Here is a 44,900-nt window from a genome sequence, read left to right on the forward strand (position 1 = left end):
GTCTGTCCGTATCCACTTCCATGGTAATCCCACTCTCAGAACAGACAACGACGGCGGCTCTATACAGACCTGTGGTGGTATCGTCTGAGACGGCATTCTGATTGATTACGAAATTGTGATCATAGCCTCCGGTATACTGTAGCTGTTGGAAATCTGCATCGATATCGAGACCAATCGCTTTCCCCTGTCGGAAATCCATGGGAGTCCCCGTCACATCCGCCTTCTCACCGGTGGGAATCGAGGCGGAATCTCTGACCGGTGTATAGGAATCTGCCATCAGAGTCAGCACATGGTCCAAAATCGTGCCGCTGTCGTGACCGCCTAAGTTAAAATAGCTGTGATTCGTCGGGTTAAAGACAGTCTCCGCATCCGACACGCCTTTATAGGTGATGCGGATCTCATTCTCATCGGTCAGCGCATAGGTGACCTCCAGTTTTAAGTTACCCGGGAAGCCCTGGTCACCGTCGGGGCTCTCCAGGACAAACGTAACCTCATTCCTGTCCTCTGCCGTCTCCTTCACGTCCCACATACGGATCTGATATCCGTCAGGGCCGCTGTGAAGATTGTTCTCCCCTTCGTTGGGCGTCATATGATAGACTTTTCCTTCCAGGGTGACCGTGGCGCCTTCCAGCCGGTTACCATTTCTCCCTACTGTTGAGCCGAAATATGTATTCGTATTCTTCCGGTACTCCTCCGGGCTCTCATATCCCAATACTACGTCGCGCGGATGGCCCTCCTGGTCCGGCACGATAACTCTGGTCAGCACAGCTCCTAAATCCGACATGGTGATCTCCATACCGTTTCTGTTTTTCAGTGTAAAAAGGCTGACTTCTTGCGCTCCTTCTGCTGCTCCAAATACGGTTCTGTTCATGATGTACTTCCTTTCCATTAACGTTAATGAAAGTATATCTTTTTTTCCACTGTGCGTCAAGCAGAAAGCCGGAAGTACTCTTTAAATTAGAGCGCAGATTGGGAGAATTATCTGTTAAAAAACAGAAACTGCAGTTTCCTCTACAAAACGAAACTGCAGTTCCATATGTCTTTACGCAATCATAATTTTCCCGCCGTCTGAACTGGCACTTTTTAAAATCGTTTGCGATGTACCTTAATTCTGCACTGCTTCCTGAAGAATGCAATGCCATAGAGCAGAACATCGGTGTATCCCTCCTCAGGCAGGCTGGAATCATACTTTTTTTCTTCAATCTGCTGCATTGCTGTGTCACAGGCATTTTCCATGCCTTTATAGGTCTCGGATACTTTTAGTTCCATGATGACTGGCGTTTTTGACACATTGTGGCTGCGTACCAGTATATCCAGACGCCCATTTCCACTCTCACGGTTCGACTTTACCAGATAATCCCTTAGATTATTTAATACACCCATCATGAAGCCATGATAAAAAGCTTCCCGGGTATCCATATAGCTGATGCTCTCCTGAAGCAGTCCGGATAGCTCTGCCTGAAACTGATCGGCATCCCCTTCCAGCATGGCCGCATACATTTGCGATAAATCTTTTACTTTTATCTGATCGCGAAACCATTTGGTGATTGTATTATTAAAAATATACTTAACTTCCAGATTTGGAACCGCCATTGTCAGGTATTGGGTTTCATTCTCCATCTTCCTGGATATCTGTTTTAAATACCCCATAAAAAACAGAAAATTCCATAAGTTATCCTCTGAATCGTATACGCTGTCATACGTAATTTCTTCGTGGACAGGTTTTTCTATCGTTCCGCCGGCTAACAGAATCTCCAGTTCTTCCTTTACAGAGATATCCGCCCGTTCTACCAGACTGCGAACAATGCTGTTGGAGCTTGTATTGGCCCAGTATGGCGTCGGCAGTTCATCGGTAAAAGCAGTCAGTGCATCCACATAGTTTGCCACACTCCAGGGATTATAGACTTCTGTATCACCGAACATATACCCGTCATACCAGGACTTAATCAGCTCTCTTTTCATGTCAAGATTATAATACCGCAGCATCCTGTCAACTTCCTGTTGGGTGAAACCAAAGTACTCATCATAAGAGCGGCTTAATATTGAAATAATATCCAGATTATTCAAACCTGTAAATATAGATTCCTTTGTAATCCTCAGACAGCCTGTAACAACAGAAAATTCCAGACAGGGATTCGTCTTAAGCGCAGATTCAAACACCAATCGGATAAATCCTATCATATTATCATAAAATCCTGAAAACCAGGCATTTTCAAACGGTACATCATACTCATCAATCAGAATGATGACTTTTCTCCCCCAGTGTTGATACAGACACTCGGAAAGAAAGCGAATCGATGTGGCAAAGTCCTGCTGGCTTCCACTCAGATTCATAATATCCTCATATCTTCTTTTCTGCTCTGGTACCTTCAAAGAATCAAGCACAATCCGGTGTCTTAAGTATTCTCTTCCTATCTCCTCCTTCAAACAGCCATAGGCCAATTCCCAATCCGGCTGCTTAGAGGATTTAAGAGACAGACTGATAACCGGATAACTGCTCATCTCCTGCGTATAACGATCTCCCTGCTTCATGATCTGCAGATCCTTGAAAAGGGCCTGATTCGCTTCATTTCCTTCCAGGCTTCCGGTATTCTCAAAAAAGAAGCGGATCATGCTTTGATTTAAGGTCTTGCCAAACCATCTCGGCCGGGTAAACAAATTTACCTCCCCCTTTTTATCAAGCAGTTCCTTGATAAAAAGAGTTTTATCTACATAGTAGTAATTATTTCTAATTAACTTTTCGAAATCATCAATTCCTACAGGCAAAGGTTTTTTCTGCATTGAAATCCTCCTTACACACCACATGCGATATAAAAATTATATCCTGTTCCATGTGGAAACACAAGGGCAGAGTCATTATTCCAGCCGAAACGGACAAATTTAATTGCACTCCCCATAAAAAAGGAAAAACCGGTACTCAATCATGAGCCCGGCTTATTTCCTCCTTCCACCAGCATATCAGCTCCTGTTATGAGAGCCGAAAATTATCCCCATCATTAAATCGGAGGCTTTACCTCTCTGTCGCACCATAACAGGCCACCGTGTGCCAGTTGGTCTTCCTCCACCTCCAGCATAATGAGTGAAATGCGCTCCTGTGATATTCCTAGCGCTTCCGACGCTGCTTCTGTTACACCTTTAGCAAGTCGCCGTTTTTGCTCTGCTGTTCGTCCCTTAAGCATTTGAATCTGAATTCGCGGCATAATTATGCCTCCCGTTTCTGTTCCATCATTTCTTTAACCCATGCAGGAGTCAAATCCGGCAAATCAGAACCTTCTGTCTTGCATCTCCTGTACTCATTGATAGCGGCTACCCTTTTTTCCTCGTAAGCAACTTTTACTTCTGCCGCCTCTAAAACTTCTTTTATTTTTTCTCTCGGTACAACCACCACTCCGTCATAATCTCCAACAATTAAATCTCCCGGTTTTACCAGGACAGAGCCACATTCGACTGGGATATTCAATCCTCCTGGTCCTTTTTTTGCCGGACTCGCTGGCTTATAACCTCTGCTGAACATCGGCATTCCGATTTCATCAAGACCTGTCTTGTCACGTATATATCCGTCGACGATAATTCCTGACACACCGATTGCCTCTGCCGCACCGCCCATCAAGTCACCCATATAAGCCCTCTCTTCAAAGGCCTTTCCACTTACAACAATTACATATCCGGGCCTGCAGTTATAAATTGCAACATGCAGCGGCAGATTGTCACCATCTTTTGTTTCCACAGTACAAGCGGTCCCGACAACACTCATCTTATCTGAAACCGGTTTAATCTGTCCGCTCATACAACGGCCCGCAAGAAGTCCAAGCTTGCTTAGACCATCACAAATATTTGCTGAGCTCAGCTTAGATGCGCGCTCAATAAGATCTTCAGAAATTAACTCCGGTAACTCATAATAATTTTCCATAATTAACATACCCCCTCAGTTTTTGTATTCTTTTGATTTGCTCTTAAAACCGTAAGTATTACGATAACGGCAAGCGCCAAACCTGCCGCATTAATCCATAACGGATTTGAAATAATCATACACACACCCGCAACCAGCAAAAGCAGTCTTGTACCTACATTCAAATTATGTACCAGCCATCCCGACACTGCCACTGACAAAATCATGCAGCCTATGACTGCGGTGACTACTGCAATCACAATCATTCCCGGATTTCCCATCAGCAGCAGACTATTATCAAAGGCAAAGATAAATGGAATAATAAATCCGGTTGATGCAAGCTTCAGCGCATCCCAGCCGGTTTCCCATACCCCCGCCCCTGATATTCCGGAAGCAGCAAATACCGACAGTGCAACAGGAGGTGTAATTGTAGAAATCGCGCCGAAATACAGCAAGAACAAATGTGCCGCCATTTTACTCACTCCAAGGTTCAGCAATACAGGAGCAACCAATACCGCCAATACCATATATGCCGCCGATGTCGGAAGTCCCATACCAAGCAGAAGGCTGGCTGCCATGGAAAGCAATAGTGCAAACAATAAATTTCCTCCGGATATCATTTCGATCAGGCTGCTGATCTTAAGTCCAAAACCGGTAAGACTCATGGAGCCCATGATAATACCGGCCAATATACATGCAGCCGCTACCGGGGCGATACTTTTCACTGAATTTTCGCAGGCTCCTAATATATTTCCAACAGTCATATTCCTGCGGTTTTTAATAAAACCAACAATTAATGTTACAATAATACTGTAAAACGCAGATAATTGAACGCTCATGCCTGAAATGATAAGTGCCACCAGTACAAGCAAAGGGACAATAAACAACCAGCCCTCTTTCAATACCTCGCGCGGTTTTTTAATATCCTCAGGATTGCCGGCCGCAATATTATCTCTGCGGGCAATCAAATATACTGACAATGACAATGTCATATAATAAAGAATCGCCGGAACCAACGCCGCCAATGCAATCTTGGCATAGTCGATCCCTGTCATCTCAGCCATCAGAAATGCCACGGCCCCCATAACTGGAGGCATAATCTGGCCGCCAGACGATGCGACTGCCTCTATGGCGCCCGCAGTACTCGGCCGAATGCCAATTTTTTTCATCAGTGGTATGGTAAAGGTACCTGTCGTTACTACATTTGCGGCCCCTGAACCATTGATAGTTCCCATCAGCATACTTGAATAAACCGCAGCCTGTGCCGGGCCTCCCCTCGCCTTACCCACAAACGCAAATGCCAGATCCACGAAAAATGCGCCGGCGCCTGTAAGTTCCAGAATGCTCCCGAACAAAATGAACAGGAATATATACTTCGCACTCACGTACAGGGTCTGTCCAAAGATTCCATCACTGGAGGTATAGATAAAAATCGCAATTCGGTTCACTGTAAACCTGGTTGTCTTCATCAGTCCTGGTACCATATTCCCAAAATAGCAGTACAAAAGAAACGCAACCCCGATTAAAGGGAGAATCTTCCCTACAGCCCGACGTCCGACTTCCAGCACAAGCAGTACAGCTATTACCGCTACAATGATATCCTCTGTGGTATAAAGTCCTGCCTGTGTGACCAGACGCTCCTGCATGGCAACCTGATGATAACAGGTATAAATCGTCAGCATAATAATAACGGCATCGTACACTGGCCCGATATACTTAAGTTTTGTGGGCTTCCTGAGCACAATATAACTCCCAATAAAGCCCCAGTGAACCGCCGCCAGGACGTAGGAGGTCCAAGTTCCGTAGGAGGCAGAAAACATATGGAACAGGCAAAGTACTACAGACATGCCAAGTGCGATCATATCTACCATCTTCTGGTGTTTTAATTTTTCTGTCATAAACAATTCCTTTCACAAGTTCACGCTCTAGTCAATCAATCCCAGCTCCCTGTAGTAACGCTCCGCACCAGGATGCAGTTTGGCCGCGGCAGAAGCTGCAGTCTCCGCATTTATTTCCTGACATGCCACATGTGCGTCTACATAATCAGGCTGTCCTTCCAGTGCCCCTTTCACAAATTGATAGACCGCCTCTTCAGGAACATCTCCGGATGCGATGATTTCCGTATATATTTTAAGTGTATTCACGGAATTCATATTTGGATATGCCCCTTCTTTTGTAGTCGCAGCGGTATAGTATGGGTACTTCTCTACTACCTGCTTAAGGATCTCCTCTCCTGCATCTACAAATTTTAAAGCAGAGGTAGCAGAAGCGCTCGTAAGACCCGATGCGGGTGCCGAGGCGACAAAAAATGTAGCATCAATCACACCATCCGTCAATTTCTCAAGTCCCTCGTCAATAGAGTAGTAAACCGCTTTGATATCTGAATCAGTATTGATACCGTAGGCTTCCAAAATTGCGATAGACATAGCGGGAATCGTACTGCTTGGCGGTCCAAGACAAACTGTCTTGCCCCTTAAATCCTCATATGTCTCGATACCTGAATTTGCCGTTGTAATCATATGCCCCTGGCTCTCATACAGACGCATAACGCCTTTTACATTGCCTGGTTCTGCATAGATTTCATAAAAACCACTGCCGCCGCCATGCGATGACCAGTAGGCAGCATCTGCATTTGTCATACCAAGATCCATCTCTCCTGACATACAAAGGTTTACATTCTCCACCCCTCCATTTGTAGTCTGTGCCACAACCGTTAAGTTGGGATTCTTTGTATTGACCTCATTAGCAATTGCAGCGCCGACAACATAATAAGTACCAGTACTGGCCGCGGTTCCCAGTGTCAGGTCATAATGTGTTCCGCCACTTGAAGCACCTTCGGCCGCAGTACTGCCGGAGTTCCCCGTTTTACTGTTTACACCTGTCGGGCTGCATGCCGCAGTCATGAAAACAGCTGCCAGCACCAGCATCGCCAAACCTGTATTTTTTCTCTTCATTTGAAACCCCCTGTTCTTTCTGTGATAAATATTGCGAGTGATGTCAGTTATGCTTTTCCCAGCAATATCCGTTGATTATAACTTGTCATTTTCTTAATATCCTCTTCTGAAATCCCCCGATCATACAGGCTTGTCACAAACTGCTCCAGACCTTCATCCGGATATATTCCTGTTTTCTGTCCTAAGTCCGTAGAGAGAATGATATGTCTGGCTCCAATTGCACGTATCTGTTTCAACACTACTTCAAAGTCTACTTTTCCAGAATTGTATGTAACAAAACAATGTTCCATATAAGCACCGCAGCGAAGCAGCTCCATTTGTTCTTCCACCGTGTAAAATGTGGTTGGGAAGTCCACATGTGTAATAATAATATGCTCTACCCGGTGTTCTTTCGCCGCCCTTACAAGAGCAAATGTCTCCTCATGTGAAAGATGCGACGTTGCCAGGATCATCTTATGTCTTGCGATCACCTCCAGAACCTGATGCGTCGCTTCTGTCAGCCTCCTGTCTTCACCTACCACGCGGATAACAGGATTGTCAATTCCCTCTTCACGCATCTGCAGAACCACCTGCGCCCAGTACGGAAGTTTTTTATCCGGATTCCGGTCTCCTCCCAATGTAAGATTTTGCTCATGCGCAGAATCACTGGTTGGAAACCAGACAAGCTTCGTACCGGCGCGTGCTGCCATCTCCACTGCCGCAGGATTGATTCCCCCTACCGACCCATTTAGTGTAATTGTCCCCACCGCATCGCATGCGGGATAAAGCTTCCTGGTCATTGCAGCGCGTTCTCCCGTACAAAAGTAATGAGACTTCATTGCAAATCCAGCCATCCCACTGTCCATTACCCGCTGTGCCATCTCGAAATCGTCGAGTCTTCTTGGCAGCACATCCGGGGCTGTATGCACATGAAGATCATATGCCCCTTGAATTAGTTCTCTCATACTCTCCTCCTTTGTTTCCGTTATCATAAAGTCTCCCATTCACAGGATGCTTTACGAATCTCCATACAGCAGTTCGGGCGCATCGAAACCACCCGGAAGCCGCTCGCACGCATGTCTCCAATTTTAATAAATGTAGCAAGCACCGAACTGGCACCACCCAAACCGATCGGTCCAATCCCCTTTCCGTTGACTGCGTCCGTGATGCGTTTCTCTATTTCACTCTGCATATCATAACGTCCGTCCTTCATTGCCTCAAGAGAGAGCGAAGAGGCTTCCACCGCCGTACGCCCAAGGCCAAATGACAGTGTACACGGCTGGCATCCAAGCGCTGCTACCTGCGGAACCGCCCATGCAATCATCTCCTCAACTACATGATCCAGAGAATGCATGTGAAATAAAGCCTGGGTTCTGCTCCTGATCTCTGGTCCTCCTCCAAGCATCAGGACGGTGAGACGAATTTTACTTCCCGCCATACGGCGGATTTGTGTAGGAGCGGGTTTTAACATACCAGGCTCGTCATATAGGCCTTTGCACTGTGAAATGCGCTCTAATTCGTCTCCACGTACTCCCATCGGACGCGCCGGCAGGTCATTTAATCCCTTTCTAATCCCCTCTTCCATTGCCGCCAGAAATCCAGCCGGAAGGACGGCCTCATCTCCAATTTCCAGAAACGGGTGCGGCGTCCCTGTGTCATCGCATAATGCACAATGTTTTTTATCTGCAACAGCTGCATTTTTAATAAAATTTTCCATTGCCCATTTTGCATGTGGAATCTCTTCCTCAGCACATGCCTGTTTCCAGCAGGCAACCTGATCGTCTCGCCAGTGAGAGCTTGCATCTACCACCGTCCGAGCGACATCATCTGTCACTTTATTTAAAAATACCATATGTCCCCCCTAATTCGAAAAAACACTTTCTCCGTCAGCCACTGCAACAATTGCCGGAAAATCCTTTACCGTAATCTCATAGAATGCTTCCATCCCAAATTCCGGATGCAGTACCGCGCGGCATTCACTCATCGAAGCAGTCAGTAATGCAGATACCGGCGGAGTAATCAGAAAATACGCCTTATTCTTTTTTAAACCCTCAATGGTCTCAGGAAGGAGCCTGCCTTTTCCAAGATGGAACATCGCTCCTTTTTCTGATAATGGTATAATCGATCCCTCAATTTCCGGCTTACTCGTAGTAGTTGGTGCTATGCCGGCACAGCTTACAGCAGTATGAAAAATTACAGCCCCCTCCAGGTCAATACCGCGCTCCGATAGCGCCCCTTTCTTCGCCAGCTCCACGACATGTGGAAGTACCGCATCACGGCCGCAATATATTTTTCCGCTCATCTCAATCAGATCACCAGCTTTGAGACTGCATTCTTTGTCTCTAAACGGAACATTAATCTTTATCAAATCACTCACTTCTCCTTTTGAACACGTTTACCGGTATATGCTACAGCTTCCATCCCTCCAATACCTTTTTCCAATCACGGGCAACACCGGATTCAAAGTTATCCTTTACATGATGATCGGCCAGCCACTGCAGCTTTGTTCGAGTAGCTTCGGCCATTGTATACGGCAGCATTTCACTCTGTAAGAAATCAACAACATTCTTCAGCTCATGTTCACGCCGTTCCGCATGAATGATCGCTCCCGAAACATATCCGTTGATAATTCCAATGAATTCTGGTCCAAAAGTATCCACAAACGAGTCTACAATCGTCTGCTCTACGCCAAACCGCTGTGCCGCCTGCAGTGATTCAATCAGCAAACAGCTAAGTCCTTTTGCTGTAATGCTGCGTATGAACTTAATACTCGTCGCAGTCCCTGCCTCCCCCTCCACGACTTCCAGGCACATATGGTATGGCTCCATTTTATCCCGAAAGGCTTTCGCACCATCGCCGCTCAACAACATCGGCACCTGATGCTTACTCTTTAGCAATGCCCCCATCATCGCTCCGTCAATAAGCAGGCCTCCCCTGGCCTTTACCATCTCACTGATCTTTTTCTTTTCTATAGGTGTCGCTGTAGAAACATCCAAAAAGAGCTGTCCTTCTTTAATTCCCGCCGCTGCGTCTTCAGCAGCGGATACCGCATAGTTGGAAGGAACCGCTGAAATCACCACATCCGATTTCCGGCATACCGCTGCAGCACTCTCCGCTTTTTCTCCCTGACAGGCTGCTACCCTCTCCTTCATGATTTCACTCATACGTTCATCATCCTGCATGGCATCATAGCACACCATTCTGTCGATACCTTCTCCGCGCAGACCCAGCGCGATGGACGATGCCGCTTCGCCAAAACCGATAAAACCGACTATCATAATCTTCTCCTTCTCATTCTCATTCTCTTGTTATCAACAAAAATTTTTATTGTATTTCCATTATAATTCGTTTAAAATTAAAAGAAAATATTGTTTTTTTTGTCAAAGTCACAACAAAAAACTTGTCTTTATGCAAGGAGAACCTAATTATGAATATGACCGACATTCAATGCTTTATCAAGGTAACGGAACTAATGAGCTTTACAAAGGCCGCTGAAGCGCTTTATACTTCTCAGCAGGCTGTAAGTCTTCATATCAAGCATCTCGAAAATACTTATAAGGTACAACTGTTTGAACGCAAACCATCTCTGAAGCTGACGCCCTCCGGACAGATGCTTTTGGAAGCAGCACGAGATATTATAGACCGTGAGAACCGGCTGCTGAACCAATTTATTACCATGCAGGACGAATTTGTTGGCGAAATTACCATTGGACTGCCGCCAAACAGGTCGACAGCATTTGTCTGCGAATTTACTCCGCATTTTTCCAGCGAATATCCGAACATGACCATACATCTGGTTGAAAAAACATCTCCTGATTTATCTGCGGCTGTTAAAAATAACGAGATTGACCTTGCACTCCCACTCGTCTCAAAATATGAGTATTTTGATTCAGATTTATGTGAAATCGTCCCTTTGGAAACGGAGGACCTATATCTGATTATCTCGGATGGGCTGCTCCGCAAATATTTCAGTGATCAATATCCAGCCTGTAAAACAGCCTTTATGAAAGGTGTGTCTGTAACCGATTTTTCCAATGTTCCAATGTTTTTACATCCTGCCTCCAGCCGCCTGCACGAAGCGATCGTGTCAAAGCTCGTCCAGAATGGTACACCGCCGTTTATGCGCATAAAAACATCACTGACCAGCTCTCTTGTATCTCTCTGCGCGGAAGGATATGGTGTATTTTTCAGTACCCCCATGCTTTTAAAGCACTTGTATGATACTCAGCCAAAATGTTTTGAATCACTGCATGTGTTTCCTGTCATGGAATTTCAGGGAACCAGAAAAACACTCCTGCTCTATCACAAAAATAAGTATCTGAACAAACCATTATCCAGCAGTATTCATATTATTCAACAGATATACAAAGAGCATAAATGTGTGATGGACAGAATTCAGGCGGAGAGATGATTTCCGATTAAGCACTGTTCTGACATTTACACTGGTTCTATGCCTCGTTGCTTCTGCTCATGAGTAAAAAGCAGTTTCCTGTATTCCGGTATCATAACTATACCATACAGAAGACCGCTTTTTTCGTTTTGCCGGTATATCCATTTTTTACCATTTATTATCAAGTAATCTGAAAATGCGCTACTGTTCCTACATCTCATAGGCACTGGAGGACTGCGGAATCACGCGGTCCTGCTGGTCCGCCGAAAAAGTATTTAGAATGCGATATATACATTACCGGTTCCAATGCAAAACTCCTTTCAAGTGAACTGGCCACATACCTGGCCTGACGGTATGTGGAATTTGTTATTTATCCATTCCTATCGTGATTTTTTTATGCTTTATCGGGAAATATACCCGGAGGCAACAGAACAGAAAGTATTTTCATCTATCTGACACTAGGCGGAATGCCGTATCAACAGAAACCATTTTAAACTATATAAAAGCCTGTGAGGATGCCTTTCTCCTCTATCATGTCCGTCGGCAGGATCTCCAGGGGAAAAATACTTACAGTAAATGAAAAATAATATTTAGCAGTCCACGGCATTCGTGAAGCTATCTTTGGTGAAAATCTGAAAGATATTAACCTGATTCTGGAAAATATCGCCTATATGGAATTACACAAACGCGGTTATCAGGTAACTGTCGGGAAATCCGGAGAACAGGAAGTAGACTTTATCGGCACCTGGCAAAAAGAAACATTATATATCCAAATTTCCTATCTGCTGGCTTCGGACGATACCATAAGCCAGGGATTTGGAATATATGATCTGACCCGTGACAACTATCCGAAATATGTCGTTTCCATAGATGAATTTGATTTTGGCCGGAATGGAATTAACTTACCCCCTACGGATTGTGGCACCAGCTGCACCTCAAGTGACAGCCCTTTAAAAATATGGTCTGTCGAAAGCCCGGACCATCGAAAACGGAAGACGGCCTCTGAAAAGTCAATAGAAAAAAGCGTCACACAGAATGATCGACCGGATCTCACAGTCCGTATCAATCAATCTGCATAACGCTTTCTATTCCTCCGCACCCTCCGGCACGTAATTGGTAATCAGAACCTCCACCGTCACCGCGTCCCTGTCCTTAAAATGATAGTTGCAGTTGGCGTAGCTCTTATCGATGTAGGTGATATGGTAATTTTGGCTCCATTCGATGAGAAGATCGTTGGAGAGTCCCTTGTGATACAGGACATTGGATAGCGCAAATCTCGTTCCCTGACCGTTCAGCCGGTCCAGCAGCCCTAAGAGCGCCGCCTCCTCCTCCTCGTGCCAGTCCCGGAATCCGCGGTTCCCATCGTTATAGGAGCCAGTGGATATGAGATACGGCGGATCACAGTAAATCAGGTCGTTTTCTCCCAGGAATCCCAAATCCATCTCCCGGAAATCCGTGGTGGAAAATACGATATCCTTCTCCTTCAAGGCCCGGCAGAAGGCGGTTAAATTCTTCTCGATATTCCCATTGAAGGAGCTCCTGTTCGTCCCAAAGGGCGAGTTAAATTCATGGCTGTTATTAAAACGGATCTGATGGTTAAACGCATAGCAGGTCAGAACGAATAACTCCGTCAAATCTTTGCTCTCATTATAGTGGCGTCTCAGTTCAAGGTAGCCTTCCTTATTCTGCTGGGTCAGCTGGTACGCGGCGATCAGCCCCCGGATGCGCGTAAGAAGCACCTCCGTCTCCGTCTCCCGGAACAGGCCAAACATCCCGATCAAATACGTGATCTGATCGTTGCAGAAGATGCGGTCCGCCTCCACGTTGATCCCCACGTTAAAGCCCCCGGCAAACAGATCCACAAAGCTGCCGATCTGCCGCGGAAATGCGCCCAGAACCGGCTTTAATATCTTATATTTGCCCCCGGTATAGTTCAGCGGGCTCTTTATATACATGGTTCCACCTGCTTTTCTACGTAAACGAGCAGCTCCTTTAAGCGTTCGGTCTCTTTCACCTTTCTGCTCTTATATCTCCGGTATGGAATCTCATAAATGTGAAATGTCTCCGGTTTTCCATACGTCTTCATGATTCTCTCGATGTCCTCCGTCGTCATCAGGCCATCCGTACTGTAGCTTAAAATGATGTGCTGAAAACGGGCGTTGCTGATGAGCCGTTCAAAGGCGTCGGTCACATTCTTCTTCATGCAGAATTCCGACTTCTGATTCTCATAGGGCCTCTGACCCGTGACGCCGGTAACCTCCGGGTAGTCATACCTGGCCGCCGTCTCCAGAACATGGTAATTCGGAAGGTACTGGCGCTCATTATAGGGCGGGTCAACGTAGAGAATGTCGCCCTGCAGCCGTTTTAACAGCTCGGCCCCGTCCTCGTTGTAACAGCGGTTCTCCTTGTGATTCGTCGTCACATCCAGCCGGAACAGCTCATATTTCTTATAGCTGCGCCGTTCCCAGCTCTTGTGATACGCACCGTACGTACCGGAAGTATTGGATACAAACGGGATTCCTTCCACGATGCAGGCCACAAGATAGTAGTATTCATTCTCATCCAACAGTCCCGCGTTCTTCCAGTCCTCCACGGTACATCTGGCATAGTCAATGCGCAGAGCGTTGTCATCGTTTAAATACATACGGCCGCCTGTTGGGGCGTACGTATTCTGAAAGAAACGTCTCTCCTGCACCAGTTCCTCCATGTCCCGGGTCTCTTTTCCGTTAAAGTACTCCACCGGGTCCGTAATGCCCAGCTCTTCCTTCAGCCGTCCAAACTCCGGCACACTGTCATTCTCTATGGTAGCGCGCTGCAGTACGTATGAAAAATACAGCAGATCGTTGGAATACACCTCATACCACTGCTTAAAATGTCTCGCCACAGCCGCTGTTCCCGAAAAAATATCGCAGAAGCTCCGGGCGTCCGGCGCCTTCTCTTCTGCAACCGCTCTGATATGATCCAGCAGCAATGTCTTGCTTCCGATAAACCTCATTGTTCTTGTCCCTCTGTTTCGACTTTTGTTGATTCCCGCGGGTAACGAGCCTGTCGTTCCGTCTGATGGCAGCCCCCCCTCTTTATCGGGCACTGCCGTTCACGGGGCAAATCCCCCGTAGTTCGCTGCGGGGGATTTAACTGCACACAATTATTCTTATTTTACCATGCATTTTGCTTTTTTGCCATCAAAAAAGTTGACAGAAAAATGTTTTTCTGCGGGGCAGTCTTATCACATCAGCTCAGCTGCTTTACCCTGTCCGATATGATTGATTCCACATCTTCCCTATTTACGTTAAGAGCGGCTGCCAGTTCCCGGTACAAAAAGTCTTCGGCCAGACGTAAATAGACGTCGTCCTTCGCCGTGTACCGTTTTCCGCCTTCCAGACGTTTCCGGTTTTTCAAATAGATGGTCTTGATAATCCGGCTCCATCCCGTGCACTCATTTGTCTTCATAATTTCTCTGTACTCGTGTTCCGCTCTCTTCTCATCGGCGACCTGTATCATCTCCTGTCCCTGAATTCCGTCAATCAGATTCCATGCCTCCTGTTCCGTAATCGCGCAGCGCATAGTAGCGTCCTTTTTATCCACCGGGGTATAGATTGTATTTTTCTCCGAATACAACGGTTCCAGTGTATAGTAAAGCCGGTCTTTCGCAGCCGAATCCATCTCCAGCTTTCCGATCGCCTTTACCACACAGATCCCATAGTTTCCATAGACAACATGGTCATTTACCTGATACATTTTTACCTCCTTTGAAACCAACCAACAGATACCGCCAAATCGATCATTCAGAGACAAAACCGCGTCTGAGAATAAAAAAAAGATGCTTCAGAAGTGATTGCGTCCGAAGGCATCAATTTTGATTTACTTCTATTATAGCACATCATGCAGGCATTTGTCAGTATTTTTCCTGGTAATTGGCATACTCACTCCAAAACACGTTACAGATCACAGTCCTGTCGGTCTCCGCTTCCCGGTCTGCCCCGTCTGACTCACGGTGCGCGGCAGCCGAAAGGACAGGCTTCTTGGGAACGACCGTAACCAAACGGTACAGCCTGTCATACTATATATCAGCAGGACAAATCCCTGCGGCTCTTCTTCCCAATCATTATAGAAGATTTATCGTAAGTGATTCCGCAACAGCCGCCACAACAGCATTACCGGTTTGATCCTCCTTGCCGGCGCGGACTCTGCTTTCCGCAGGGTGACTGCTGCCTTAGCTTTCCATGTATGCTGATATCCTGCTGCAGGAGCGGTAAGAGAAAGTAAGATCATGAAGCGCTGTTTTTTGTTCCTCCAAATAAACAGAGAACGTGATTTACTTCCGACTTCCATGAAGGCTTTGATATAGATAAGAGGAAAACTCCCGCTTTATAACGAGAGTTTTTCACATTCTGCGGAGCGGGGCTGACGCCTGCCCGTTCTTCGGCTTCACCTGCATACCGGGATTATGTCCCCAGAAATCACCGTACCGTTTCGAGAATGCCAGCGCCGCCTCATTCAGCATCGCACTGATGATTCCATACTCAAATTCAGCGATCCCCCTTCCCTCTTCCAGATAGATTCCCACCACCGCGTAGACGGTCTCATCCAGTCTCACGGGAAGATAGATTGCTTTCGCGCTGGGCAGGGCGCTCGTACTGCATCCGGCCCGTTTTCCATTGCTCATCACCCATCCGGCCGTGGCCGTCTCCTGCTGCTCCTTAAAAAACTCCAGTTCCGACGCCGCCACACCCTTTTTCGGATAAAAATCAGGCCCATGAAAGGGAAGCGTATGATCCCCTTCTCCCCGTAAATAAAAGATGACCGATAAATCCATCAGCTGGACGATTCGCTCCGCCACCTCATTCTCTACGTCCCTGATCGTGACGCACCTTCTGAGCCGGGAAGAATTCTCCAGGAGAATCTCCAGACGGTGAGACTTTTTTATCAGTTCCTGGGACTGGCGTTTGACGGTTGTGAGCAGCGTTGCAATGATAAATGCCGTAATCAAAAGCATGATCACATGCTCCCGCGCCATCCATATCCCGAATATCCGGAACACAAGAAAGGTGGCCAGGCAGGTAAACGCCGTAATCTTAAGCGTATCCGTGTAAATATGTTTATACGCGGTCATTTTCTGCCCGAAGTCACTCATCGTCAGCGCACGCCGTTTTCCAGCCGCCGTCGCATCTGGTATGATGTAAATATCCAGATTGGGGACGTACTGCGCCACCCGTTCCGCCGGGGTCCCCTTGGTCTGCCCCAGGATGATCCGGTGATTCGTTCTTCCCAGGACGATTTTTGATACGTTTGACACCCTGGCGTAGGCGGCGATCTGGTATGCGACGTCTTCCCCGTATACCGTGGCAATCTTCGCCCCCAAAGCCTTCGCCAGCTGTATGTTGTCCTCCAGCGCCTTCTTATTTTTCAGAGACGCCCCTGACATCTGCGGCGTTTCGACGTAAAGAGCCGTAAATTCCGCGTGAAATGCGTAGGCCAGCCTCGACGCCGACCGGATCACCTTCGCGCAGGTCGGGGATGGAGAAATACAGGTGAGTATGTGCTCTCCTGTATAATAGTCTCCCGTCTTTTGATGATTTTTCTTCTCTTCCACCGCCAGATGATTCACCCGGTCAGCCGTGCGCCGGAGTGCGATCTCTCTTAAGGCCGCCAGCTTTTCCCTTGTGAAGAAATGGTTTACGGCCCGCTCCGCCTGCTCTTTTTTATAAATCTTTCCCTCTGAGAGCCTGATTAACAGCTCCTCCGGCTCTATATCCACGACCTTGACCTGATCGGCGTGGTCAAATACGCTGTCCGGGAACTTTTCCCGCACGGTAATTCCGGTAATGCTTCCCACAATGTCGTTTAAGCTTTCGAGATGCTGAATATTTACGGTCGTCCACACATGGATTCCCGCGTCCAGCAGTTCCTCGATATCCTGGTAGCGTTTCACATGTCTCAGGCCGGGAGCGTTAGTGTGAGCCAGCTCATCCACCAGGCAGATCCGTGGATGGCGTTTTAAAGCGGCATCCAAATCGAATTCTCTCAGCTTTGTTCCTTTGTATGATACCATCAGCGGCGGAATCGTCTCCAGTTTCTCGGCCATCTTCTGAGTATCCCGGCGGACATGAGGCTCTATGTAACCTGCTGCCACGTCTTCTCCGCTGTCCGCAGCCTCATGGGCGGCCTGCAGCATGGTATATGTCTTTCCGACACCGGCCGCGTAGCCCAGATAAATTCTGAGCTTTCCGCGGCCGCCTTCTTCCTGCTCTTCCTCCTTAAGCCTGGCCAGCAGCACTTCCGGATCAGGGCGCGTGTCATTTTCCTGCATTACTCTATCCCTGCTCTCTCGTGATCATGCCCAATGCTTCCGCAATGTCCAGGTTGCATCCCAGCACGTTAACTGTCTCTTCCCCAAATATGCCCAAAAGCTTTCCCGTCGTGTTTCGGTCTATGATATCATTAAGCGCCTCTTCCGTCAGGCCGGAGGCCTTCGCCACTGCCCCAACCTGTACCCGCGCTCCCTGAACCGTTATATGAGGGTCCAGTCCGGAACCGGAAGCGGTGAGGAGATCTGAAGGAATGTCTTCCTGCTTCACATCCGGGTGCGCCTCCATCCAGGCCGCCATATCTTCTTCCACACGTGCCTTTAATTCCGGGTTGGAGTTTGCGTAGTTAAACGATCCGGAAGATACGCCGCCGTAGCTGCCGTCCTCTTTCTCCTCATCCGTATAGCAGTTATAGTTTACGGAGGACACTCTCCCATGGAAAAAACGGGAATCCTCGAACTGCTGTCCTACAAACTCCGAGCCTACCGTCTGCTCCTGTCCGTCCACCTGAACTGTAATCAGGCTGCCGTTTGCCTGTTTCGGGAAAAATGCCTGCCCGGCCAGTGTCAGCGCCGCCGGATAGACAACGCTGCACAGGACACCCAGGACGATGGTACATATCAATGCATTTTTAAAATAATTCATAAATGATTTCATCCAAATCTCCTTCCATACGCTCTCTGCCCGTTGGTCTACAGGCCCAGCACGGCCAGCAGTGGGGCCACAATCATATCGATCAGTTTGATGCCGATAAACGGCACGATCACTCCGCCGACACCGTAGATTCCCATATTTTTCAGCAGCATTTTTTCCGAACGCATCGGTTTATACTTCACGCCGCGCATGGCTATGGGGATCAGGCTCGGGATAATGACTGCGTTAAAGATCAGAGCCGACAAGATTGCGCTGTACGGGGTAGTCAGCTTCATAATATTCAGCATGTTCATCTGTGGAATCACCAGCTGGAACATGGCGGGTATGATTGCAAAATACTTCGCAACGTCATTTGCAACAGAGAAAGTCGTTAAGGAACCTCTCGTGATCAGAAGCTGTTTCCCAATCTCGACCACCTCCAGAATCTTCGTCGGATCCGAATCCAGGTCTACCATGTTGGCGGCCTCTTTGGCGGCCTGTGTGCCCGAGTTCATTGCCAGCCCCACGTCCGCCTGGGCCAGGGCCGGCGCATCATTGGTTCCGTCTCCCGTCATTGCTACGATCTTTCCTTCTGCCTGTTCCTTCTTAATCTCAGTTATCTTGTCTTCCGGCCTGCACTCTGCGATGAATCCGTCCACGCCTGCTTCTTTCGCAATGGTGGCCGCAGTCAGGGGATTATCTCCTGTACACATGACCGTCTTGATTCCGATTTCCCTTAACCTGGCAAAACGTTCCGCCAGTCCAGGTTTGACCGTATCCTTTAAATAGACGACGCCGTAAACCTTATGATCGGCGCAGACGGTAAGAGGTGTTCCGCCCAACTTCGAGATCTCTTCCACAATTTTATCCAGATCCTTCGGGATTCTGCCGCCTTCGGCCAAAACCAGCTCTTTTACGGCTTCTCCCGCACCTTTACGAATTCTGGTGCCGTCAGATAAGTCCACCCCGGACATTTTTGACTGAGCTGTAAATTCAATAAAATTCATTTTTCCCGCCATCGATTTTTCAACGCGGCTGCCCATTTTATAACCCAGATCCGTGATGGATTTTCCCTCCGGTGTGGCATCTTCTAAGGAAGCGAGAACGGAAAGGTCGATTAAATCCATTTTGTCTATGCCTTCCACGGGATAAAAATCCGCAGCCAGACGGTTTCCAAAGGTGATGGTACCCGTTTTATCGAAAATCATGGTGTCTACGTCACCGCAGGCTTCCACCGCTTTTCCCGACATGGCAATGACATTAAACCTCGTCACCCGGTCCATCCCGGCGATGCCGATTGCGGAGAGCAGGCCGCCAATGGTAGTGGGGATCAGGCAGACCATGAGCGCCACAAGGGTTGCAACCGGAATTTGAACGCCGGAGTAAACCGCAAATGGATAGAGGCAGACTATGACAATCAGAAATATGATGGTCAGGCCGACCAGCAAGGTGTTAAGAGCTATCTCATTGGGCGTCTTCTGCCTGGATGCCCCTTCGACCAGAGCAATCATCTTATCGAGAAAGGAACCGCCCGGCTCCGCTGCTATTCTGATCTTCAGCCAGTCGGACACCACCGTGGTGCCGCCGGTTACTGATGAGAAATCGCCGCCTGCTTCACGCGTAACGGGAGCGGATTCACCGGTAATAGCCGACTCATCAACGGAGGCAATTCCTTCGATTACCTCTCCGTCATTGGGTATCAGCTCATTGATTCTTACAATGACAACGTCCCCCTTCTTTAACTCAGAAGCGGAAACCTCCGTTTCTGAGCCGTCGTCCCTGAGTAAATGGGCGACCGTATCCTTCTTCGTCTTCTTCAGCGTCTCCGCCTGGGCCTTTCCACGTCCCTCCGCCACCGACTCGGCAAAGTTCGCAAATAAAACCGTAATAAAAAGGATCAGCGTCACAATCACATTATAGGTTCTTAAGGACGCTGCCGGAAGCTTACCGGCGAGTGCCTGCACATCTCCAAACAGGTTGGGGACGAAGCAGAGAACCAGAGTAATTAGAAATCCGACTTCCACCACAAACATTACCGGATTTTTAAGCATATATCTGGGATCAAGCTTCTGAAACGCTCCGATTACGGAGCTCTTTAATATGTCACGCGTTATAAACTTTGTTGACTGTTGTCTCTTTTTTGACATTTGAAATTGCCTCCTAAACTCAACTCTATAACGGGAACCAGTTCGTCAGATGTTCTGCGACCGGTCCAAGGGCAAGTGCCGGGAAGAACGTCAATGCCGCGAAAATATATACGATAAATACGAGTATCAGTGTAAATATCACATTATCCGTTCTGAGTGTGCCGATTGTCTCATTTACCCTGCGTTTTGCAAGGATACTGCCTGCGATTGCCAGCTGAATGATAATTGCCGGAAAACGTCCAAAATACATGGCCAGTCCTGCTGTAATGTTCCAGAATGCGGTATTGTCAGCGAGCCCTTCAAATCCGGAGCCATTATTGGCGGCGGAGGAGCCATACTCGTACAAGACCTGTGTCAGCCCATGGAATCCGGGGTTTGTAATACCGGCCAATCCTCCCGGCGTTGCAACGGCCAGTGCAGAGAAGCCAAGAATCAGGAGCGGATGCACGATCAGACAGATGGCAACCAGCTTCATTTCCTTTCCTTCGATCTTCTTTCCTAAATATTCCGGCGTACGGCCGATCATCAATCCGCACAGGAAAACCGCAAGGATCACGTACATGACCATGTTCATAAGCCCTACGCCCTTACCTCCAAATACACAGTTCAGCATCATGTGCAGAAGCGGCACCATGCCCCCCAGCGGGGTCAGCGTATCGTGCATATTGTTGACCGTTCCCGTGGTAAACGAGGTAGTCGTTGTGGTAAAAAGAGCCGACTGGGCGATTCCGAACCGGACTTCCTTTCCCTCGTAGGAGCCCATACTCTGATTCAATCCAACGCCTGCCAGAATGGGGTTCCCTGCCTTCTCTGCTGTATAGCAAACGGCGATTCCGATCAGAAAAATAATTGCCATTGCTGCAAATACCGTTCTCCCCTGACTGCCGAAAACAGTTTTTTTACCGGTTCCCCGGCTCCGGTCAGCAATCATATGTCCAAAGGCAATCACACAGGCTCCGGGCAGTATCATCATGGAATACAGCTCTGCCAGATTGGTAATAATCGTCGGATTCTCCAGCGGTGTGGAAGAGTTTGCCCCTAAAAATCCACCGCCGTTGGTACCGACGTGCTTAATGGATTCCAATGCCGCGATCGGACCGGTAGCAATATCCTGCCATTTTCCTTCCAGCGTATGTACGGTGAAATTCGTCTGGAAGTTCTGCGGCGTCCCCTGCCAGATCAGGATCAGGCCGACGATAAAGGAGAGTGGAATCAGAATACGGGTGGTATTTCTGACCATATCTTCATAAAAATTCCCCATAGGCCGCCCCGACAGACCGCGGCAAAATGCCATGCAGGCTGAGTAACCGGTTGCCGCCGAAGTAAACATCATAAATATAATAACGGCCACCTGGCTTAAATAGGATAGTCCCGACTCACCGGAATAATGCTGGAGATTCGTATTGGTCATAAAGGATATGATCGTATTATAGGAGAGCGTTGGTTCCATAGCTCCGATTCCGTTTGGGTTCAGCATCAACAGCCCCTGCGCTCTAAGTACCACATATCCGATTAAAATCATTACTGCGTTGGTCATAATAAGGTTCAGTGCATAGACCTTCCAGTTCATACTCTCACGGTTGATCCGGCAAACCCTGTAAATCAAATTGTCAATCCTGTCAAATACCGGATCTGCAAACGTCTTTTGCTTCGCTGCCACATGATACAGATAAATTCCAACGGGGATTACCAGTATCATATAGAAAAGCAATGTCATCATAATCTGAAACATTTCAGTTATTCCTCCTCATATCTTCTGCCCTACAGTCTCTCAGGATTAACCAGGGCATACACCAGATATGCCGCCAATCCCGCAATGATAACGCCTAAAATCACCATACCGCTCACTCCTTGTCTGCTGAATTGTCTCTTCGTAAATCTTTCGTGCTGCATTCCCTTTTATCCGCTTACACGCCTTATTTCTTTGGCTTCGGATCCACCTGGGAATCGCACCAGTTTACGAACAATTTCATGAGAATACAGCTGACTAAAATAGTTCCGATCATGCAAATGTCCATCATGCCCTTTACCTCCTTAATCTGTTCTGTAACAGATTCTTATTCTATCATCACTCCGTATAAACATTCCAAGGCGATTCCAGTGATTGCTATAAATATTCTGTAAATAAAGAAAAGCCCCGCTCTTTTGAAAAAGAGTGGAACTTTTCTGTTTTTTGGGAATTATTTAATTGACATCCTATATAGATTTCGTAATACCATCTCCTTTACAGGCTATAAGTTTCCCGGACATCCGCATCATCAAATATGATATCGAGATATCTGGCCACCTCTCTTAATACTGGCTTATAAGAGCCGTATGCACAACCGAGATGGTGAATGTATGGACCAAACATCAGCTTCTCTTCCCACCGTTTCCAGTCGTCTACTTCCAGATAGACGTAGGTTCCGTTGGTCTCCGGCCCTTCCGTCGTATCGCCTTCCCCGGCAAACAGATAGTACTTTCCCTCCGCGTCGTCGAACCGGCATGTGGTCATATGACCCGGCCTCATCCGAAAGCGCTCCTGCCCGTCCACCAGTGCGGCCGGGCTGTCCTCCGCCTTTAAAGAATAGGGGAATGGGCCGCAGTGCCACAGCAGTTCTGAATTGTCATGAATCGGATTGCGGATTGTCAAATCAGCCAGGAACGGCGGCTTCTCATACAGACTGCATGCCCGCAGAATCGCAAGGGTAATTGCTCCATTAACATCCGCCTCACATGCGAGAGGATACCCTTCATCCGCCATCTCCCCCAATGCCACACACGGGCATACACCGATCAGGGAAGGAAAGGCGGACCAGCATTCAAATGCACCCACGGAACAGTCATTTTCCCGCATAAGCTCTGAAAGCGCCAGCTTCGTGGCCGCTGCCATTTCTACCAGTTCCTCTCTCATCGCATCTGTGTTCATACGCCCAGTCAGATCATTGTAGTAGGAAAGAAAATCCTCCGTTTTCTTTTCCATGATCTCCTTTGCCCGTCTGCTTACCTCAGCAGGAGAAATAGGGATCACAGTAACCCCCATGCGGCGGATCAAATCGGCTTCATTCGTCATGACGCTCATAAACGGAACCGGGCGGTCGCCTATTTTTGCCAGACGCAGGTTCCGAAGTGCCTTCAGCACAGCCGCCGTTCGGATAAACCGGTCATATCCCTGTGCAAATGCATCGCTCTCCGTCTCACAGTTATAAATATAGCTGTACTTCACACCATGGCGCCTGAGCACCTTAGTCGCAGCGAACATTCCGCACTGGGTATCCCGTCCCCGGCTTACGTCCGTATTCGGCCTCTCGTCCCTGGCTCCCCAGATCAGCACCGGCAGATGAAACGATGCCGCAATCTGTGCCGCTGCCTGTTCCTCTCCGAAATCACAGAACGGGAGGAAGAGCGCATCAATCCCGGCAGTCTTAAATTTCTCCACGATTGCGGGTGTCTCCTCCGTCCTCCAGCAGATTCCGTTCTCACTGATATCATCGATATCAATGATATCCACTGATTTGGACAGTGTTCTTCTGATCACCGCCATAAAACGATTCTTTTGGCGAACAGCTTCTTCCATGCTTAGAAAGCTTCTCTTAACCGGAGCTACCCCCAGTATAACCTTCTGTTTATACATGAGCATTTCCCTCCTGCATAATCAGTACGCCCTTTTTATCCTCTTCCTCAATCCTTAAGTACACCATATCATTCTGAAATGTCCTTCCTGGAAGCATACAGATTAAATGAGCCTCCGGTTCATTCACCGGATACTGCCCTCCATGGACGATCATGGGATTCAGTTTTACAAAGGTGTGTTTGGGAACATAAAATCCTTCCAGATTCTCAATTCTCAGTTCTCCCATTTCCGGTACGCCCACATAGATAATCACATCATCGTCAAGGGGGACCAGGCCTTCGCACGTATATTTATGGTACTCCAGAAAGTCCACGACCATCCGGTCCTGTTTATAGACATGACAGCAGGAGACCGTAGGCAGGGTAGTTTTTCCAAAATCCAGTGTCAGTAAATCGGGATAAAAATCTCCGCACGGAATTACTCTGTTCTTCATTTCCGCATCGGCTGTCAGTTTCTGATATACACCATACTTTCTAAACGCCTCATCACTCAGACACCGCACCTTAATCTCTTTCATTACGTTCCCTCCTTCACAGGCAGGCGAAATCCGCCGCCATCTCCATCAGCATATCTTCAACCTGAGGGGCGTAGCCCAGACGATCAAAGGTGCCATGAACAATTCCTCCATAGCGGATATGGCGTACGCTCACTCCCGCATCCTGCAGTATCTTTGTGAACAGCTCACACTCCGGTCTTAAGTAATCGTATTCCGCAGTCATAATTAACGTCTTCGGAAATCCCTTAAAATCCCCCTCGACCGGATTGATATACGGAGTGTGGATATCTTCGTTATTCTCTAAATACCAGCCGCATACTTCTCTTTTCATCGCTCCGGTCGTCTCGATCTGTTCCTCAATAATCCGGTTTCCGCCAGGATTGTCAAACATATCTCTCTTCCACACATAGTACGGATTACTCATATCCGGGTCCCACACGACAGACGGGTAGATAAGGCCTGCATAGGAAATACAGCCAATCCCTTCCTGTCTGTCCCAGAGAGTTACCGTAACAGCCATGGTTCCGCCCGCACTATCTCCGGAAATCCCGATCTTCGTCCTGTCCACGCCGAGCATACCCGCGTTTTCCCATACCCATCGGACCGTCTCACAGCACATGTGAAATGCGACCGGATACTTCACTTCCGGCGACAGCGGATAATCTACAGAGATAACAACGGCATCTGCCAGTTCGGCAAAACGCTTACACTGATTCTCCACGGTCAGTGTATCGCCTCCGAAGAAGCCTCCTCCGTGAATAAATATCAGACATGGTTTTTCTGCTTTCCCGTCCTCCGGTGTATAGATCCACCTCACACCTCTGTATCCATCCTGATCCATAGAGACAAATCTGGTTCTGACTCCGGAACTTCGGTCCAGAGTCCTCCAGCCGAACTGATATCGCAGCTGTTCCAGCAGGGTATGCCCCTCCGGATTATCCATTCCAAGCAGCTTGTCCTGATTTCTTAACAGCTCCGGGTCTATCTCGCCAGCCCGCGTCTCGAAATCTTCCCGTGTCAGCGTCGCAGCAGCCTCCGTCCTCGGATCGAGACAGCCTTCCTCCCGGTCATAACAGCTGCGGACCACAATCTCTGCCCCGTCTGCACAGATCCGCCTTTCCCCGGCTTTCAAGCTTACCAATAGTTTCTGATACAAGTTTCTGTCCATGTTGAAGCCCCTCCTAATATTCTGCAATCTCCAGGCGTTCTCCATCCGGTCCCCTGAAGAATGCGAACTTCATGCCGTGTTCCCAGAATTCCTTCCTAAACAGCTTCTCCGTCTCAAAGATAATGCCTTCCGCCTGCAGCCTCTGGCAGCACTCGTCAAAATCCGCCACTCGCAGACACACATGGTTCCATGCTCCATCTCCACGCAGCTCATCAATGCCGGTCTCCACCAGTTCGATCTGGAACTGCTCCGGCAGCTCGAGAAATCCGATTCTGAGCCCATCCTCAAGAACAATCCGGCTAACCAGCTGAAAACCAAGGAGAGACTCATAAAACCCAATGCTTCTGTCCAGATCACTGACATTAATCCCCACATGAGAACTGCGGATTCCTTCTTCTGTTTTCATAAATCCCTTCCCCTATTAAATTTCATCACATTCCGGTAGAATGCCTTTCTCGGTTCAATACCGGAGTAGTCGATCGTGTTGTCCTTTAAAAACTGTTCCACCATGGCACGGTCAGGAATTCCCACTCTGCCGCCCAGACTGGTACAGTTGATATACGATACCGCGCTTGCAAATCTTGCGCAGTATTCCAGCTCCCAGCCCTGACTGTGTGCGTACAGGAAACCTCCGTGAAATACATCTCCGGCTCCTGTCGTATCGACGATTTTGTGTCCTGAAAACGGAGGGAGCCTGAATGTATTCCCTGACCGGTCCGCCCCTGCGCAGCCTTTGGATCCCAGCGTCACTATGACGATCTGCGGCCCTTTCTCAACCAGCCTTCTGCAGTTCTCCACGTAATTCCCGTCTTCAAACAGCGCGCCGTAGAATTCCTCCGATATAATCAATATATCAGAGTTTGTCACCAGGAAGTCCGCTTCGGCCGTATACGCCCCTCCGTCTACCGATACGAGAACCCCGTTCTTTCTTGCTAACTCAACAGCTCTTTTCTTTGCAGAGCATTCAATCATGCTGGTGTGTATATACCTTGCCCCTGCGATGTAGGACTCATCCACCTGTACGTCGGTCAGAGGTCCGTTTACGCCCATTTTCCCCAGAAAGCTCCTGCCTTTTGTCTCTTCCTCCGCCAGACAGATGGTAAAGGTCGTCCCTCCCTCCTGTGTATATAAATGAGAGACATCCACACCGTGGCGAACCATATCATCACGGCAGAATATACCGAATTCGTCGGTACCCACCACTCCCAGCATACTGCACTTCGCCCCCAGACGGGCCAGCGCCGCAATGGCGGAAGAGGCGTTTCCTCCGGACTGCCATAAATAATCGTGCATGACACTCATGGAATCCGTTTTTGGCAGCCGGTCAATGCTCACCGCAAAATCCATGATTGGATTTTCCACCCCAATTACATCATAAACCTTCTCCATGACAGACTCCTTTTACAATACGATTTTCGAAAGTTCCAGCCTGCCCGCAATATATTCGGTCAGTCTTGGCTGTATATATTCCGGGAACCCAAAGGGATCCGCCTTCGAAAAGTCCTGTGCATAGAATTCCTGATTCAACCTCGTATTTAAATTGAAGAATTCCGTTCCGATGTTGATCTTATTGATTCCATTGGAAAAGGCCTGCGCCAGCTGGTCATCCGGAATTCCGGTACCGCCATGAAGAACCAGAGGAATATCCGTAGCTGCGCTCAAGGTCTTTAAATGTTCGATATCCAGTTTCGGTGTGCTCTTATATAACCCATGCGCACTGCCGAAAGACACGGCAAGAGAGGTGACTCCCGTCTTCTCCACAAACTCCCTGACCTCGTCCGGTCTGGTAAAAAACTCCTTCCGGCTGAATTCATCGGAATCGGCTGCCGTTCCCACATGTCCCAGCTCACCTTCCACATCAACATCGAAATTCCGGGCGACTTCCACCACCTTTTTTGTAAACGCCGCATTCTCCTCAAACGGGAGAACGGAGCCATCTGCCATCACCGATGGGAAGCCCTCATGAACCGCCTCAAGAATCATGTCAAAATCGCTGCAGTGATCCAGATGCAGCCCTACCGGGACAGATGCACGTTCTGCGTAATATCTGGTCACTTCCGCAAACACACCGAAGGGCATGATATTTCTCATACCGGGATACAACATGACAATCACCGGTCTTCCGGCGGTCTCCGCACCCTTAATCACGGATTTAATCATATTGACATCAGCGGCGTCAAACGCGAGTACACATGCATTGTTCTTTTTTCCCATTGCCAGCAGTTCTTTTACTTTTACGTACGGCATTCCATTCCCCTCCTACATCTCTTCCACGGGCTCGACGCTGTCATGTGCGACCGGGCCCAGATACTTACAGGCTTCCTTTAGTACTTTTGCAAAGCTGCCGTGAATTCCGCTTACATGATGAATATACGGTCCATACATCAGCTTTTTCTCCCATTTCACCCAGTTCTTCACTTTGAACCAGACGTAATTCCCAGTCGTCTTTGGACCTTCTGTTCCCTCGCCTTCATCAGCCAGAAGCATGTAGTTTCCATCATCCTGGTCGAACCGTACCACAGTAAGCGGTCCGCCTTCGATCTCATACATTCCCTTGCACTCTCTGACAGCCGGAACCGTTCCCTTCCTCACAAGTGATTTTGCAAAAGGCCCGCAGTGCCAGAGAAGTTCCGCATTATCATCCTCCGGATGGCGTATGGTGACATCAGCGATAAACGCCGGAGTGGCGTATCTGGCTGCTGCCTGCAGCAGAACCGCGCCAACGGCCGCATGAATATCCGTCTCACATGCCGCAGGCAGTCCCCGGTCAAACAACTCCGCCAGCACAAAACAGCTCGGGATTCCATAGGAATCCTGGGAGAAGCCCCAACAGTCCACCGCTACCGCCTGACATCGGTTCACTGAGGCAAGATCCATAATGGCAGCTTCTAAATATGCCATCTTCTCCACTGCCTCGTGGCCGATCGAAGACCAGTCCACGGCTTCCTCAATCTCTTTCACGATATTGGCAATCCGGGGATCCGGTAACATTCCCTCTCCTGACGGAAGAGGCGGCTGTCCCATGGGAAGCTCACAGCCTTCCGGTGACAGAGGCATGTTTCTCCTTAATTTCTCAACGGTACGTTTTACCTCCTCCGGCCAGATCGGGACAATCTCAATGCCGAATTTGGAAAGCAGCTCCGATTCATTAATCTTGACGGATAAGAACTGCCGCGGCCGCACTCCGATCTGACCGATCCGCATGCCCCGGAATGCCTTTACAACGGAAGCCACCCGCAGGAATTCTTCAAAACCACGGTCCAACACCTGGCTGTCCAGCCAGCAGTTTTCTATGTAGGTAAACGGTACATGGTAACGCCTGAGAGCTCTGGAGGTTGCAAACATTCCGCACTGTGTGTCGAAATCTCTCGGGCCGGTCTTGCCGGACTGATCCGTCTCCGGAGAAGGATCTCTCGGCCCCCATATGAGAACCGGCTTTCCGATCTCCGCAGCAGTCTTTGCTACCACTTCCTCCTGTCCGAAATTACAGTGCGGAAAGACGATCGCATCTACCTTCTCCGCCCGGAATAAATCCACGACCTTTCCCACATCACGAAGATCCCAGAGCATACCGCCGTCGACCACCGCATCTATGGTTACCAGACGGATATCTCCATTACTTTCCGCCATCTCTTCAAACCGCTTTACCACCCGGTCCTTTAAAGCAATTGACGGTTCCGGCGGGAACATATCCCTGCGGACCGGAACCATACCGAGTACGATCATTCTGTCCTGTGTATATCGAATCATAAGTTATCCTCTCCGCGAAGAAACGCTTACCGTTTCTTTGCATATTTACGAACGTCAATAGCTACTGCAATTACTATGATTGCTCCTTTTACAACATTCTGCCAGTATGGATTGATTCCAACGAAGGTCATTCCGTACTGAATCACGGTAAATACCGTAACACCAATCGCTACACCGGGAACTGCGCCGACACCTCCGGCCACGGAACAGCCGCCAACCACACAGGCAGCGATGGCATCCAGTTCATAGCCCTGCCCATAATTGTTCGTAGCGCCGCCGGTTCTGGCCGCCTCCAGCGCTCCTGTAAGTCCATAAAATGCTCCGGCGATAATATAGACGATCATAATAATTCTCTGGACGTTGATTCCTGAGACTCTGGCCGCCTCCTGATTGCCGCCCACGGCAAACAGCGTCTTTCCAAACCGGTGATAATTCAGTACGATATGACAGGCGATCATCAGAACGACCGCAATGATTAATATATATGGTATACCGAAGAAGGAACCGGTACCCAGCTTTGAGTATGTCTTTAAAAAACCGCCTAACGGCTGGGAACGGTTTGGCTCCATGTTATAGTAAATGGAGATTCCGCCGTAAATAATAAGCTGAACGCCCAACGTGCCAATAAAAGCGGGAACATTTAGCTTCGCCACTACGATTCCGTTTAACAGTCCCATAGCCATCCCCATCAGAAGACAGGCGATGATAGGAACGATAATCGGAAGTTCCTGCAGATTTGGGAAAAACTTATTGGCGTAAGTGGACATCTGTGCAAGTGACCCCGCCAGGACAGCCGCCGCGCCGAGCATACGGCCTCCGGACAGATCAGCACCTCCGGACAGAATAACAAACATACACCCCATTGCCATAATCAGCCTCGTTGAAGACTGCATTAAAATATCCCGAAATACACGGAGGGACAGAAATGCCGGATTCTTTACTGTTATCAATATAATAATTGCGATTAAGACAAGATAGATCGCATTGTTCTGCGCCCATTTCTTTATATCAAACTGCTTCGTCTGCATGATATTAACCAATCCTTTCTCCTTATCCGGGCCCGGACGTACCCACCGCCGGTCCCCGGCAGATTTAACTCACCTTGCTGGCAAACTGCATAATCTTGGAATCATCAATGTCCGGCCCTTCCAGGAAACCGGTCACATGCCCTTCGCACATGATCATCACCCGGTTTGACATTCCCATTAGTTCCGGCATCTCTGAGGAAATCATAATAATGGACTTTCCCTCCTTTGCCAGATTCAGCATGATGGTATAAATTTCGTATTTGGCACCGACATCGATTCCTCGAGTCGGCTCATCGAGAATTAAAATATCCGGGTTTGTCAACAGCCACCTGGCAAGAAGTACCTTCTGCTGGTTTCCGCCCGATAAATCGGCAATTCTCGTGTCCCTGGTCGGTGTTTTTATATTCATGGTTTTAATATACTCGTCCGTATCCTGACGGCATTTTTTCAAATCCAGCATTCCCATGACATTGCTGTATTCTCCAAGCTTTGCTATTACTGTATTGTCCAGCACGCTAGCCCCCGGTATGATTCCCGTCGCCCTTCGTTCTTCCGTCAGAAGTCCGATTTTATTGGCAATGGCATCCGCCGATGATTTGATGGAAATCTTTTTTCCGTCCTTATAGACCTCGCCCGACTGAACGCTGCGGATTCCAAACAGCGCCTCCATCAGCTCGGTTCTCTGTGCTCCCACCAGTCCGCCCAGCCCCAGGATCTCCCCCCGGCGCAGCTGAAACGAGCAGTCCTGAAACGACATTGGATTGGGGGAAGTGAAATTTTTGACCTCCAGAACCACGTCTCCCGGCTTGTTGTCAAGTTCCGGAAACCAGTTATCCATCTGACGGCCCACCATCCGGTTTACAATCAGTTCCTCTGTCAGTTCTTCCGCCGGCCACGTTCCGATCTTGCAGCCGTCACGCATAATTGTCACTTCATCGGATATCTTGAGAATTTCATCAATTTTATGAGATATGTATACAATAGCAATTCCTTCCGAGGTCAGCTTACGGATTACTTCAAAAAGCGTAGCGGTCTCCGTCTCTGTAAGAGATGATGTGGGCTCATCCATGATAATGACCTTCGCCCCATAAGAGATCGAGCGCGCAATCTCACCAAGCTGAAGCACGGATGACGAAAGTTCGATCGCCTGTGTTCTGGGGTCTACATTCATATGAAGCTGGTCAAAAAGCCGTTTCGTCTCCTCATACATCTTCTTATGGTCTATAAAAGAGAGTCCCGCAATCTTCTTCTCCGGCATCCGTCCTACCCAGATATTTTCCGCTATACTCCTTCTGCGGATCGGATTCAGTTCCTGATGAATCATGGATATTCCTGCTTCCAAACCCTGACGGGGATTATCGAAGTGTACTCTTTCTCCTTTAAAATACACCTCTCCCTCATCTGGATCATACAGGCCGAACGCACATTTCATCAGAGTCGATTTTCCCGCGCCATTTTCTCCCATCAGAGCATGTACCGTTCCTGGCCTCAGCGTAAAAGAAACGCCGTTCAATGCCTTTACCCCCGGAAAGCTTTTGCTGATGTTTTTCATTTCCAATATGATACTCTTATCTTCCATACTGTCTTCTCCTGCTTCTGTTTATACGGTCATCCCTTCGCGGCAGCCGCCAGACGGGCCTGCAGGCACATCCGCCCGGAATACGGTCCGTAGAAATAGCCGTTACAATGAGCGTGGACCGGTATGTATCATACCGGTCCACCAAAAAAGGACTGGCGACTATTCGTATTTTGAAAGATCTGCGTCTTCAAGATTATCCTTGGTTATCGCCACATAATCCAGCCATACCCGTTTGTGTTCGTCGATATCGTATCCCAGATTTTCTGATGTGATTTCTTCTCCTGCTTCCAGAAGTTCCAGGATCTTATAGATACATTTCCCCATGGTTACCGGATTGTTTAATGAGGTTGCCAGCATCGTTCCGTCCTCCAGTGCCTGAAGTCCTACTTTGGTCGCGTCAACGCCGAGTACCGGAATGTAATTACTTTCGTCAGTAAAGTATCCGGCTGCCTTCAGCGCCTCAATTGCTCCGAGGGCCATGTCATCGTTGTTGGCAAATACAATGTCGATATCATCCGCATTAGCGGAAATTACGGATGCCATCTGATCCTGCGCCTTCGCTCTCTGCCATTCGCAGACAACCTCCAGCAGGCAGTTGGTTTCCACTCCGGCTTCCTTGACGGTATCGATGGAATACTTGGTTCTCATCTCCGTATCGTAGTTTCCGATCTGCCCCATCAGCATGACGTAATCCATCTTGCCGTTTCCATTGCGGTCTGCCTCCGGATGCTCTTTCCAGTATTTTGCCGCAGCCTCTCCCTGCACGACACCGGACTGCTCGGCCGCAGAGCTGACGAAATAGCAGGGGCCGTAAGAATCCATCTCTTCGTCCGAAGGAGAATCGGTGTTCCAGAAAATAATCGGAAGATCCGCCTTGCGAGCCACATCGATAACCTGATCCTTCGCATTGGTATTGATATTGTTGATCACCAGATATTTACAGCCTTTTGTCACAAACGCGTCCATGGCGTTCATCTGAAGGCCCACGTCAAACTGGGAATCGGAAGTCTCGACAGAAACAGTACCTGTTTCCGCTGCTTTTAACACAGTATTACGTACATTGGCAATATGGGTATCGGAATACATATAGCATGTCATACCTGCCACCGGGCGCTCGGCCTTTGATTTGCCTTCCGTGGCCGCGGCTGCCGCTTCTGTGGCCGCCGTCCCTGTATCTCCTCCTGCCGTGACAGGAGGCGTCTCCGCCGCCTTCTGGGAACATGCTGTCATAAATAATGCTGCTGTCATGGATAATGCAAGTGCCTTTTTAACTGTTTTTTTCATATGCTTCCTCCCGTTTTAAAAACCTATATTTAATCTTACCAGTTCCTGATCCAAAGCCGCGATCTCATCCTCGGCCAGTTTCCACTCAAACGCCTTACAGTTCTGGGCTGCCTCCTGCTCATTTCTGACACCGCAGAGCGCCGTTCCCACAAATTCCTTCTGGGTACTCCAGTTAAGCGCCACCTGCGCCGCGGGGACGCCGTGACCTTCGGCGATCCGGTCCATGGTCTTTAAAAATTCCATGATTTTAGAAAATACCGGCTCCCTGAAGAAATCATAAAATGTCAGTCTCATATCACCCGGTTCGAAATCAGGCATGGTACGGATTGCACCCGTCAGTATTCCGGAGCCGAGAGAGCCATAGGTCATGGAATCGATTCCTCTTTCATATCCCCACTTCATCAGACCGGTAAACTTCTGGTTTACCATGGAATACGGGGGCTGCTGAACATCGATATCAGCGAATTCCTCTGCTGCCAGAATCTGTTCCTCACTGAAATTGGATACGCCGATGAACCGTATCTTTCCTTGTTTTTTCAGTGTGTTTAATGCCGCCATGGTTTCATCAATGGGTGTGTTCACATCCGGCCAGTGGACGTAGTAAAAATCGATGTAATCCGTCTCCAGATTCATCAGAGAGCTTTCCACCTCGCGCATGACGCTCTTATAGCTGGCGTGTTTTATGTATTCGCCGGAATAGACGTCTGTGATCAGACCAAATTTCGTAGAAATAAGAATCTGATCTCTCGGAATCCCCCGAAGCGCCTCCCCCACAATCTTCTCAGACGCACCGTTCCCATAGCACGGCGCCGTGTCTACGAGGTTGACTCCCTGGTCAATCATGGTCCGGATCGCTCTTACCGAATCACTCCGGTCAACCTGGCCATAATTCTGGCCGCCGATCGCCCAGGTGCCCACCGCCAGTGCCGAGACGGATACATCGGCGTTCTTAAAATGCTTGTACCTCATAACTGCCTCCTCCTTTTTCTTATATGTGAATTTTAATAATCCCCCAAGTTTCTTTACTGCTCTATATCGAAAAGGTATTTGTCACCAAACAGACAGGTATTCAGCGCGTACAGTGCCGCCCCGGTTATAAATCCTCCGTCTGAATCGCTTATCTTCGAATATGTGACTATCCCTGTCTCTGCGTTGCCATAGGAAGGAAAAATCCTTACCAGATCATTCAGTTTCTTTTCAAAGTATTCTCCCCCGTAAGCCAGCAGCCCCTGTAAAATAATCTGCTGCGGATCATACATCAGAACGATATTATAAATCGCTCTCGCCACATAAACGGCAAACTCATCCACCATGACCCTGGCCAGCGGATTACCGCCATTGGCCTCCCGGAAGACTTCCCGGATATCCCCTGCTTTCCGCCGGTCCAGGATGACAGACGGATACGCCGCCTCATGCTTTTTCCAGATCGCTCTTAAGGATTCCGGTGACATCATACTCTCCAGGCACCCGTCGTTTCCGCAGACACACGCTCTGCCCTGATGTGTCTCTACCAGAAGGTGGCCAAATTCACCCTGATAACCGTGCCTGCCATACAAAAGTTCCCCCTTCTCAATCACACAGCCTCCCACACTGCCCGCGGAGTGCATAAATAATGCAGCCACTGTCTTGTGATTCAGGGATGGGTCCTCTAACAACTCTGCGTACCCCAGAAAACGTCCCACATTGTCAATAATAATTGGAAATGAAAATTGAAGTTCTGTCCGAAGAAATTCGCAAACGGGAAAATCGTTCCTGCGCTTTGTTCCAATAGGAAACATACATACTCCTCTTTTTCTATCAACAACGCCCCCGCACGCCACTACCATCATACAAATCTGTTCCTTGCGGATACCGCTTTCTTTCAGCAGAAGCCTCACTTCAGCCACGGTAACCTCCATCGCCAGATTCCAGCCATTCCACTTGCTGATATCAGCGATATCCCGCACTCTTTTCTGAATGACGCGGCACTTCATATTGGAAATATTACAGCTGATAAAATCGTTCCCTATAGTTACAATAATCGTGTAACGGAATGATGCATTCATGGAAAAAACTCTGGGGGGCTTTCCTCCGGCGGTCGTCGCGTCCCTGGTGCCCACCTTTTTCAATACCTTTTCTTTGCACAGTTCATTTACAATCTGAGTGGCCGATGTCCTGCTCAGTTCCAGCCGCTCAGCGATCTCCGGTATTGTCATCTCCGTATTGTTCTGAAGCAGTGCGACAATCGCCTTCTGGTTTCTTCGCTTGATATTCCTGGGCTTTTCTGCCTTCACCTTTCTTGCATCCAGCATGGTGAATCATCCTCACTTTACTTTCCATTCCCTTCCGGCTGCGGTCCGATGTGAAACCGGTATGTCGTCCTTGAGGCAAACACCGTGTTCTTTCTTACAATACAGTCCGGAAAATGGCTGCAGTTGACTGCATTGGGGAATCCCTGTGTTTCGAAGCAGATACCCGCATATTTCTCATAGCGTACACCGCCTTTACAGGCGAGGCTGCCGTCAAAGTGGTTCCCCGTATATATCTGAATCCCCGGCTGGTCTGTATAGACCTCCATCCATCTTCCGCTCTTTTCATGCCATAGCTCCGCTGCTTTCCGGTAGCCCCAGCCGCGCAGCACATAGTTATCATCAAGGCCTAACGTTTTGTTCAGCACCTCGCCTAACGTTCTCCGTTTGGTGAAGTCCAGGTTCGTTCCGGCTACCTTCCGGATTTCTCCGGTTGGAATCCTGTCTGAGGTTACCGGCGTATAGAAATCAGCCATTATTCTCATCTCATGGTTAAAAACAGTTGCATCCTTCCCGCCAGACAGGTTAAAATAAACATGATTGGTCAGGTTCACCGGAGTATCCTCTTCCGGTATGAGCCGGTAACGAATATCGAGTGCATCATCGGCCGTCACACGGTAGGTGACTTCAAGCGAGACACTGCCCGGAAACCCATCTGCTGCGGAATCCTTCCAGTACAGCGTAACCCAGTCGTCTCCGCCAGCTGCTATATGAAAATTCTTCGATGCGTAGCCCGCGCTTCCGCTGTGAAGACAATTGCCCTGGTCGTTGCGTTCAAGCCAGTACCCCCGGCCGTTCACATGGAATTCACCGCCCTTGATCCGGTTCGCCACCCGGCCTATAACAGCCGCGCTGCAGGATGGATTCCTTCTGTATTCTTCCAGCGTATCCTGTCCCAGCACCAGATCATCCATATTCCCATTCTCATCCGGAACCTTCAGATTCTTAATGACAGCACCGTAAGTAATAATATGGGCCGCCATTCCGGATTCGTTCGCAATCACCACTTCCTGAACATCGGTACAATCCGGAAGTGTTCCCATTCTCCTGATCTTCATTTTACGTTCTTCTCCATCCTGCCGTTATGCCTGCCGCGACCGTTATGGCCAGCAATAAAAAAGCTATAATCAAAAATCCCTCTTTTATCCCATACACACTGGCCAGGACTCCGCCCAGCAGGCTGCCGCTCAGACTGCCCAGCCCCATCTGGACGAATGCCAGCGTGCTCTGCCCCTGGGATATCTTTCCCGGCACCACCATGCGGTTGATATAAGTGACGCAGACAAAGTAGCACACCATATACGAAGGCCCCTGCAAAAGCTGCGCCGCCGCCATGAGCGCTACGTTCCCGGCGGACAACAATATAAGTCTTAAGGCCATACAGCCTACAGCCGCAGTCAGCAGCACGGTTTCCTTATACCGGCGTGACAGCCTGTGAATCAGCAGCAAAACCGGAATCTCACTGAGCGCCGAGATACAGTTCAGCACGCCCAGAAGCGACTGGCTGTATCCCAGCTCCAGCAGGTATACCCCCAGAAAGGCCGAATAGTAGTTGATTCCAAACTGCATGGCAAAGGCGAAGAGAAGGATCAGGTAAATTTCCTTCGATTGGAATGTTGGACCTTTCCCTGCCTTTTTTACGGTTTGATCAGCTTCCGGACCTCGTCTTTCCTGCTCCTGCGCTTTCAAAGTTTTTTTGTCCTTTGGCAGCGTCAGACAGAGCAGTGTAAACAACAGAAAGCATGCACTGTTTCCATAAAACATGAGGTTCATATGTTTTTTCAAGTAGAATCCCATACCCAAAACGATAGCTGCATAACTGACCGTCCCACACATTCTGACCCATGCAAAGTTGATTCCTTTCTCTTCCGCCTGACTCACCACCAATGCGTCACAGATCGGAAGCACAGCACTGTTAAATAAAGCATAGCAGGTTACCGCTCCCAGGATTTCACCAAAGGAACCCGTTCCGGGAAAGAGCAGAACTGCCGCCGCACAGCACAGATTCAGCAGAATCAGGACACGACGCCGTCTTCCTGTCCGGTCAGCCAGTGCCGCCCATAGAGGCTGTACCGTCAGAGACGCAATCGGAAGGAGTGCTGACAGAATCCCGATCTGCATGGAATCCATCCCTTTCTGTGAAAAATACATCGTAATAAAAGGCAGATACAGAGATGCTGTAATCCAGTACATCCCGTTAATCAGGTACAGATTCAGCCCTTTCATGGCGTTCCTCGCTTTTTAGTAAGTAAACTTTATTTACTAACCTCGGTAAACTATATTCTGTTGTCATTATATATCCTGTTATTTTTATATGGGGGGTTTTGCAAAATCGAGGGCGGAAACATCATTTTTATCATTCTGCCTCGGCAAGAAGGGTATTTTTGATTATCTTATAATATTTTTGACTGACGGGGATCCATTCCTCTTTCCCCTCCAGACGTATCCGGTACATCTCCAGCTGCCGGACGTAGTTTGAATTAATCAGGTAGCTCTTATGACAGTGAAGAAAATACGGCGGCAGCCGCTTCAGCAGGTCATCCAGCTTTCCATAAGCCCGTATCTCTTCTTCCCATGTCTTTACGCTGAGCTGATGCCCCCTGCTCTCCACATACAGAATCTTCTGGTATGGGATCCGGTAGATCTTCCCTTTCGTCACCAGTGTCAGGCACCGCTTGTACTCCTGCTGCGCCATCTGTTCCAGGCGGAGAATGGTTCTTTGGAAATCATCCTGATCCAGGGGAAAGAAAAGCAGAGAGTCCGGCTGCAGTTCGAATAAATGCTCCGGCCATTCCAGCCGGTCAATCACCAGTACAAGCTTTAAATGATGAATTCTATTTTTGCATGCTCTTGCAAGCCCTGCTCCCGTATCCTTCTGCCGCACCAGATTTACAATCAGAATATCCACATCCTCGTCCACTTCTTCTAAGTAAAAGAGCAGCTGGTCTTCTGCCGTAAACGTATGTAAGGTCCTGTGCTCCGCCGTTTCTCCGGCCGGAAACGAATCTCCCAGTCCAGCGAGCCGTCTTTCCGGATCATACAGTATAATTTTTCCCATCCTGTTCAACCATCTTTCGTATCTCGTCTGCACATGGAAAGCACAGATCCTCATGAATCGCCGCATCCGCTTCCATGACCGCCTTGTAATATCGGTTTACTGAATCATTTGCTGAAATAATAATATACTTACGCCTGATCTGCTTTACCGCCTCCTCAAAAGTCCGCGCCTCGTTTGTTTCCAGCCGGTCTTTGATCTGCATGTAATACAGAATCAGATGTTCACGCTTCTCTCCCGGAATCAGTTCTTCTAAAAGCTCTCCTATCCTGTCCCTGTGCTTTGCTCCGTAGCGGAAATAACGATGCAGCACTTCATCATCCCGTTTTCTTCGTTCTTCCTTATCCGGAATATAAAACCCCAATATTCTCTTCATAAATACACCCCTGTATAATTATAGATCTGTCAATTTATTCTCAGAATATCAGCTTTTTAATTTTGTGTCAACATTTCATATATTATATATTTTATCTGATTACACCATATTTATAAGTAAATATTACTTTTAAATGTTTTACTTCTAATTAATACATTTTCTTAGGATAAAATTTGTATACCGGAAAAACAGAAGGGTGGATGTTGGGAATTTTAATTTCACAGATTTAAAACTTCCATAAAAACAAAAATGCTTTGCGGAAATCTTTCGATTTACCGCAAAGCATCACAATTCCATTTTTCTTTCTATTTACTGTATCCTATCCTGGCCACATTTCCTCTAATCCTGCCCCTCATACCGGTTCTGCCTTTCAAATCCTCATTTAGTCAGCCTTTAGCAGCCGCTTATACGTCTGTTCGACGCCAAACGCTCCCAGCGGCGCAGTGATCAGAATCGCAAGCACGGCCACCGTAAGAACAATCTTGCCGCAGCCCAGTCCCATAGCCAGGGGCACCCCGCCGATCGCAGCCTGGACCGTCGCCTTCGGCATATAAGCAATCATGCAGAAAAGCCGTTCCTTCCGGTTTATATCCGTCCCCAGTAGACAGAAAAAAACGCCCGCCATACGGAAAATCAAAACGCCGAAAATCAAAATTACGGCCGCGGCTCCAGCCTTCAGTGCATAGCTGATGTCTACGGTTGCTCCCACCAGAACAAACAGCAATACTTCAGCGGCCACCCACAGCTTGGAGTATTTGACGGAAAGACGGGCCGCCGCCTCATACCGTTTTTTCTGCAGGGCAATGCCGATGCTCATAACTGCCAGCAGACCTGAAAAAGGCACATATCCCTTCAAACGATTCTCCAGTTCAATCATCAGAAATGAGATGCTTAAGAGAATCACCACCTTGGCAGAATCCCGGATATGAACCTTTTGGAAGAACAGTGCCAGAAGGATCCCGGCCAGTCCGCCGGCCGCGATACCCGTTCCAATGGAAACCGGAATCGACAGGATGCTGGCCGGTGAAAATGTTCCGCCCTGCGCCAGCCCGGTGAACGCCGTAAACAGAACAATGACAAACACATCATCTACCGATGCTCCGGCAAGAATCAACTGCGGGATACTCTTTTTAACTCCGTATCCTTTCTCCATCAGATTCAGCATTTTCGGAACGATCACGGCCGGAGACACAGCTCCCACCACAGCTCCCATGATGGCCGCGTCCAATACGGAGATTCCCAGAAGTCGCGGCGCCAAAAGGATCATTCCCATTATTTCAAAACAGGCCGGCACAAAGCACATGAGCACGGCCGGGCGCCCTACCTTTTTTAAATCCTGAATGTCCAGGGACAGACCGGCGCGCGTCAGGATAATGATCAGCGCAATCTGACGCAAATCCGCCGAAATACCCAGAATAGATCCATCCAGCATGTTTAAGGCATATGGCCCTAAAATCATACCCGTCAGCAGCATTCCCAGCAGCCCGGGAAGCCTGATTTTCTGAAATGCCCGGCTGAGCAGCATTCCCAGAAGAAAAACCAGTGATAAACTTGTAAGCATACGTTGCAACCTCCGAATTCCTGTATTTTGTTTCCGCCCGCAGCACTGCAAAATGGCTGCCCCTCAGGGCGTGTTTGACCTGCAGGACAGACACAAAAAAAGCTGGTGACTCCTGCACAATGCAGAAGCCATCAGCTGTCATAAGCGGTTTTGGTAAATATCACACTACCATGGGAGACCTCATTCCCGGGTAACAGTATAGCAGACAGAGGCCGGAAATGCAAGTGGATTATCAAACACTATCTCTTCATCATCGCAATCTCTGACTCCGGCAGCACTGCCCCACCGGCGGTATCGATCTCCGGGCAGCGTTCCATCAGAATGGCCTGCAGTGCTCTGCCTGCTTCCTTGGAGGTTTCCGCCCAAATGTTCTTTTTATCCGCAGTGATGAGATTTATCGTCAGATAATGCGCCTGTTTTATGGAATTGCCTACTTTCACATCATAGACATTGTCCGTTAAGTACGCACCTGTGATCCGGCTGACTTTTAATACGCCAAGGCTGCCGCTGTTGTAAAGCGCAATATAATCCCTGGTAAGTATGCCGCTTTTCTGACCTGTTGTTACTGCCTTTATCTTTCCCAGAAGATTTACGATCAGACTGTCTGGCTCTACAGCCTGGTTATCAAACTCACGCATCTCTCCCTCGCTGCAGCCACCTGCTGCGGCAATTCTGCTGATCCATTCTTCCATGCTTCTTCTCATATCCTTTGTCACAAGAAAGAGAATCCCTCCGAATAACAGCGTCACGATCAGGAAAAAGATCCCAATCACAATCCCAACCTTCATAGTGTCTTCATCCCCGGACTGCATAAATTCCAGAGTCTTCCGGACGGACCAGATCAGCCCTGCGAGACCTCCTGCCATAAAAAGACCCATAATAATACAGCCGGTCCTGCCGCGGCTTCCCATGCTTTTCTTGTATGCTTTAAAAACGGATCTCTCCGGGTAATTCTTCTTTATGTATTCCTCATTCATACGCTTAAAATAATCTTCCATTTTTTTGCCGCCTTATCTCCTGCTGATGGCTTTCTCCACGGAAATGCCGTATATTGTCATGAATTTTCCTCCAGGCCGCCGTTCATTACGGCCTTGTCGCGGAGTCCCATCTTCTTTGCAAGCTCAGGATTAATAGCCTGATACTGCGAAATAACCTGATTCGCTGTGTTCTGGTTCATGGAGAAGCTGTGTTCCCTGCCGTCTCTGGTAAGACATACCAGTTCCTGAACGGAACTTCTCCCAACGCTTCTCACCTGATACCACGCCCTGGTTATCTCTTCGTTAGACAGTATCTCCGGTTTATCGTATGCCCCGTAGGTAAAATACCTCCCGACCCAGAAGCGGCCGGCCAGCTTTTCCGCGCTCTGGAAATCCGCTTCCAGATAATCCCTGGTTACCTCCGGATGACTGTCTAAAAATGACTGGATACTCTCTATGTGGCCTTTCTTGAGCAGCCGGGACAAAATAAAGAGTCCCAGGCACATAAGGACAGCGCCCAAAGCAGTCGTCATCATGGCGCTGTCCGGCGTCTGGTTGTCCAGCAGTCCATCCCACAGGTAGTAATTCCCGCCGCCGCCCTCCAGCTCGTAGTAATCCAGAGCTCTCTGGTAATACTTTTCGCCTTCATCCTTCATTCGTTTCATGGTTCCGGTAATGGTGCTTCCCTGAGGCGGCGCCTCGCGGACCCCATTCAAATAATCCCAGGTTTCATCCATAATCCGTTCCAGCTCTTCACTTCTCGAAACGGAGGACCGCACCGGTATGGCTCCCAGCTCCTCATCCAGGATGAGATAATAGGTATCGGACTTCGTCCTGATTCCACTGCGCGTCTTGTAGGTTTCCATAAATGAGTCCAGCACATATTGAACATGAAGCGTCACATATTCATTTTTAACCTGTTCGGTGTTATAAACTTCATTCAGCGGCAGCGGCCCGCGGATATATTTGATCAGATAGCTTCCAACTATCATCACGATCCCCAGACCAAGGGCCGTTATAATCAGTCCGATTGGAGCGGTAGACTTAACAACGCCTTTCTTCAGTTCCTTTTCCAACAGGCTGTTCCTGCCATGGTTCTGTTCCATACTTCATTTCCTCCTGCGCTTGTACTTTTAAATTGCATATGTTAATACTATACTCTGCCGTACAATTATTCTATTCAAGTATAACAGATATTCCGAATTCTGGTGTTTTTCCTGTCTGAAATGATTGATTTTATGTTTAAAAGTAGTTTTACGCTTCGTCCCTGGCGCGAAGTGCGCATCCTGCCCGGAGGTCTTTTTATGTAACAGGAGCAATTTCCTATTACATGAAAAAAGCGGCAAAAGAACTCACCCGCTCTCCTGCCGCCTTGACAATTCACTTGAAATATCCAACTAACATTCTACGATAAACGCTTCTCCCGCCTCCTCACCGAAGCTGGTCAGTCTCTCCTTAAGCGCGTTCTTTATCTCTTCATACGCCCCGTCATCGACGAGATTCACCTTTTCCAACGGGTCATTGACCAGATCAAACAGATACTTTTCCTTATAAACCGGACTTCCGCTCTCCTTCCATGGATCGCGGTCCGGAGCGTGAACCACGTATTTATACCGGTTTGTGCGCAGTGCGCGGCCCACAAAGCTCTCACTGATCTGGATATAGACTGCCTCCTCCCAGTCAGGATTACACGCCTCCTGAAGCGGCCGCCCCTGGAGTTCCAGAAGCTCTGTATCGAATCCGGCGGCAGACAGAATCGTCTTCGGCAGGTCTAAAAGGCTTACCACCTTCTCCTCCCGCTTTCCCTTTTCAAATTCAGCCCCTTTGATCAGCAGCGGAACGTGTATGGTTCCCTCGAAGCTGTTGCGTTTATAGTCATCATATCCGCCTTCCGCCACCTCATCTGCGTGGGTGCGGAAATGGCAGCCGTGGTCACTGCCGTATATCACCATGGTATCGTCGTAGATCCCCCTCTCCTTCAGCGCATCCACGACGCGGCCAAAATTCCGGTCGAGGGCGTGGCAGCAGCCAAGATAATCGGGGTAGAACCGTTCCCAGTCTCCCTTCCCAGGCTCCAGATCCGGGGGCGGGACAAATCCGGCGAACTGCTCCCGGCTTCCGTCCGGCCCCTCGTAATCGGCCCGGTCATTCTGGTGATGCGGTTCAATATGGGAAACCATCAGGAAAAATGGTTTCTCATCTTCATACTCCTCAATATAGCGCACCGCGTAATCCGTCAGACAGTCGGTCCGGTATCCGGTAAACTCCAGCTTATTTCCGTCCTTGTCAAAGATATATCCGCCGTATCCATGGGAGGTGAATTCCAGCACATCGGCCGCCATCCAGTAGTCGTCGTAACCGCCGCGCCTCTCGGCCGGCACCGGAACCGTCTCATAATGGTTCTCATCTTCATCGGATGCCAGATGCCATTTCCCCACGTAAGCCACCCGGTATCCGGCTTCCCGCAGATATTTAGCCAGCGTCTTCTGGCCGGGCGGCAGGGAAACCGCATTGCGGTAGCAGCCGGTCTGTGTCGGATACAGTCCCGTCTGGAGCATGGCTCTGGCCGGTCCGCAGACTGGCTGGGGCGTAAAAGCATTGGCAAAATTCACCGCGTCCCCGCAGGCAAACTGATCCAGCCTGGGCGATACGGGAAGCGGCTGGCCGTTGCAGCCCAGCGTATCCGCCCGCTGCTGGTCGGAAAAGAAAAATACAATGTTCTGTCTCTGTTTCATAAACTGCCTCCTATTCTTTCACCGCACCGGCCGTCAGACCGGCAATCATATATTTCTGAAGGAAAATAAAGATCACGAGAATCGGAACGGCGGCTCCCACGGCGGCGGCCATAACGCGGCCCCAGTCGTAGTTGTATTCCCCCAGGTACGTCATGGCAATACCGGAGGCCAGCGTCCTCATCTCCGTCTTATTCACCAGCGTTAAGCCCCACAGGAAATCTTCCCAGGAAATCAGGAAGGAATACAGGCCCACAGCCAGGATTCCCGGCTTAACCAGCGGGAGTATCACCTGCACCAGGGTTCTTCCCCTGGAACAGCCGTCGATGTAAGCCGCCTCCTCCAGGGACTTGGAAATCGTATCAAAAAAGCCTTTCAGAATCCATACCGACATGGGCAGCGCATTGGTAGAGCAGGCCAGAACCAGCGCCGTATACGTATTTAACAGGCCCAGACGGAAATACATGTTGTAAAGCGCGATTAGAAGCGTCATGGCCGGAAACATCTGCGTTGAGAGAAACAGCATCATCACGAACTTGTCGCCTTTAAACCGGTACCGGGAAAATGCATAGGCCGCCAGCACTGCCAGCGTCAGCGTCACCAGTGTGGTAATTCCCGAGACGATAATATTATTTTTAGAGAAAATCAGGAATTTTCCGTCGGTTAAAATCCCCTTGTAATTGGCCAGCGTGG

Annotated in this window: 42 protein-coding genes and 1 riboswitch; of the genes, 1 reads left to right on the forward strand and 41 read right to left on the reverse strand. The window is 48.8% G+C overall.

Features of this window, described 5'->3' with window-relative positions; all coding sequences use genetic code 11:
- From ACLTD4_RS15630 to ACLTD4_RS15675, 10 genes are all read right to left on the reverse strand, one after another.
- Positions 1-871, reverse strand: an 871-nt coding sequence (locus ACLTD4_RS15630; protein WP_412331410.1) for an aldose epimerase family protein, incomplete at its 3' end; no start/stop codon positions are given.
- A gap of 212 nt (positions 872-1,083) precedes the next feature.
- Positions 1,084-2,781: an AAA family ATPase gene (locus tag ACLTD4_RS15635; RefSeq protein WP_117622030.1), complete on the reverse strand. Its 1,698-nt coding sequence runs from the start codon at positions 2,779-2,781 to the stop codon at positions 1,084-1,086.
- 215 nt (positions 2,782-2,996) lie between these two features.
- A complete protein-coding gene (locus ACLTD4_RS15640) occupies positions 2,997-3,200 on the reverse strand; it encodes a 2-hydroxymuconate tautomerase (RefSeq protein ID WP_006774379.1) in 204 nt (67 codons plus the stop codon).
- A 2-nt stretch (positions 3,201-3,202) separates the two neighbouring features.
- Positions 3,203-3,910: an RraA family protein gene (locus ACLTD4_RS15645; protein WP_117622029.1), complete on the reverse strand. Its 708-nt coding sequence runs from the start codon at positions 3,908-3,910 to the stop codon at positions 3,203-3,205.
- Positions 3,911-3,912: 2 nt separating this feature from the next.
- Positions 3,913-5,787 carry a TRAP transporter permease gene (locus ACLTD4_RS15650; protein ID WP_117622028.1) on the reverse strand — a complete coding sequence of 625 codons (1,875 nt, stop codon included), beginning with the start codon at positions 5,785-5,787 and terminating at the stop codon, positions 3,913-3,915.
- Between the two features lie 27 nt (positions 5,788-5,814).
- Positions 5,815-6,843, reverse strand: coding sequence for a TAXI family TRAP transporter solute-binding subunit (locus tag ACLTD4_RS15655; protein ID WP_117622027.1), 1,029 nt, complete (start codon positions 6,841-6,843; stop codon positions 5,815-5,817).
- A 47-nt stretch (positions 6,844-6,890) separates the two neighbouring features.
- Complete coding sequence (locus tag ACLTD4_RS15660; RefSeq protein WP_117622076.1) at positions 6,891-7,787, reverse strand: DUF6282 family protein; 897 nt, start codon at positions 7,785-7,787, stop codon at positions 6,891-6,893.
- Between the two features lie 23 nt (positions 7,788-7,810).
- Positions 7,811-8,674: a fumarate hydratase gene (locus ACLTD4_RS15665; protein ID WP_055653299.1), complete on the reverse strand. Its 864-nt coding sequence runs from the start codon at positions 8,672-8,674 to the stop codon at positions 7,811-7,813.
- A gap of 9 nt (positions 8,675-8,683) precedes the next feature.
- Positions 8,684-9,199 (reverse strand): fumarate hydratase C-terminal domain-containing protein, encoded by a 516-nt coding sequence (locus tag ACLTD4_RS15670; protein WP_207660907.1) that lies wholly within the window; start codon positions 9,197-9,199, stop codon positions 8,684-8,686.
- Positions 9,200-9,230: 31 nt separating this feature from the next.
- Positions 9,231-10,100, reverse strand: a complete 870-nt coding sequence (locus tag ACLTD4_RS15675) for an NAD(P)-dependent oxidoreductase (RefSeq protein WP_055653298.1) — start codon at positions 10,098-10,100, stop codon at positions 9,231-9,233.
- Positions 10,101-10,249: 149 nt separating this feature from the next.
- Between ACLTD4_RS15675 and ACLTD4_RS15680 the strand changes: the two genes are divergently transcribed.
- Positions 10,250-11,233, forward strand: a complete 984-nt coding sequence (locus tag ACLTD4_RS15680) for a LysR family transcriptional regulator (protein WP_117622025.1) — start codon at positions 10,250-10,252, stop codon at positions 11,231-11,233.
- A gap of 888 nt (positions 11,234-12,121) precedes the next feature.
- Here the strand turns inward: ACLTD4_RS15680 and ACLTD4_RS15685 are convergent.
- The 31 genes from ACLTD4_RS15685 to ACLTD4_RS15835 all read right to left on the reverse strand — a co-directional run.
- Positions 12,122-12,226 carry a 4Fe-4S cluster-binding domain-containing protein gene (locus ACLTD4_RS15685; RefSeq protein WP_412331411.1) on the reverse strand — a complete coding sequence of 35 codons (105 nt, stop codon included), beginning with the start codon at positions 12,224-12,226 and terminating at the stop codon, positions 12,122-12,124.
- A gap of 71 nt (positions 12,227-12,297) precedes the next feature.
- On the reverse strand, positions 12,298-13,167 hold the full coding sequence (locus ACLTD4_RS15690; RefSeq protein ID WP_025530644.1) for a Dam family site-specific DNA-(adenine-N6)-methyltransferase: 870 nt from the start codon (positions 13,165-13,167) through the stop codon (positions 12,298-12,300).
- Entirely contained in the window at positions 13,158-14,207 is a 1,050-nt protein-coding gene (locus ACLTD4_RS15695; RefSeq protein WP_117622024.1) for a DNA adenine methylase, read from the reverse strand. Before ACLTD4_RS15695 ends, ACLTD4_RS15690 begins: the two co-directional genes overlap by 10 nt.
- Positions 14,208-14,443: 236 nt before the next feature.
- Entirely contained in the window at positions 14,444-14,950 is a 507-nt protein-coding gene (locus ACLTD4_RS15700) for a CarD family transcriptional regulator (protein WP_055653280.1), read from the reverse strand.
- Between the two features lie 157 nt (positions 14,951-15,107).
- Positions 15,108-15,254 (reverse strand): hypothetical protein, encoded by a 147-nt coding sequence (locus ACLTD4_RS15705; RefSeq protein ID WP_181988576.1) that lies wholly within the window; start codon positions 15,252-15,254, stop codon positions 15,108-15,110.
- A gap of 342 nt (positions 15,255-15,596) precedes the next feature.
- The gene (locus ACLTD4_RS15710; RefSeq protein ID WP_117622023.1) at positions 15,597-17,522 is read right to left on the reverse strand and encodes a sensor protein KdpD; all 1,926 of its coding nucleotides are present in this window, start codon (positions 17,520-17,522) and stop codon (positions 15,597-15,599) included.
- A gap of 4 nt (positions 17,523-17,526) precedes the next feature.
- The gene (gene kdpC / locus ACLTD4_RS15715; protein ID WP_055653278.1) at positions 17,527-18,177 is read right to left on the reverse strand and encodes a potassium-transporting ATPase subunit KdpC; all 651 of its coding nucleotides are present in this window, start codon (positions 18,175-18,177) and stop codon (positions 17,527-17,529) included.
- Positions 18,178-18,212: 35 nt separating this feature from the next.
- Positions 18,213-20,300, reverse strand: a complete 2,088-nt coding sequence (gene kdpB / locus ACLTD4_RS15720) for a potassium-transporting ATPase subunit KdpB (protein WP_117622022.1) — start codon at positions 20,298-20,300, stop codon at positions 18,213-18,215.
- 25 nt (positions 20,301-20,325) lie between these two features.
- Complete coding sequence (gene kdpA, locus ACLTD4_RS15725; protein ID WP_117622021.1) at positions 20,326-22,032, reverse strand: potassium-transporting ATPase subunit KdpA; 1,707 nt, start codon at positions 22,030-22,032, stop codon at positions 20,326-20,328.
- Positions 22,033-22,061: 29 nt separating this feature from the next.
- Positions 22,062-22,193: a K(+)-transporting ATPase subunit F gene (kdpF, locus tag ACLTD4_RS15730; RefSeq protein ID WP_081034157.1), complete on the reverse strand. Its 132-nt coding sequence runs from the start codon at positions 22,191-22,193 to the stop codon at positions 22,062-22,064.
- Between the two features lie 331 nt (positions 22,194-22,524).
- Positions 22,525-23,913 carry an L-fucose/L-arabinose isomerase family protein gene (locus ACLTD4_RS15735; protein WP_117622020.1) on the reverse strand — a complete coding sequence of 463 codons (1,389 nt, stop codon included), beginning with the start codon at positions 23,911-23,913 and terminating at the stop codon, positions 22,525-22,527.
- On the reverse strand, positions 23,906-24,430 hold the full coding sequence (locus ACLTD4_RS15740; protein WP_055653274.1) for a hypothetical protein: 525 nt from the start codon (positions 24,428-24,430) through the stop codon (positions 23,906-23,908). The genes ACLTD4_RS15735 and ACLTD4_RS15740 overlap by 8 nt, the downstream gene beginning before the upstream one ends.
- Before the next feature lie 13 nt (positions 24,431-24,443).
- The gene (locus ACLTD4_RS15745; RefSeq protein WP_117622019.1) at positions 24,444-25,577 is read right to left on the reverse strand and encodes an alpha/beta hydrolase; all 1,134 of its coding nucleotides are present in this window, start codon (positions 25,575-25,577) and stop codon (positions 24,444-24,446) included.
- Positions 25,578-25,590: 13 nt separating this feature from the next.
- Positions 25,591-25,983, reverse strand: coding sequence for a VOC family protein (locus ACLTD4_RS15750; RefSeq protein WP_117622018.1), 393 nt, complete (start codon positions 25,981-25,983; stop codon positions 25,591-25,593).
- Complete coding sequence (locus tag ACLTD4_RS15755) at positions 25,980-26,966, reverse strand: carbohydrate kinase family protein (protein WP_117622017.1); 987 nt, start codon at positions 26,964-26,966, stop codon at positions 25,980-25,982. Before ACLTD4_RS15755 ends, ACLTD4_RS15750 begins: the two co-directional genes overlap by 4 nt.
- 12 nt (positions 26,967-26,978) lie before the next feature.
- Entirely contained in the window at positions 26,979-27,824 is an 846-nt protein-coding gene (locus ACLTD4_RS15760) for a class II fructose-bisphosphate aldolase (RefSeq protein WP_117633876.1), read from the reverse strand.
- A gap of 12 nt (positions 27,825-27,836) precedes the next feature.
- Positions 27,837-29,327, reverse strand: coding sequence for an L-fucose/L-arabinose isomerase family protein (locus ACLTD4_RS15765; protein WP_117622015.1), 1,491 nt, complete (start codon positions 29,325-29,327; stop codon positions 27,837-27,839).
- Between the two features lie 26 nt (positions 29,328-29,353).
- Positions 29,354-30,367 (reverse strand): galactose/methyl galactoside ABC transporter permease MglC, encoded by a 1,014-nt coding sequence (gene mglC, locus ACLTD4_RS15770; RefSeq protein WP_002604934.1) that lies wholly within the window; start codon positions 30,365-30,367, stop codon positions 29,354-29,356.
- 52 nt (positions 30,368-30,419) lie between these two features.
- On the reverse strand, positions 30,420-31,934 hold the full coding sequence (locus tag ACLTD4_RS15775) for a sugar ABC transporter ATP-binding protein (RefSeq protein WP_117622014.1): 1,515 nt from the start codon (positions 31,932-31,934) through the stop codon (positions 30,420-30,422).
- A gap of 159 nt (positions 31,935-32,093) precedes the next feature.
- Complete coding sequence (locus ACLTD4_RS15780) at positions 32,094-33,218, reverse strand: galactose ABC transporter substrate-binding protein (RefSeq protein WP_117622013.1); 1,125 nt, start codon at positions 33,216-33,218, stop codon at positions 32,094-32,096.
- Positions 33,219-33,233: 15 nt separating this feature from the next.
- Positions 33,234-34,187, reverse strand: coding sequence for an aldo/keto reductase (locus ACLTD4_RS15785; RefSeq protein WP_117622012.1), 954 nt, complete (start codon positions 34,185-34,187; stop codon positions 33,234-33,236).
- Positions 34,188-34,240: 53 nt separating this feature from the next.
- On the reverse strand, positions 34,241-35,509 hold the full coding sequence (locus ACLTD4_RS15790; RefSeq protein ID WP_117622011.1) for an ROK family transcriptional regulator: 1,269 nt from the start codon (positions 35,507-35,509) through the stop codon (positions 34,241-34,243).
- Between the two features lie 17 nt (positions 35,510-35,526).
- Positions 35,527-36,564, reverse strand: a complete 1,038-nt coding sequence (locus ACLTD4_RS15795) for an aldose epimerase family protein (protein WP_117622010.1) — start codon at positions 36,562-36,564, stop codon at positions 35,527-35,529.
- A gap of 1 nt (position 36,565) precedes the next feature.
- Positions 36,566-37,732 carry an MFS transporter gene (locus ACLTD4_RS15800; protein ID WP_117622009.1) on the reverse strand — a complete coding sequence of 389 codons (1,167 nt, stop codon included), beginning with the start codon at positions 37,730-37,732 and terminating at the stop codon, positions 36,566-36,568.
- A 130-nt stretch (positions 37,733-37,862) separates the two neighbouring features.
- Positions 37,863-38,564 (reverse strand): LytR/AlgR family response regulator transcription factor, encoded by a 702-nt coding sequence (locus ACLTD4_RS15805; protein WP_117622008.1) that lies wholly within the window; start codon positions 38,562-38,564, stop codon positions 37,863-37,865.
- Entirely contained in the window at positions 38,542-38,937 is a 396-nt protein-coding gene (locus tag ACLTD4_RS15810) for a hypothetical protein (protein ID WP_117622007.1), read from the reverse strand. The genes ACLTD4_RS15805 and ACLTD4_RS15810 overlap by 23 nt, the downstream gene beginning before the upstream one ends.
- A 382-nt stretch (positions 38,938-39,319) precedes the next feature.
- Positions 39,320-40,498 carry a cation:proton antiporter gene (locus tag ACLTD4_RS15815; RefSeq protein WP_117622006.1) on the reverse strand — a complete coding sequence of 393 codons (1,179 nt, stop codon included), beginning with the start codon at positions 40,496-40,498 and terminating at the stop codon, positions 39,320-39,322.
- Positions 40,499-40,613: 115 nt separating this feature from the next.
- Positions 40,614-40,695: riboswitch (Fluoride riboswitch) on the reverse strand.
- 42 nt (positions 40,696-40,737) lie between these two features.
- On the reverse strand, positions 40,738-41,496 hold the full coding sequence (locus ACLTD4_RS15820; RefSeq protein WP_055653260.1) for a hypothetical protein: 759 nt from the start codon (positions 41,494-41,496) through the stop codon (positions 40,738-40,740).
- Between the two features lie 56 nt (positions 41,497-41,552).
- Positions 41,553-42,581 (reverse strand): DUF6709 family protein, encoded by a 1,029-nt coding sequence (locus ACLTD4_RS15825; RefSeq protein ID WP_117622005.1) that lies wholly within the window; start codon positions 42,579-42,581, stop codon positions 41,553-41,555.
- Positions 42,582-42,872: 291 nt separating this feature from the next.
- Positions 42,873-44,210 (reverse strand): sulfatase-like hydrolase/transferase, encoded by a 1,338-nt coding sequence (locus tag ACLTD4_RS15830; protein WP_055653258.1) that lies wholly within the window; start codon positions 44,208-44,210, stop codon positions 42,873-42,875.
- A gap of 10 nt (positions 44,211-44,220) precedes the next feature.
- A partial coding sequence (locus ACLTD4_RS15835; protein ID WP_412331412.1) for a carbohydrate ABC transporter permease occupies positions 44,221-44,900 on the reverse strand: 680 nt, incomplete at its 5' end.

Source organism: Hungatella sp. (genome assembly GCF_046966825.1).

What these genes read in the sequence shown, in the direction of transcription:
- ACLTD4_RS15710 (WP_117622023.1), bottom strand. Translation starts at nt 17,522, where the DNA reads ATGCAGGAAAATGACACGCGCCCTGATCCGGAAGTGCTGCTGGCCAGG.
- ACLTD4_RS15640 (WP_006774379.1), bottom strand. Translation starts at nt 3,200, where the DNA reads ATGCCGCGAATTCAGATTCAAATGCTTAAGGGACGAACAGCAGAGCAA.
- ACLTD4_RS15690 (WP_025530644.1), bottom strand. Translation starts at nt 13,167, where the DNA reads ATGTATATAAAGAGCCCGCTGAACTATACCGGGGGCAAATATAAGATA.
- ACLTD4_RS15650 (WP_117622028.1), bottom strand. Translation starts at nt 5,787, where the DNA reads ATGACAGAAAAATTAAAACACCAGAAGATGGTAGATATGATCGCACTT.
- ACLTD4_RS15820 (WP_055653260.1), bottom strand. Translation starts at nt 41,496, where the DNA reads ATGGAAGATTATTTTAAGCGTATGAATGAGGAATACATAAAGAAGAAT.
- ACLTD4_RS15695 (WP_117622024.1), bottom strand. Translation starts at nt 14,207, where the DNA reads ATGAGGTTTATCGGAAGCAAGACATTGCTGCTGGATCATATCAGAGCG.
- ACLTD4_RS15810 (WP_117622007.1), bottom strand. Translation starts at nt 38,937, where the DNA reads ATGAAGAGAATATTGGGGTTTTATATTCCGGATAAGGAAGAACGAAGA.
- ACLTD4_RS15755 (WP_117622017.1), bottom strand. Translation starts at nt 26,966, where the DNA reads ATGGAGAAGGTTTATGATGTAATTGGGGTGGAAAATCCAATCATGGAT.
- ACLTD4_RS15665 (WP_055653299.1), bottom strand. Translation starts at nt 8,674, where the DNA reads ATGGTATTTTTAAATAAAGTGACAGATGATGTCGCTCGGACGGTGGTA.
- kdpB (WP_117622022.1), bottom strand. Translation starts at nt 20,300, where the DNA reads ATGTCAAAAAAGAGACAACAGTCAACAAAGTTTATAACGCGTGACATA.
- ACLTD4_RS15775 (WP_117622014.1), bottom strand. Translation starts at nt 31,934, where the DNA reads ATGGAAGATAAGAGTATCATATTGGAAATGAAAAACATCAGCAAAAGC.
- ACLTD4_RS15785 (WP_117622012.1), bottom strand. Translation starts at nt 34,187, where the DNA reads ATGAGGTACAAGCATTTTAAGAACGCCGATGTATCCGTCTCGGCACTG.
- ACLTD4_RS15660 (WP_117622076.1), bottom strand. Translation starts at nt 7,787, where the DNA reads ATGAGAGAACTAATTCAAGGGGCATATGATCTTCATGTGCATACAGCC.
- ACLTD4_RS15740 (WP_055653274.1), bottom strand. Translation starts at nt 24,430, where the DNA reads ATGAAAGAGATTAAGGTGCGGTGTCTGAGTGATGAGGCGTTTAGAAAG.
- ACLTD4_RS15765 (WP_117622015.1), bottom strand. Translation starts at nt 29,327, where the DNA reads ATGATTCGATATACACAGGACAGAATGATCGTACTCGGTATGGTTCCG.
- ACLTD4_RS15735 (WP_117622020.1), bottom strand. Translation starts at nt 23,913, where the DNA reads ATGTATAAACAGAAGGTTATACTGGGGGTAGCTCCGGTTAAGAGAAGC.
- ACLTD4_RS15825 (WP_117622005.1), bottom strand. Translation starts at nt 42,581, where the DNA reads ATGGAACAGAACCATGGCAGGAACAGCCTGTTGGAAAAGGAACTGAAG.
- ACLTD4_RS15675 (WP_055653298.1), bottom strand. Translation starts at nt 10,100, where the DNA reads ATGATAGTCGGTTTTATCGGTTTTGGCGAAGCGGCATCGTCCATCGCG.
- ACLTD4_RS15805 (WP_117622008.1), bottom strand. Translation starts at nt 38,564, where the DNA reads ATGGGAAAAATTATACTGTATGATCCGGAAAGACGGCTCGCTGGACTG.
- ACLTD4_RS15745 (WP_117622019.1), bottom strand. Translation starts at nt 25,577, where the DNA reads ATGGACAGAAACTTGTATCAGAAACTATTGGTAAGCTTGAAAGCCGGG.
- ACLTD4_RS15645 (WP_117622029.1), bottom strand. Translation starts at nt 3,910, where the DNA reads ATGGAAAATTATTATGAGTTACCGGAGTTAATTTCTGAAGATCTTATT.
- kdpF (WP_081034157.1), bottom strand. Translation starts at nt 22,193, where the DNA reads ATGCAGCACGAAAGATTTACGAAGAGACAATTCAGCAGACAAGGAGTG.
- ACLTD4_RS15655 (WP_117622027.1), bottom strand. Translation starts at nt 6,843, where the DNA reads ATGAAGAGAAAAAATACAGGTTTGGCGATGCTGGTGCTGGCAGCTGTT.
- kdpA (WP_117622021.1), bottom strand. Translation starts at nt 22,032, where the DNA reads ATGTTTCAGATTATGATGACATTGCTTTTCTATATGATACTGGTAATC.
- ACLTD4_RS15795 (WP_117622010.1), bottom strand. Translation starts at nt 36,564, where the DNA reads ATGAAGATCAGGAGAATGGGAACACTTCCGGATTGTACCGATGTTCAG.
- ACLTD4_RS15750 (WP_117622018.1), bottom strand. Translation starts at nt 25,983, where the DNA reads ATGAAAACAGAAGAAGGAATCCGCAGTTCTCATGTGGGGATTAATGTC.
- kdpC (WP_055653278.1), bottom strand. Translation starts at nt 18,177, where the DNA reads ATGAAATCATTTATGAATTATTTTAAAAATGCATTGATATGTACCATC.
- ACLTD4_RS15680 (WP_117622025.1), top strand. Translation starts at nt 10,250, where the DNA reads ATGAATATGACCGACATTCAATGCTTTATCAAGGTAACGGAACTAATG.
- ACLTD4_RS15800 (WP_117622009.1), bottom strand. Translation starts at nt 37,732, where the DNA reads ATGAAAGGGCTGAATCTGTACCTGATTAACGGGATGTACTGGATTACA.
- ACLTD4_RS15790 (WP_117622011.1), bottom strand. Translation starts at nt 35,509, where the DNA reads ATGCTGGATGCAAGAAAGGTGAAGGCAGAAAAGCCCAGGAATATCAAG.
- ACLTD4_RS15760 (WP_117633876.1), bottom strand. Translation starts at nt 27,824, where the DNA reads ATGCCGTACGTAAAAGTAAAAGAACTGCTGGCAATGGGAAAAAAGAAC.
- ACLTD4_RS15635 (WP_117622030.1), bottom strand. Translation starts at nt 2,781, where the DNA reads ATGCAGAAAAAACCTTTGCCTGTAGGAATTGATGATTTCGAAAAGTTA.
- ACLTD4_RS15830 (WP_055653258.1), bottom strand. Translation starts at nt 44,210, where the DNA reads ATGAAACAGAGACAGAACATTGTATTTTTCTTTTCCGACCAGCAGCGG.
- ACLTD4_RS15780 (WP_117622013.1), bottom strand. Translation starts at nt 33,218, where the DNA reads ATGAAAAAAACAGTTAAAAAGGCACTTGCATTATCCATGACAGCAGCA.
- ACLTD4_RS15815 (WP_117622006.1), bottom strand. Translation starts at nt 40,498, where the DNA reads ATGCTTACAAGTTTATCACTGGTTTTTCTTCTGGGAATGCTGCTCAGC.
- ACLTD4_RS15700 (WP_055653280.1), bottom strand. Translation starts at nt 14,950, where the DNA reads ATGTATCAGGTAAATGACCATGTTGTCTATGGAAACTATGGGATCTGT.